Source organism: Candidatus Sphingomonas phytovorans (assembly GCA_029202385.1).
Taxonomy (GTDB): Bacteria; Pseudomonadota; Alphaproteobacteria; order Sphingomonadales; family Sphingomonadaceae; genus Sphingomonas; species Sphingomonas phytovorans.
The window spans coordinates 1,608,486-1,666,156 of sequence record CP119314.1 but is presented as its reverse complement, the minus strand read 5'-3'; the positions used below and the strand labels follow the sequence as shown (position 1 = coordinate 1,666,156).

The following is a 57,671-nucleotide window of genomic DNA, read 5'->3' as shown; positions in this document are numbered from 1 at the left end:
GATCCGGTCGAAGGGCAGGGCGCGGAGATGCGCAAGCGATGAGTAGCCAGTGCCGAAATCGTCAAGCGCGAGGCGGATGCCCTGGTTCTTCAGGCTGCCGACGATCGACTGGGCCAGCGCGAGATTGTCGAACAGCGAGCTTTCGGTGATCTCGATCTCGAGCCGGGTGGCCGGGAAGCCGGTTTCGGTCAGGACCTTGATGATCTTCTGTGCGAGCCAGGCGTCCTTGAGCTGCCAGGGGGAGATGTTGACCGAGATCGACAGCGCGGGGTCCCAGTCCTTGGCGGCCATGAAGGCCTGGCGCATGATCGACAGCGAGAGGTCGGCGATCATGCCCGTCTCTTCCGCGATGGGAATGAAGACATCGGGCACGATCAGCCCGCGCTGCGGATGTTCCCAGCGGGCCAGCACCTCGAAACCGCCGAGGCGGCCGGTGGTGAGATCGATCTGCTGCTCGAAATAAGGCACGATCTCCTGCCGCGGGATCGCGCCGCGAAGGCCGACCTCGAGCTCGTTGCGGGTCTGGAGCTCGCGTTCCATCGAAAGGTCGAACCAGGCGAAGCGGTTGCGACCCGAATTCTTCGCCGCATACATGGCGATGTCGGCTGAGCGCATCAGCGCATCGATGCTCGCGCAGTCGAAGTCGGAACGGGCAATGCCGAGCGAGGCGCTGATATGGAGTTGCAGCCCGTCTGCCTTGAATGGCTGGGCGAGACGCGAGACGAGGCGTTCCGCAATGCGTTCGACGGTGGCGGGATGGGAGGGATCGAACAGGAAGGCGCAGGCGAATTCATCGCCGCCGAAACGTGCCGTCAAGGCGACCGAGGGCATCGCCGCGGCAATCTCCTCGGCGACCTCGCGCAGCAGCGCATCGCCGGTGGCATGGCCATGCATGTCGTTGATCGTCTTGAAGTGATCGAGATCGAGCATCATCATTGCCATCGCCTTGCCCCGGCGCTGGGCACGGACGAACATCGCCGCGCCCTCCTCGCCGAGGCTGCGGCGATTGAGGAAGCCGGTGAGCGGGTCCTTGGCGGCAAGCTGGTGCGCGCGCTCCTCGGCAGCGGCACGAATCGAGACCTCGCGGGCAAGCTCGCGGTGGCGGCGCCAGCCGAACAGGATGAGCGCGACATTAAGGAGCAGGGCGATGACCAGTGTCTGGTCGGTGCCTTCGCCGCCGGCGAAATAATGCTGGAGGGTGGAGGACAGCACCGAACTGCCCGTGCCGACGAACAGCAGGATCGAGGCGACGGTGATCGCGCCGCTGAGCATGTCGCGGCGCCCCTGTGGCGGCTCAACCTTCGATTCGTCGCCCATTTCACCAGCCATGCCGACGCGCCCCACCGATCCCGAGGAGCGCTCATCCCATGACAGCGGTATAGATCGGGTTAAGCGCGGTGCATGCAAGGCGCTCCCGGTGATGCGGGCGCCGCGAGGTTGCGCAACCGGACTGCCTGCGCTAAGGGCCGCCACGATCGTTTCCGTCATGGGATTCGTGAAGGGCCGCCCATGGGGCGTACGCCGGCCGACGAGGTTTCGTCCGCCGGCGTTCTTTGCGTTTGTCATGGCGTTCCGCGATCCGGAATGAAAGGTTGTTGATGTTCGAGAGCCTGAGCGACCGTCTTGGCGGTGTGTTCGATCGACTGCGTGGGCGCGGTGCGCTGACGGAGGCGGACGTGCGCGCGGCGATGCGCGAGGTGCGCGTCGCGTTGCTCGAGGCCGATGTCGCCCTGCCGGTGGCGCGCGAGTTCGTCGACAAGGCGACCGAGAAGGCCATCGGCCAGAACGTCCTGCGCTCGGTGACGCCGGGCCAGCAGGTCGTGAAGATCGTCAACGACGCGCTGGTCGAGATGCTCGGCTCGGATGCGTCCGAGCTCGAGCTGAACGTCACGCCGCCGGCGGTGATCATGATGGTCGGGCTTCAGGGCTCGGGCAAGACGACCACGACCGCGAAGATCGCCAAGCGCCTCACGGGCCGCGAGCGCAAGAAGGTGCTGATGGCGTCGCTCGACGTCAATCGCCCGAACGCGCAGGAACAGCTGGCGACGCTCGGCACCCAGGCCGAGGTGGCGACGCTGCCGATCGTGCCGGGCCAGCAGCCGGTCGATATCGCGCGGCGCGCGCTGCAGGCGGCGAAGCTGCAGGGCTATGACGTCCTGATGCTCGATACCGCCGGCCGACTCCATGTCGACCAGGCGCTGATGGACGAGATGCGCGCCGTAGCCGACGTCGCGAAGCCGGCCGAGATCCTGCTCGTGGTCGACGCGCTGACCGGCCAGGACGCGGTTAATGTCGCCAGCAGCTTCTCCGCGCAGGTGCCGCTGACCGGTGTGGTGCTGACCCGCATGGATGGCGATGCGCGCGGCGGTGCGGCGCTGTCGATGCGGGCCGTTACCGGCAAGCCGATCAAGTTCGCCGGCATGGGCGAGAAGCTCGACGCGCTTGAGGCGTTTCACCCGGGGCGGGTCGCCGGCCGAATCCTCGGCATGGGCGACGTGGTCGGCCTGGTCGAGCGGGCGGCCGAGGCGATCCAGCAGGAAGACGCCGAGAAGATGGCGGCGAAGCTGGCCAAGGGCCAGTTCGACCTGAACGATCTTCGCCAGCAGCTCACGCAGATGCGCAACATGGGCGGCCTCGGTGCGCTCGCCGGCATGATCCCCGGCATGAAGAAGGCGCAGCAGGCAATGGCCTCGGGCGCGGTCGACGAGAAGATCCTGCTTCGCATGGACGCGATGATCACGTCGATGACGCCCAAGGAGCGGGCCAAGCCCGAGATCATCAACGCCAAGCGCAAGATCCGCGTGGCCAAGGGCAGCGGCACGACCGTGCAGGACGTGAACAAGCTGCTGAAGATGCACCAGGAAATGTCCACCGCCATGAAGAAGATCCGCAAGATGGGCGGGTTGAAGGGCATGATGGCGATGCTTGGAAAGGGCGGTCCGGGAGGCGGCATGGGCGGTCTGGGCGGCGCCCTTGGCGGCCCCGCGCTCGGTAACATGCTGGGCGGCAATGGCCCCGTCGGCGGCCCCGGATTGCCGGGGCTTGGCGGCGGACAAGCCAATCTGCCCCCCGGCTTCGAGAATTTGATCAAGAAGAAATAACGTAATCGAAAGAAGGAAGAAGAAGTAATGGCACTCAGCATTCGTCTGTCGCGTGGCGGCTCCAAGAAGCGTCCCTATTACCGCATCGTGGTTGCAGACGCCCGTTCGCCCCGCGACGGCCGCTTCATCGAGAAGCTCGGCACCTATAACCCGCTCCTCGCCAAGGACGATGACAAGCGCATCGTGCTCGACGGCGATCGCGCGAAGCATTGGCTGAGCGTCGGCGCGCAGCCGACCGACCGCGTCGCGCGTTTCCTCGACGTCGCTGGCGTCCGTGAGCGTCCGGCACGCAACAACCCGAACAAGGGCAAGCCCGGCGAGAAGGCCACCGAGCGCGCCGAAGAGCGTGCGACCAAGCTGGCGGAGGCCGAAGAGGCGAAGGCCGCAGCGGCAGCCGCTCCGGCGCCTGAGCCCGTCGTCGAAGCGCCTGCTCAGGACAGCAACGAGGAAGCCGAGGCGGTAGTTGCCGCCGAGGTCGAAGCTGCGACCGAAGAGCCGACGCCGGAAGCTGAAGCCGTTGCCGAAGCGGTTTCGGAAGAGACCCCTGCGGTGGAAGCGGCCCCCGAAGCTGCGGCCGAGGGCTAAGCGTAATCCCCCTCCCGCTTGCGGGAGGGGCTAGGGGAGGGCCTGTGGCTCACTATGCCTGATACAAGCTCTCCCCCGACCCCTCCCACAAGTGGGAGGGGAGACTTGCCCGTCACGCTTGCCGTCATCATCGGCGCGCATGGCGTGACGGGGGAAGTCCGTCTGAAGGTCTTCACCGAGGACCTGAAGCGCTACAAGAGCTTCAACGACGGCAAGATGACCCTCAAGTCGGTGCGCCACGGCAATAATGGCGAGATCGCCCGTATTGCGGAGGTCAATGACCGCAACGCCGCGGAGGCGCTGCGCGGCACTGAATTGACGGTACCGCGATCTGCGTTGCCGGCGCTCGAAGAGGGTGAATATTACCATGCCGACCTGCTTGGGCTGCCCGCGATCTCCACGGGCGGCGAAGCGCTCGGTCGCGTGGTGGCGATCGACGATTTCGGCGCGGGCGATGTGATCGAGATCGAGCGGCCGGACGGCAAGCGCTTCATGGTGCCGATGAACGCCGACGCGGTACCCGAATGGGATAGCGAGCGGCTCATCGTTGACGCCGGGTTTGTCAGTTAGTATATACATTTTGTATATATGGAGCCCGGCATGAACGCCCCCCGCAAATCACGCACCTTCAAATCCGGTAACTCCGTCGCCCTCCGATTGCCAAAATCGCTGGGCATCGAGGCCGGCGTCGAGATGACCGTGCGCGAGGAGAAGGGCCGGTTCATTGTCGAGCCGGTCATTGCCGAACCGCGCAAGATCGACCTGACCGGCATCGCTGGATCGATTCCTTGGCTGAAGCCATTGACCTCCGAGGAGCGCGAATTCGAGGACGAAGACCGGCCTTGGTATCTGCTCGACGGGAAGAGCGGACAATAGGTGCGTTATTTTATCGACACCAATTGCTGCATCTATCTCTTCGCGGGTACCCATCCGGCATTGACCCGGCGTATCGCGGATACGGTTGCGGGCGATATTGGGCTTTCGGCCATTGTCCTCGCGGAGTTCGCGTTGGGACTGCAGCGTGACAGCGCCTCGCCTGACCCGCGGCTCGCGTTGCTGATCGAGCAAATGCCTGTGCAGCCGTTCGACCGGGCTGCGGCCGAGGCTTATGCGCGGCTCCCGTTTCGTCGTGGTCGCTTCGATCGTCTGTTGGCCGCTCATGCCGTCAGCAGGGGTCTGGCATTGATAACGAACAACCCGCGCGACTTTGCCGACATCCCCGGCCTCAAGGTCGAGAACTGGACGATATGACCTTCGCCGCCACCGTCCTGACGCTCTACCCCGAGATGTTTCCCGGTCCGCTCGGCGTGTCGCTGGCGGGGCGGGCGCTGGGCGAAGGGAAATGGTCGCTCGATGCAGTCAATATCCGGGACTTTGCGATCGACAAGCACCGCACCGTGGACGACACGCCGGCGGGCGGCGGCGCCGGGATGGTGCTGCGGGCGGATGTGCTCGCCGCTGCGATCGACAGTGTTGCGGACGACCGGCCCGTGCTGGCGATGACGCCGCGGGGTGCTCCGCTTACGCAGGAGCGTGTCCGGGCGCTGGCGAACGGTCCCGGCGTCACCATTCTGTGCGGCCGGTTCGAGGGTTTCGACGAGCGGATATTCGAAGGACGGCAGGTCGAGCAGGTCTCGGTCGGCGACTATATCCTTTCCGGCGGGGAGATGGGCGCGCTGGCGCTGCTCGACGCTTGCATTCGGCTGCTTCCCGGCGTAATGGGCGCGGCTTCCAGCGGTGTGGACGAGAGCTTCGAAACGGGGTTGCTCGAATACCCGCAATATACCCGACCTGTTGACTGGGAAGGGCGCACGATCCCCGAAGTGCTGCGATCGGGGGATCATGCGAGGATCGAGGCATGGCGAAAGCACATGGCCGAGACCGATACACGGCTAAGGCGGCCGGACCTTTGGGAGCGCCATGAGGGCGCTCGGGTCAGGTCGCCCTCTGGCGCGCGGTGACAGACGAAGGACGAATGAGATGAATCTCATCCAGACGATCGAAGCAGAGAACATCGCCAAGTTCCTGGCGAACAAGAAGATCCCGGAATTCCGCCCCGGCGACACGCTGAAGGTCGGCGTGAAGGTCGTGGAAGGCGAGCGCACCCGCGTTCAGAACTACGAAGGCGTGTGCATCGCGCGGTCGAACAAGGGCATGGGCTCCAACTTCACCGTTCGGAAGATTTCGTTCGGCGAGGGCGTCGAGCGCGTCTTCCCGCTCTATTCGCCGAACATCGATTCGATCGAAGTCGTCCGCAAGGGCGCCGTGCGTCGCGCGAAGCTCTATTACCTGCGTGGCCGCACCGGCAAGTCGGCGCGTATCGCCGAGCGCCGCGACACCCGTCCGGCCAAGGCAACCGCCGCCGAGTAATCGGCCAGGCGATTTCGCTGAAGTTTCGAACAGGGCGCGGAGACGATGGTCTCCGCGCCCTGTTTCGTTGTGCCGGAACTGTCCGACACCTCCGTTCGTCCCGAGCAGCCACCGAGCCTGTCGAGGACACTCGCGACGGGCCTGTCGAGGGCAGGCGTTTTGCGTGCCACGCTTACCTCGATACGGGCCCTCGATACGGCTGCGCCTACCCGGCACGAACGGAAACAGGGGGCGAATATTGTGCCCCGACCGCTTCAGCCTGCCATGCCGCTCGCGCGTGCTGAATCAGGCGTAGCTGACGATCTCATACTCGATCCGGTCATGGTCGAAGAAATAGAAGCGGCGGCCAGGTTCGTAATCGCCATGTGCGAAGGGTTCGAGCCCGGCGGCGATCACGCGGCGTTCGATCTCATCCAGGTCATCGACCACGATGGCGACGTGATTGAACGGCTCTCCCTTCTGGAAATCATCCCGGACGGGCGTGCTGGCGGGCGGCGTGTAGAGCGCGATGTAGAAGCGATCGTCGCCAGCATGGATGGTGCGGCCGCCGTCGCGGGCCGGGCCCATCCAGCGAACCTTCCAGCCGAACAGGTCGAGCAACAGCCTGGCCGAGCGCTCCGGCTCGCGGACCGTGAGATTGACATGCTCGATGAAGGGAGATGGCATGATGTCGTCCTTTATATTGACCGTCATGCGCCACCTGATGCAACCTCAACCTAAGTTGAGGTCAAGCATTTATTTGGAGTATCGGATGGAGCGCGGGAACGAACTGCTGGCGATCGGCGAGCTGGCGGCACGAACCGGGCTGTCGGTATCGGCGATCCGCTTCTACGAAGCGAAGGGGCTGGTCCAGGCGCTGCGCACCGGCGGCGGGCAGCGCCGTTTCCTGCGATCGGATATTCGCCGCCTGTCCTTCGCGCTGATCGCGCAGCAGTTGGGCTTTTCGATCCAGCAGATCGCGGCAGAGCTCGACAAGCTCCCCCAGGGCCGCACGCCAAGCGCGAGCGACTGGCGGCAGATCAGCGGCAGCTTCAAAATCGCGATCGAGGCGCGGATCGCCGAATTGCAACAGACGCGCGACGTCCTCGACGGGTGCATCGGGTGCGGGTGCCTCTCGCTGAAGAAATGCGCACTGTACAATCGGGATGACAGGGCGGGCTTGTCGGGAGCCGGGCCGCGTTTTGCGCTGGGCTCGCCCGCCGGATTGGAGACATGGTCAGGCGATTGAAGGGGTGTCGGTTCCCTGACCCTTGCGCTCCCCACGCTTTCGAAAGGCATCGAGATCGATGCCATGGCGCTTGATCTTGTAATAGAAGGTCTTGCGCGGGATGCCGAGGGCGATGATCGTTGCCGCTGCGTCGCCGCTTGTGCTTTTCAAGGCGTCGACCAGCAGCTGGCGTTCGAATTCGTTTACCTGCGCCGGCAGGTCCGGCCGTGTTTCGGCAGACGTTCCCCCCCGGCCGATCGACTCTCCATCGAGACCCAGGATCAGGCGATCGGCGAAATGCGCAAGCTCGCGGACATTGCCCGGCCAGTCATGCCGCAGGAGGTGAGCCCGTGCCGATCCGGTCAGTGTCGGTATCGGGCACCGCATGCGCGCAGCCGACAGGTCGAGCAGATGGGCAAACAGCAATGGTATGTCCTCGCGCCGCTCGCGCAGCGGCGGCATGCGCAACCGCACCGCGGCAAGCCGATAGAAAAGGGCTGGTGCGATCGCATCGGGCCCTCGCTGCGCTTCCTCGGCGCCGGTGGCGATGACGCGCAGATCGAGTGGAATCGCGTCGCGCGCCCTTGGGTCGCGCAGCGCGCGATCTTCGACGAGCGCGCCGATCCGCGCCTGAAGCGCGGGCGAAGCCTTGTCGATATCGTCAAGGAACACGGTGCCTCGACTGGCCGCGGCGATGCTGCCGGCCCCGCTGGTCGAGAACAGGTCGCTCTCGATCAGCGCGTCCGGCAACGCACCGCAGGCGATCGGCATGAAACGGTAGCGTGCGCGCTTGCCGGCGCGGTGGATCTCGCGCGCGAACAATTCCTTTCCGGTCCCCGTCTCTCCCTCGATGAAAAGGTCGATATCGGCATCGGCCAGAACCGGGATCATCTCACGCAATCGCCGGATCGCCGGCGACGTGCCGATCAGCCCGGAGGCTTCGACCGATTGGGCCAGCGAACGAAGACGCCGGTTTTCCAGCGACAGGCCACGCGCCGTCGCGGCGCGATCGACCGCGGCGACGAGCGCGTGCGGGTCGAACGGCTTGGGCAGAAAATCCCAGGCGCCGCCCTTCAGCGCATCGACCGCCATGGCGACGTCGCCATGGCCGGTGACCAGGATTACGGGCAATGTCGCATCCCGCTCGTGCAGCGCGCGGAACAGCTCGATGCCCGACATGCCGGGCATCCTGACATCGGTGATCACGATCCCGGCGAAATCGGCGTCGATCGTCCCGAGTGCCGGCATCGCCGCGGCGAATGCCTCCACCGTGTAGCCGGCAAGCGACAGCAACTGTGTCGTGGAGGATCGTAAATCCTCGTCGTCCTCGATCAGCGCGACCCGAATGACGGCGCCTTCGTTCATGCCCGGCGCAGCTCGATCTCGAAGCAGGCGCCCTGTGTTGTCGAGAGCAGCCGCAACGCTCCGCCCAGATCGACCATGATGTCCTGCGCGATGACCAGCCCGAGGCCGAGGCCGGTCGGGCGGCTGGTGACGAACGGGGTGAACAGGCGCGCGGCGACATCGGCAGCAATCCCCGGTCCATTGTCGGCGATGGTCAGGCGGACCGTGAGCGGGTCGAGCGCGAGCTTTATCGCGATGGCCGGATCGGCGCGGCCCTCCAGCGCCTCGGTCGCGTTCTGGAGGACGTTGACGATCACCTGTTCGAGCCGGACGCGGCCGGCCATCACCGTCAGATCCTCGGGAATCGCCGGGAAGGCGACATGGGCCCGCGACAGTCTCTCCTTCAGGATAAGGCGTGCGCCTTCGATTATTTCAACCAGTGGGACCGGCTGGATCGACCCGCTCCCTTTGCGCGCGAACCCGCGCAACTCGGTGGTGACCTCGCCGATGCGGGTCGCGAGCCGGGCGATTGCGGCGAGGTTGGCGCGGACATCGTCGAGTTCGCCGCGGTCGAGCAATTGTTCGCTGGTCGCTGCATAGGTGCGGATCGCGGCAACGGGTTGAGCGGTCTCGTGCGCGACGCTGGCGGTGATCTGGCCCAGCGCGGCGAGACGATTGGCCTGGCGTAGCCCCTCGCGCAGATCAGCGGCGCGTGCTTCGAGCGCTGCCCGTTCCTCGATCTCGTGGCGCAGGTCGGCGGTGCGAGCGGCCACCGCTGATTCGAGTGCGGTGGTCCGTTCGCTGTTTCGCCGCGACCGGTCGCGCGCGGCCCAGCCGAGCCCGAACAGGGCGAGAACGGCAAGGCCGGCGGCGATCTGCGCGGTGCGCACCGCCGTATCGATCGCAGGACCGTCGGGCATCGCGAGGTTCACCGTCCAGCCGAGTGCATCAGGCACCGTGCGTTCGAGCACCAGCGCGTCGCGTTCGCCCGTCACTACCGCCCGCCCCGCGGCGTTGGCCCGCACTGGCGAGGGCTTGAATGCCGTAATGCCGATATATGATTGCGTCGCGGTCGCCGTGGCGGCGTCGATCGGCGCGGTGGCGGCAAAGCGCCAGTCGGCGCGGCTGGCGATCAGGATGACTCCGGCACGGTTCGTCACCCAGGTGATACCCCTTGCGGCGCGCCATTGCCGTTCGATCGCGTCGAATTCCAGCTTGACCACGACGACCCCGCCATCGGGACTGCGGCGGCTCAGATACAGACCCGGCCGCCCGCTGACGATGCCGAGCGCGAATTGCTCGCCCGCGCTGGTGCGCAGGGCGTCGCGATAATAGGGACGGAAACGATAGTCCTGCCCGACGAAGCTGCTCGGCGTGCGCCAGTTGCTCGCCGCGACGGCCCGTCCGTCGCGCCCGATCGCATAGATGACCGCAGCGCCTGTATCACTGGCCAGCCGTTCAAGCTTCACATTGAGCGCCGCGGTCGCGCCGGCCTGTCCACCCAACGCGGCAGCCAGGTCGCTGTCGCCGGACAGCGCGAGCGGTAACAGGCGATATCGGGCGATCTCGCTGGTGAGCAGTCCCTGCCGCAACCGGGCGTCAGCGGCGACCGAGGTGGCGAGATCGCCGTGCGTACGCCGGTCCACGATGCGGCCCGCGATCCACGCAACGGCCAGCGCCAACACCACCGCGGCAAGCAGCACGCCGCATCGACGGAGAAGGGAAGGGCCAGGCATCTGGCGAGGGTAGATCGTCTCGCCATGCTGGGCAAGAATATGCCCATGGCACTTTGGATTTGGGCCAATATCTGGACAGGTGATCCGTCGATATTGGAATATATTATTGATATATAATGATATTGAATAAAAAATTCTTGGGATGCCGCGATGTTGTCGGATGATATCCTTCGCCATCGCCAGATCCGTCGCGAGAACGGCCGGGCGCCCGAGAGGATGAAAGGCCGTTCATGACGTTCAGCACCAGCCCAGCCGACTTCTCCGCCGTACCGGCGCGCAGACCCTGGTATGCGCACCTCTATTTTCAGGTGCTGGCCGCGATCGTCGCCGGCGTCCTGCTTGGCCATTTCGCACCGGCGACGGGCGAGGCGCTCAAGCCGCTCGGTGATGCCTTCATCAAGCTGGTGAAGATGATCATCGCCCCGGTGATTTTCCTGACCATCGTGACCGGCATCGCCGGGATGCGAGACATGGCCTCGGTGGGGCGAGTCGCTGGCAAGGCCTTTGTCTATTTCCTGTTCTTCTCGACGCTGGCGCTGATCGTCGGCCTTGTCGTCGCCAATGTCGTGCGCCCCGGCGCGGGACTCAACATCAATCCGGCGACACTCGATACATCCAAGGTTTCCGAATTCGCCGCCAAGGCACATGAGACGAGCCTGACCGGTTTCCTGACCGGGATCATCCCCGACACCTTCCTGTCGTCGATGACCGAAGGCAACATCCTCCAGGTGCTGTTCGTGTCGATCCTGTTCGGGACCAGCCTGGCGCTGATCGGCGATCGTGGGACGCGGGTGCTCGATCTGCTCAACGACGTCTCGATCGCCTTCTTCAAGCTGGTCGGGATCGTCATGAAGGCAGCCCCTGTCGGGGCCTTCGGCGCGATGGCGTTCACCGTCGGCAAATATGGGGTCGGAACGCTCGCGAACTTGGCGCTGCTGCTCGGCACCTTCTACGCGACCTCCCTGTTCTTCGTGATCGTCGTGCTCGGCATTGTCGCGAAGCTCGCGGGATTCTCGATCTTCAGGCTGATCTCGTATCTCAGGACCGAGTTGCTGCTGGTGCTCGGCACCTCATCGTCCGAAAGCGCGCTGCCCTCGCTGATCGAGAAGATGGAGCGGGCGGGTTGCCCGAAGTCGATCGTGGGGCTGGTCGTGCCGACCGGGTATTCGTTCAACCTGGACGGTACCAATATCTACATGACCCTGGCCGCGCTGTTCATCGCGCAGGCATGCAATGTCGAGCTGTCGCTGGGCCAGCAACTGCTGCTGCTCGGCGTGGCGATGCTGTCGTCGAAGGGCGCGGCGGGCGTGACCGGCGCCGGGTTCATCACGCTCGCGGCGACATTGTCGATCGTGCCCACGGTGCCGGTTGCCGGGATGGCGCTCATCCTGGGCATCGATCGCTTCATGAGCGAATGCCGCAGCCTCACCAATTTCATCGGCAACGCGGTCGCGACGGTAGTCGTCTCGCGCTGGGAGGGTGCGCTCGACACGAAGCAGTTCGATGCGGCGCTGCGCGGCGAGATGCCGCGTGTCGAAGACCTGCCTGACGGCGTCGTCGCCGCCGAATAACCGCGCTCAAGCCCGAAAGGGGATCCCCGATGAAGATGCTGCCGCGGCTTGGTGCCGCCACCCTTTGCCTCGTCCCGGCTACGGCGCCGGGACAGGTCGCGCCGACCCTCTCCCCACCCGCGGTGCCCGCGACGAGCCACACGCCCTATCCCGCCGGCGCGGTCGGCGACGGGGCGACGACCGGTGGCTTCAACCTGTCGCGCTGGGCCGAGGACTGGCGGAAGATGGGCGATCCGTCGAAACGCGACGACCCGCTCGACCGGCTGAAATATCTGCCGCTCGACGGCGATGGCGATATCTACCTCACGCTGTCGGGGGAGTTGCGGCTGCGGGTCAATCACACCACCAACCCCGGCTTGCGCGAGGCGCGCGCGCAACGGCAGGATATCAATCGCATCATCGGTGGCGCCGACCTTCACCTTGGGCCGAACCTGCGCGCCTATGGGGAGCTTGCCCATGCGGGGATTTCAGGTGTCGAGCTTGGCACGCCTTCCTCGTCGCTCCGCAACGATCTTGTGGTCCAGCAGGCGTTCGTCGAGGGCGATGTGACAGTCGCCGGCGTCGCCCTTGGCGCACGCTATGGGCGGCAGGAGTTCACTGACGGCGCCAATCTGCTCGTCTCGCAGCGCGACAACAACACCGTCCGCTACACGCTGAACGGTATCCGCCTGTGGGCGCGGGGCAGTCGCGTGCGCGCCGACATCTTCGACCTGAAACCGACCTCCTATGGCGATCGCGGATCGGAGGACGACGTGACCGACCCCGACCGGCGCTTTTCGGGAATTACGGCGGGGATTGCCGTGCCGACGACATGGTTCGGTGGTTCGACCCTCTATGTCGATCCGTTCTTCTGGCGGCGACGCAACCTCAAGGGGGCGTGGGGTGGACGGGTCGGGCCCGCGCGCCGCTATTATGCTGGCGTGCGCGTCTGGGGCGATGCGGGGCCGTTGACGATCGACTGGACGGTGAACCACCAGTATGGCCATTATATCGACCAGGATATCGACGCCTGGCAGGTGTTCCTCGCGCAGACCTATCGCGTCGGCGGCGCGAAGACGGCGCCCCGGATCGGCTTCCACGTCGATTATGCGAGCGGCGGTGGCGGCTATGGCGGCAGCAAGCTGCGCAATGCCTATGCGCCGTTCGGCAACAACATCTACTACAGCTACCAGCTGTTCCTGACCCCTTCGAACCTGGTCGCCATCGCGCCCAATGTGACGGTTTCGCCGTTCGCGTCGCTGCGCGTCACTGCTGAATATCAACGCGCGTGGCGTGACGATGTGCATGACGCCGTCTACCGCGCGAGTGGCGCGCCGTTCACCGGGACGCAGAATGTGCGCGGCCGGCGGATCGCCGATGTGGCGCGGCTTCAGGCGGTCTGGACGGTTTCGCCGCGTGTCTCCCTGACCGGCAGATATGAGCATCTCGCTGCCGGCCCGGCGTTGACCGAGGCAGGCTATCGCAGTTCCGATTTTCTCGCCGGCTGGATCAGCCTGCGCTTCTGATGAAAAGCGGGGCGGCAACGGGCCGTGGAGCGGGGCCAGTCGAGCCGTGGTTTCGGCGGCGTTCAGGGAACCCGCGCTACCGCCGCGACGGCAGCGAGGGGTTGCCGTTCAAGACAAATGACGCGGAGGGACGCAATCGTGCCGAGATCCTATGCGGGGTATATCTGCAGCCTGGTTGTCGCGTCCGTGGTCACGTTTCCGGCGGTTGCCGAAGACTATAAGCCGGTACGCTGCGCCGCGCGGCAGGATTATAAGGGCCGGCCGCTCCACGCGGCCATCGATCCGACGCTTGCCGGGACGATACCCGACGTGCCGTTGCCGTCTGCCGTCGCCGCGGATCTCGACCGCAGCTTTGCGGCAATGCGCAATGCGGCGAAGCCCGAGGCGATGGGGATCGCGGTCGGGCGGATCGGCGAGGGCATCTGGTCCCATACCGAGGCACCGCCGGGAAAGCAGCGCCTGTGGTGGGCAAGCGCGGGGAAGACGTTCGTCGCCGTCGTCGTGCTTCAACTGGTGGAGGAGGGGAAGCTCTCGCTCGACGACAAGGCTTCGCGCTGGATCAAGGATGTGCCGAACGGCGACGCCGTCACCGTCCGCGACCTGCTGGCACACAGCAGCGGCTTGTTCAGCGCGAACGAGGATCTGCGAGTCCATGCACGGCCCCATTATCTGGCGCCCGAGGAGACGGTGGCGATCCTGCGGCGGCACGGCGCGATGTTCTGCCCGGGGGCGAACTGGCGCTATTCGAACAGCGGCTATGATCTGCTGGCGCTGATCGTCGGGGCAGTCGACGGGCGCCCGCTGGCCGAGGCGATCGAGGCGCGGATCGTGCGGCCGCTCGGCCTGTCGTCAGTCATGGCGGTGCGGCCGGGCGAGGCGGTGCCCGATGTGGCACCGCCGGTGACGATGAAGGGCGCCGCAACCGATTTCTCCATCGTCGGGGCGGGCGGGCCGATCGTCGGTACGCCTGCCGACATGGTCAGGTTCTGGAGCGCGTTGCTGGAAGGCAAGCTGCTTCGACCTGCCACGGTGACGGGCATGTTCGAGCGGCTCTATCCGATGTTCGACCCGGGGACTTTCTACGGACTCGGTGCGATGGTGCTCGAGGTAGGTGACGGTGACCAGCAGGATCTGTGGCTTGGCCATGCAGGCGGTGGCCCCGGCGCGAGCGCGATGATTGCATATTCGCCCGCCGATCGGGCGATCGTCGCTGTCGCCTTGACCGGTGATGCTCCGGCCGCCGCAGTGGCCAACGGGGTGTTCAAGGCGCTCAGGAAGATGCCGGCCGATAAGGCCCCGTGAAGTGGGAGCCGGTGAAGCGGCTTGCGTCAGGGAGGAAACTACCAAAGGATCGGCGGAGCTTTCGAAAGACCCTGTGATGACCGTCCAACGTTGCGGCTGGGCCGAGAATGATGCGCAGATGCGCGCCTATCATGACGAGGAATGGGGCGTGCCCGTCCGTGACAGCCGGGCGCTGTGGGAGAAGCTGATGCTCGACGGCTTCCAGGCGGGGCTCGCCTGGATCACCATCCTGCGCAAGCGCGACGCATTCCGGGAGATGTTCGAGGGGTTCGATCCGGAGATCGTCGCGCGGTTCGGCGAGGTGGATGTGGCGCGCCTGCTCGGCGATGCCCGGATCATTCGGTCGCGCGCCAAGATAGAGGCGACGATCGGCAATGCCCGGGCCTATCTTGCGATGCGCGACGCGGGCGAAGACTTTTCCGCCTTTGTTTGGGGCATGGCGGGCGGTGTGCCGATTATCGGGGATGGCGTGAGCTTGCCCGCGAAGACGCCCTTGTCGGAGGAGATATCGGCGGCGCTGAAGAAGCGGGGGTTCAAGTTCGTGGGGCCGGTGATCGTCTATGCGTGGATGCAGGCGACGGGCATCGTTGACGATCATGCAGCAGGCTGCTTCCGGCGGACAGGGTAGGATCGCGGCGCAAGGCTTCGCTGCGCTGCTCGCTCATCCCTTTACCATTGCCCTACCCCGCAATAAGCGAGGGTATTCGCCCGCATTTGCCGGGCTTTAGCGTAGCGGGACTGGAGATGGACGATGCCGAGAACCTGGCTGCTGGCGGGCGTGATGCTCGCCGCACTGGTGACACCTGTCATGGCCGCTGAGCCGGGCATGGCGCCGGTCGCGGCAGTGAGTGCCGATACGGCGGCGAAGAAACTTACCCTCGATCGCCTGTTCTCCAGCCCGGACCTCGCCGGCGCGCAGCCGCGCGTGCTGAAGCTGTCGCCTGACGGGACGTTGCTCACCTCGCTCAGGCCGAGGCCCGACGAGAAGGACCGGCTCGATCTGTGGGCGCTCGACACCAGGACCGGCAAGGAGCGGATGCTGGTCGATTCACGGAAAGTCGGTAGCGGCGCCGAGCTGTCGGAGGCCGAGAAGATGCAGCGCGAGCGTGCGCGTATCGGCGGTTCGAAAGGCATCGTGAGTTATGGCTGGGCGCCGGACGGCAAGTCGATCCTGGTGCCGCTGGACGGCGACTTGTATCTGGCGACGCTTGACGGCCAGGTCTCGCGGCTGACCAACAGCCCCGATGGCGTGCTGAACCCGGTGGTCAGCCCGAAGGGCGGCTTCGTGAGTTTCGTGCGCGACCAGAATCTGTACGTCCAGCCTCTGGGCGGCAATGGCGAGGCAAGGCAGGTCACGACGACGGGTGCCGGCACCGTCCATTGGGGCGAGGCCGAGTTCGTCGCTCAGGAGGAAATGCACCGCACCACCGGTTATTGGTGGTCGCCGAGCGACGCGCGCATCGCGGTCGAGCGGTTCGACGAGGCACCGGTGGGCATCGTCACGCGCGCGGCGATCGGTGCCGACGGCACCAAGGTGTACAATCAGCGCTATCCCGCCGCCGGCACGCCGAACGTGCTGGCCGAGCTGTATGTGATGAACGCCGACGGCACCGGCCAGGTGAAGGTGGACCTGGGCAGCAACCCCGACATCTATCTCGCCCGCGTCGACTGGACGCCCGATGGCAAGACCTTGCTGGTCCAGCGCGAGAGCCGCGATCAGAAAAGCCTGGACATGCTCAAGGTCGACCCCGCGACGGGCAGGAGCAGCGTGCTCTTCACCGAGAAATCGGGCGAGCGGAGCTGGATCAACCTGTCCGATGCATACCGGCCGATGCGGGATGGCAGCCTGATCTGGCGGTCGGAACGCGATGGCTATGGCCATCTCTATCGCTTTGCCGACGGCAAATGGACTCAGCTCACCAAAGGGGAGTGGGCCGTCGAGGACCTGAACGGGGTGGACGAGGCGAAGGGCCGGATCTTCTTCACCGGCAACAAGGACGGTGCGCTCGAACAGCATCTTTATTCAGTCGATATCGCGCGGCCGAACGTCATCACCCGGCTGACCGAGCCGGGCTGGTGGAACATGGGGAAGATGGACAAGGCGGCGAGCCGGATCATCGTCACGCGCTCAAGCCCGACCCAGCCGCCGCAGACTTATCTGGCCGATACGAGCGGCAAGCGGATCGCCTGGGTCAATGAGAATGCCGTCGTGCCGGGACACCCCTATTACCCCTATCTCGGCAATCACCAGGCCAAGACCTTCGGCAGCTTCAAGGCGGCTGACGGCACGACTTTGTGGTACGAGATGATCACGCCGGCGCTTGAGCCAGGCAGGAAATATCCGGTGTTCTTCGAACATTATGGCGGCCCGAGCAGCCAGCAGGTCACGCGCGCCTGGCAGAATCCGCTGGCGCAATATGTCGTGTCGCGCGGCTATATCTATTTCCGGATCGACAATCGCGGCTCGACCCATCGTGGCAAGGCGTTCGAGGACCATATCTATCGCGCGATGGGCGGCGTCGAGGTCGAGGATCAACTGACCGCGGCAACATGGATCAAGGCCCAGCCTTTCGTCGATCCGGCGAAGGTCGCGATCTATGGCTGGTCCTATGGTGGCTATATGACGTTGAAGATGCTGGAGGCGAATCCGGGTGTCTATGCGGCCGGCATCTCCGGCGCGCCGGTGACCAAGTGGGAATTGTACGACACCCATTATACCGAGCGCTACATGGGCGACCCGAAGAAGGACGCGGCGGCCTATGCCAGATCCGATGCGATCGACGACGCGGCGAAGATCAGGGACCCGTTGCTGCTGATCCACGGCATGGCCGACGACAATGTCGTGCTCGACAATTCGACCGCGTTCGCCGCGAAGATGCAGGCGGAGAATGTGCCGTTCGAAATGATGTTCTATCCCGGCAAGACTCACAGCGCGGGCAAGAGCGTCCATGTCTGGACGACGATCTTCGATTTCCTCGATGAGAAATTGGGAAAATAAGCGAAGGGCTGCGTTGACCGGGGAGGGTCCAAGGGAGAATCCCCGCCCCGGCCAACGAGGACGACAGCGATTATTCGCCAAAGGCACGGAGAGCTTGAGCATCCCGCGACCGCTGTCATCAAGGCTATTCGACTGGCGGCATTAATTGGCGGCCGGAATTTTATTGCAAGGGGAGTCCGAACCATTTTCGCTGCGATCGCGTAAATGGGTTGTATCCTATAGAATGTGGACGGGCATTGGATTGATGTCGGTGGCGTAATGATGTTTCCGCGACGATTGCTTGCCGATGTTGATGGCCGAACGGGAGGGAAATCTCCTGACGGGCAAGAGTGGCTCGTGCCGGGGACACAAAAACTCGCTTCCATTCGCCATCGCTGCGCCTAAATGGCGATGCCCGCCGCATGGGCGCAATTTATGGAAAGATGGATATGGGGTACCGGGTAGTAGTCGCAGGCGCGACGGGGAATGTCGGACGCGAGATGCTCAACATCCTGGCGGAGCGCGAGTTTCCGGCGGACGAGATCGCCGTCGTCGCATCGTCGCGGTCGCAGGGCGATATGGTCGACTATGGCGAAACCGGTAAACAGCTGAAGATTCAAAACATCGAGCATTTCGATCCCACCGGCTGGGACATGGCGCTGTTCGCGATCGGATCCGAAGCGACCAAGATTCATGCGCCCCGCTTCGCCGCGGCCGGCTGCACCGTGATCGACAATTCGTCGCTCTACCGCATGGACCCGGACGTCCCGCTGATCGTGCCGGAGGTGAACCCCGAGGCGATCAACGAGTACACCAAGAAGAACATCATCGCGAACCCGAACTGCTCGACCGCCCAGATGGTCGTCGCGCTGAAGCCGCTGCACGACGTGGCGCGGATCAAGCGTGTCGTCGTCGCGACCTATCAGTCGGTGTCCGGCGCGGGCAAGGCGGGCATGGACGAGCTGTTCGAGCAGAGCCGCAACATCTTCGTCGGCGATCCGGCGGAGCCGAAGAAATTCACCAAGCAGATCGCCTTCAACGTGATCCCGCACATCGACAGCTTCCTGGACGACGGATCGACCAAGGAAGAGTGGAAGATGGTGGTCGAGACCAAGAAGATCCTCGATCCGAAGATCAAGGTCCACGCCACCTGCGTTCGCGTCCCCGTCTTTGTCGGGCATAGCGAGGCGATCAACATCGAGTTCGAGGACGAAATCTCGGCCGAGCAGGCGCAGAAGATCCTGCGCGAGGCGCCGGGCGTGATGCTCGTCGACAAGCGCGAGGACGGCGGATACGTCACGCCGATCGAGTGCGTCGGCGAATATGCGACCTATATCAGCCGAGTCCGCGAGGACCCGACGGTAGAGAACGGCCTGGCGCTGTGGTGCGTTTCCGACAATCTGCGGAAGGGCGCGGCGCTGAACGCGGTGCAGATCGCCGAACTGCTCGGACGGCGGCACCTGCAAAAGGCGGCGTGAGGCAATGATCGAGGGCGGCTGCCGCTGTGGCGCGTGTCGGTACACGCTCGCCATGGAGCAACTGCCCCCGGTCTATTGCTGCCACTGCCTCGATTGCCAGACCTGGTCGGGCAGCGCCTTCACCGAGCAGGGCGTGGTGCGCGAGGATTCGATCGCCGCGAGCGGGCCGATCGTAGACTATCGCTTCACCAGCCCGAGCGGATCGCAATCGCACCAGCGTCTCTGCGGAACCTGTCATACGCGCCTGTGGAACACCAATAGCGCGCGGCCCGGCATCGCCGTGGTGCGGGCCGGGACGCTCGACGCGAGCCATATGATCGAGCCACGGCTGCATATCTGGACCAGCCGCAAACAGCCCTGGCTGGTCCTGCCCGAGGGAATCCCGGTCTTCGGCGAGAATGCGCCGCCGGCCGAGTTCGCCGCGATCCTGATGCGCTGAGCTATTCAGCGACGACGGCTTCGACCTTGCCCTTGGGTTTCCTGAGCAGCAGCACCAGCGGCACGACGAGGATCGAGATCCACGCCATCAGGTAGAAATCGTCGATATAGGCGATCATCGCGGCCTGCTTGTTGATCATGCCGTCGGCGAAGCCGAACACGCTGTCCGACAGGGAGCCGAACCGGTCGATCGAGCTGAGATCGATCGCCGGGATCGTCTGCGAGGTCACATGGCTGGCGAGATCGGCATGGCTGGTCTGGATGTTGCGCGCCAGCAGCACCGTGACCATCGAGATGCCGGCCGACTGGCCGATGCTGCGCATCAGGTTGAGCAAGCTGGCGCCGTCAGTACGATAATGATGGCTGAGCGTCGCGAAGGCGAGCGAGTTCAGCGGCATGAACACCAGGCCCATGCCGAGCCCCTGCACGAAGCCGCTGGTGATCACCGGCCAGAAATCCATCTCCAGCGTCCAGGCCGCCATCTGGCGGAGCGAGAAAGCGAAGATGATCAGCCCGACGGTGATCAGGATTCGGGTGTCGATCTTGCCCATCATCCGCCCGGCGAACCACATGGTCATGAGCACGCCAACGCCGCGCGGCGCCATCATCAGTCCGGTATCGACCACCGGATAGCCGAACAATTGCTGAAGCATCGGCGGCAGCAGGGCCATGGGCGCCATGGTCGAGATGCCGATCACGATCATGAAGATCATGCCCATCACCAGGTTGCGGTTGGTGAACAGGACGCGTTCGAACAGCGGCTTCTCCGCGGTCGCGAGATGGACGACGCCCATCCACAGCGCCGCCGCGGCGATCATCGCCTCGATGATGATCTCCCAGCTCGAGAACCAGTCTTCCTGCTGGCCGCGGTCCAGCATGAGCTGGAAGCTGGCGACCGCGATGGAGATCATCGCGAAGCCGGTGAGGTCGAAGGACCGCGTGCGCCTCGGCCGGGAGGGCAGCAGGAACCACAGGATGGCAAAGGTGAGGGCGCCGACCGGCACGTTGACGTAGAATACCCAGCGCCAGTTGTAGCTTTCGGTCAGCCAGCCGCCGATCACCGGGCCCATGATCGGCCCCACCATCACGCCCATGCCCCAGACCGACATGGCCTTGGCGGCGTCTTCCGGACGGTTGATGTCGAGCATCGCGGTTTGTGACAACGGGCCGATAAAGGCAGCGGTCACGCCCTGGAAGATACGGAAAGCGACCATCTCCTCCAGGCTGACGGCGGTGCCGCAGAGCATCGACGCGATGATGAAGCCGCCCACCGCGAACAGGAAGAGATTGCGCGAGCCGAACCGGTCGGCGAGCCAGCCGGTCGCCGGGATCGCGATCGCCGAGGCAACGATATAGCTGGTCAGCACCCAGGTGACCGTGTCCATCGTCGCGCCGAGGCTGGTCTGCATGTGTGGCAGCGCGACGTTGGCAATGGTGGTGTCGAGGATCTGCATGATCATCGCCCCCATGATGCCGATGGTCAGCAGGCCCCGGTTCTTGACCGGCAGCGACGCCTGGCCGGGAACCGGATCAGGCACAACGATTCTTCGTGTCGATCGAGATGTTGGTGCTGAGGCCAGCGATCATCGGGCGCGCGGGCGTGCCGTCGATCGCGATGCGGACGGGCACGCGCTGCGTGACCTTCACCCAGTTGCCGTTGGCGTTCTGCGCCGGCAGGACCGAGAATTCGGAGCCGGTGCCGGCGCCGATGCTGGCGACATGGCCCTTCACCTTGAGGCCCGGATAGGCGTCGAGCGTGATCTCCGTACACTGGCCGACAGCCATATGGTTGAGATCGGTCTCCTTGAAGTTCGCCTCGACCCATGCGGCATGGCTTGCGACGAGGCTCAGCACTGGCACGCCGCTCGGCATGATATTGCCGACCTGGAGACGGCTCGTCTGGCTGACCACGCCGTCCTCCGGCGCGTAGACGGTGGTGCGCGACAGCTCCAGCGCTGCCTTGGCGCGTTGCGCCATCGCCGCCTGGATCGCGGCGGGAAGACCCGAGGCGCCGCCGCCGCTGCCGACCTGGTTGCGCGCCTTGGCGGCGCTCGCCTCCGCCGTGGCGAGGCGGGCCCTGGCCGCGGACACCTGCTGCGCGGCTGCGTCGAAGCTGGCGCGGGTGGTGAAGCCCTGCTTCATCAGCGCTGCCTGCCGGTCATAGGTCGCCTGGGCGAGCTTGATATCGGCATTGGCGCTCTGGATGTCGGCATTGGCGCTGCCGGTGTCGGTCGCCAGCGTGTCGACCTGAACGCGCGCGGCGGCGAGCGCCGCGTCGGCCTGGGCCAGGGCGATGCGGAAGGGCTCGGGATCGATGCGGAACAGGACATCGCCAGCCTTGATCCGCTGGTTCTCGCGGACATTGACCGCGACGATACGGCCGGTGACGTCGGGACTGACCGAAACCATATCCTGCTGGACATAAGCATTGTCGGTCGAGACATAGCGGCCCGAGGTCAGCCAGAAATAACCACCCAGCGCGACCAGCAGCAGGGGCACGCTGAGCATCAGGACGATACGGCCCCAGGAGCGCTTCTTCGCGGGCGGCGCGATAACCTCCTCGATCGGATTGATGGCGATCGTCTCGACCTTGCGGTCGATCTTGGGGTCTGCATCAGCCATGGTTGGCCTCGTCGCTTTCGGTAGGGGTGGTGAGATTGGTGCGGATGGTGTTGAGCGAGGCCATCAGCTGGTTGCGCTGCGCTTCGTCCAGACCATAGAGCGCGTTGTCGACCATGGCCTCGGCGAGGCCGCGGAGCTGCTCCAGGATGGGCAGCGCCTTGGGCGTCAGGAAGATCTGCCAGGCGCGGCGATCGGCCGGATCGCGGCGGCGCTCTACCAGACTGGCTTCCTCAAGGCGGTCGATCATGCGGCAGAGCGTGATCGGCTCGACTTCGAGCAGATCGGCCAGGCCGCCCTGGTTGATCCCTTCATGCCGCTTGAGCGTGGTGAGCGTTCGCCACTGAGTCCGAGTTACGCCGATAAGACGCGCACGTTCATCGAAACGGCGGCGCATCAGGCGCGAAACATCGCTAATCATGAAGCCGACCGAGTCACTCATGGGCGCGCATATAATAAGCATGCTCATATAATCCTAGCCCAAGCGGGGTGATTATTTTGCATTGCAACATCCAGGAGGTGGGAAATGCGGGAGGCAATGACCGGTGGATGCCAGTGCGGGCGGGTTCGATACCGGGTCCTGATCGATGATCGCGACGCCTATCTCTGTCATTGCCGGATGTGCCAGCGCGCCACGGGCGGGGTGTCGATCGCCTTCAAATATGCGCGCAAGGCAGACGTGACGTGGGAACCTGCGCCCGAGCGCTACGCCTCTTCGCCGATCGCGGTACGCGGCTTCTGCGCCGCGTGCGGGACGCCGCTGACCTATGAAGCGCATGACAGCGAATATCTGGATCTGACGGTCGGCAGCTTCGACGATCCGTCCGGCTTTCGCCCGACCCAGCATTCGGGCGCGGAGAGTTGGCACGAAGCGTGGCTTGACACGACCGGCCTGCCCGCCGAACGGACTGACCAGAACCACCGCCTTGTGCAACGCTGGATGGACGCCATTGGCAAACTCCCCGATTGAGCCCGACTATTTCGAAAGCTTCGACGGCGCGCGGATCGCGTGGCGGGAGATGGGAGAGGGGCGGCCGGTCGTGCTGCTCCACGGCTTCTTCTCGGACGCGTTCACCAACTGGATCCGCTACGGCCATGCGGAGAAGATCGCCACCAGGGGTTTCCGGGTGATCATGCCCGACCTGCGCGCGCACGGATCGAGCGCGAAGCCGCACGATGCGGCGAGCTATCCGCCGGATGTGCTGGCGCAGGACCAGTTCGCGCTGATCGCGCATCTTGGTCTCACTGACTATGATCTCGGCGGCTATTCGCTCGGCGCGCGTACCACGGTGCGGATGCTGATGAAGGGCGCGGCGCCCGGGAAGGTCGTGCTGTCGGGAATGGGTCTGTCCGGCCTGGTCGGCACCGCGCGGCGCGGCGACCATTTCCGGCATATCCTGACCAACCTCGACAAGCACGAACGCGGCACGCCGGCCTGGCTGGCCGAGGCGTTCCTGAAGACGACCAAGGGCGACCCGGTCGCGCTGCTCAGGATCATCGACACCTTCGTCAATACTGATCAGGCCGATGTCGTGGCGATCGGGGAGCCGGTGCTCGTCCTGACGGGCGACGAGGACAATGACAATGGATCGGCGGCGGAACTGGCGGCGGTGTTGCCCAATGCCATTTTGCGGACGACTCCGGGTGGCCATATGAGCGCGGTGACAAAGCCCGAGCTCGGGCAGGAGATCGCCGACTTCCTCGCCGCTTGACCGCGACGCGGGGGCGGCACAATTTGCCGCATCACCCGATATATCGAGGACTCGCCGCATGATCCGTTCCGGAATTTCGACCCTTGCCCTGATCCTGTCGCTCGCCGCGACGCCGACGCTCGCCCAGAGCCCGAAAAAAACCGCCGCTGCCCAGTCGAAAGTCACCGCGGCCGATGCCGATGCTTTTGTCGAGCGGACGGAGAAGGCGCTTGCCGACTTCTCCGTGACGGCGAACCAGGTCGGCTGGGTCAACGCGACCTATATCACCGACGATACCGACGCGATCGCTGCGCGCGCCAACGCGCAGCAGACCGAATTGCAGGTCAACGCCGCGCTTGAGGCAGCGAAATACGACAAGGTCGCGAGCCTTTCTCCGGATACGCGGCGCAAGCTCGACCTGCTGCGCAACGCGATCACCCTTCCGGCGCCGACACGCGCCGGCGCGGCCGACACGCTGTCGACGCTGGTGACCCGCATGTCGTCTGGCTATGGCAAGGGCAGGGGAACGCTCGACGGCAAGCCGATCAACGGCAGCGACATCGAGGCCGCGATGGGCACCGAGCGCGACCCGGCCAAGCTCAAGGAGATGTGGGTCAGCTGGCACGACAATGTCGGCGCGCCGATGCGCGGCGATTATGAGCGGATGGTCTCGATTGCGAACGAGGGTGCTCAGGGGCTTGGCTACAAGGATACGGGCGCGCTGTGGCGTTCGGGCTACGACATGGATCCGGCGGCTTTCGCCGGGATGACCGACACGCTGTGGAAGCAGGTGGAGCCGCTCTACCAGTCGCTCCACACCTATGTCCGCTGGAAGCTCAACGAGAAATATGGCGATGCCGTCCAGTCGAAGACCGGGCCGATCCGCGCCGACCTGCTTGGCAATATGTGGGCGCAGGAATGGGGCAACATCTATGATCTCGTCGCGCCCAAGGGGGCCGGCGATCTCGGCTTCGACACGGGCGAGTTGCTCAAGGAAAAGGGCTATGACCCGCTGAAGATGGTGAAGACCGGCGAGGGATTCTATTCCTCGCTCGGCTTTGCGCCGCTGCCAGAGACTTTCTGGGCGCGGTCGCAGATCACCAAGCCGGCCGACCGCGAGGTGATCTGCCACGCGTCGGCATGGGATATCGACAACAAGGACGATATCCGCATCAAGATGTGCACCAAGGTGAATGGCGACGATTTCGTCACCATCCATCACGAGCTTGGGCATAATTATTACCAGCGCGCCTATAACAAGCAGCCCTTTCTCTACCTGAACGGTGCGAATGACGGCTTCCACGAGGCGATCGGCGATTTCGTCGCGCTGTCGATCACGCCCGATTATCTCGTCAAGATCGGCCTGCTCGATCAGGCGAAGGTGCCGAGCGCCGACAAGGATATCGGCCTGTTGCTGAAGCAGGCGATGGACAAGGTGGCGTTCCTGCCGTTCGGCCTGCTGATCGACAAATGGCGCTGGGGCGTGTTCTCCGGATCGATCAAGCCGGAAGGATATGAGGCGTCCTGGAACGCCTTGCGGTTGCAGTATCAGGGCATCGTGCCGCCGGTGGCGCGCGACGAGACGAAGTTCGATCCGGGCGCGAAATACCATGTGCCGGCAAGCGTCCCGTACACCCGCTATTTCCTCGCGCGGGTGCTGCAGTTCCAGTTCTACAAGGCGGCGTGCGACCAATCCGGCTGGAAGGGGCCGCTCCACCGCTGTTCCTTCTATGGCAACAAGGAAGTCGGCGCGAAGCTCGACGCGATGCTGAAGCTCGGCCAGTCCAAGCCATGGCCGGACGCGCTTGAAGCATTCACCGGATCGCGCGAGATGTCGGGCCAGGCGATGGTCGAATATTTCGCGCCGCTCAAGGCATGGCTCGACGAGCAGAACAAGGGCAAGCCGACGGGCTGGTGATTTGATGGGCTTTTTCCCTCTCCCGGCGTGAGAGGGAAGAGCGTCGCGACCGAAGGGTGAGGGTGATGGCTGTAATCATCCTCACCCTGGTCGCCTTCATTCGGCGCTTCGGGCCATTTTCTCCCGGAGGAAGAAGGGTTCAGGCGCGAGTGCGGGTAGGAATCGTTCCTTCGTCAGCGATCCCAGCCTCGAACGAAGCCGAGGAATCCGTGCCGTCCGCCTGATGCGCGCCGTCACGGTGCAGCAGCGTGTCGAAGTCGACCGGGAGCCTGTCGCGGAACGCGTAGAGCGCGGCGGTGGCGGCCGCGCCGACCGCCGCGACGCCGCCGACGATCGCAGCGGTACCCCAGCGCGATGTCGACTTGCCGGTGAACGTGCCGTTCTTCGCGCGTACCGGTGCCTTGCGCGCGGCAGGCTTGCGAGCGGCCGCGGGCTTGCGGGGGGCGGTCGGCTTCTTTGCGGCGGTGGCCATCACATGCTCCTCAGGAAATAGTGAGCAGCCGTAACGCACGAAACGCGCAGGGTTTCCTCGGGCCGTTCGACATCCGGCCCATCCCGGCCTGCAAAGCGCGATTTCCTCCGCGTCGGTGCTCACATACCCGAATAGGCGGCGCCCCGCCCGGTTTACCGGAAGGGCGGCTCGTTGAAGGCGCGCAGCTTGCGCGAATGAAGCTTGGCGCCTTCGCGCCGTAGTTCCTCGCATGCCTCGATGCCGATGCGCATATGCTCGCTGATCGCTCGTTCGTAGAAGCGATTGGCCTGGCCCGGCAGCTTGAGCTCGCCATGGAGCGGCTTGTCGGACACGCAGAGCAGGGTGCCGTAGGGTACGCGGAAGCGATAGCCCTGCGCGGCGATGGTGGCCGATTCCATGTCGATGCCGACCGCGCGCGACAGCGAGAAGCGCAGCGCCGACCGGGAATAGCGCAATTCCCAGTTGCGATCGTCGGTCGTGACGATCGTGCCGGTGCGAAGGCGGCGTTTCAGTTCTTCCCCCGACTGGCCGGAGACCGTTTCGGCGGCGCGGGCGAGCGCGAGCTGGACTTCGGCGATGGCCGGGACCGGGATTTCCGGCGGCAGGACGTCGTCGAGCACATGATCGTCGCGCAGATAGGCATGGGCCAGCACATAGTCGCCGATGCGCTGGCTCGGGCGCAGGCCGCCGCAATGGCCGATCATCATCCACGCCTCGGGCCGGACGACCGCGAGGTGATCAGTGATCGTCTTCGCGTTGGACGGGCCGACGCCGATATTGACCAGGGTGATGCCGGTGCGATCGTCAGCCATCAGATGATAGGCCGGCATCTGGTGGCGGCGCCAGGCGCTGCTGTCAGCCAGCATCGCCTCGACATCGTCGCCGGCGCGCATCAGCGTGCCGCCCGCGCCCGAGACACCGGTGAAGCGGCTCGGCTTCCCATTCTCGTCGGGCCCGAGCTGCGCGCAGGCCCAGCGGACGAATTCGTCGACATAACGGTGATAGTTGGTGAACAGCACGTAGCGCTGGACATGCTCCGGCGGGGTGCCGGTATAGTGTCGCAGACGCGCGAGCGAGAAATCGGTGCGCAGTCCGTCGAACAGAGCGAGCGGGCGGGTGCCGTCCGCATCGACGTAGAGGCCGTCGGCGATCTCGTCGCCGATATAGGCGAGCTCCGTGGCCGGGAAATGGCGCGCGAGATCGAGCGCCGAAACCTCGTCCAGGCTCATCGCGTGGCCGGCGTCGAGGACGTAGGGGAAGGGTATCTCCTGCCGGCCGGGCACTGCCTCGACCACGACGTCATAGTCCTCGATCAGCAGGGTAAGCTGCTCGGTCAGATAGTCGGCGAAGATCGCCGGCTTGGTGACGCTGATGCGATATTCGCCAGGCGTGACCAGGCGGCCGAAGGAGCGGAGCGGGGTGGGGCGATCCTCGCCGCCGTGATAGCGCAGCCGGATTTCGGGATAGGCGAAGCTGCCGTCGTGGCGCGCATCGGGTGAGGGGACAGCGCCGTCAGTGAGATAGGCGGTAAGGGCCGCTTGCAGCCGCTCGACCGATGCACGGTAGAGCGTATCGAGCTGGGCGACGATATCGGAAGCAGTCGTCATCCTCCGTGGCTAAAGCACGCGCATGACTCTGGCAAGTCAGCGGCAGACCGGCCGCAATCGCGGAGAAGAAACAGGGCGCCGCGGGGGCGCCCTGCCTGAAAATGTCAGGATCAGTCGTCGTCGCGCAGCTTGCTGATGCCATAGGCGGCACCAGCGACGGCGGCGGTGGCGCCCGCCGCGATAGCGGCTGCCGCCGCAGGGTGTTCCTTTACAGCCTCGACGGTCGACTCGACCGCGGATTCGATGGCGTTCTGGGCGCGTTCGAAGAAGGATTTCTCCTCAGCTGCGGTGCGCGTGCTGGTTTCGTCGGTCATGGCATGCCTCCTCTGTCGTTGGCTGGGGTCGATCGCTGGCCAGGGGAACGCCGGGGAGAAACCGCGAGTTCCCGGCGGGGAGACGGATCGTTGCCCGTCCGCGCCCCGCCGAGTTGCGACCCGAGTCTCGTACCTCAGAGTTCGTTTAGCATGTGCTCCGCCGAGGAGACATTGAATTCACCCGGCGCCTCGACGTTGAGCTGCTCGACGACGCCGTCATTGACGACCATCGAGTAACGCTGACCACGCTTGCCGAGGCCGAACTTGGAGCCGTCCATGGTCAGGCCGACCGCTTCGGCAAAGGTGCCGTTGCCGTCGGCGAGCATGGTCACCGCATCGGCGTCGTTCGCCTTGCTCCAGGCGCCCATCACGAACGGATCGTTGACGGCGGTGCAGGCGATCTCGTCGATGCCCTTGGCCTTCAGGTCCTCGGCCTTGTCGAGATAGCCGGGCAGGTGCTTCGCCGAGCAGGTCGGCGTGAAGGCGCCGGGTACCGAGAACAGCGCGACCTTGCGGCCTGCGAAATAATCGTCCGAGCTGATCTGCTCCGGGCCGCTGGCTGTCGCCTTGACGAGAGTGGTGCTGGGCAGCCGATCGCCGACGCTGATGGTCATGTTGGAATCCTCCTGGAGCCGCCTGGGGCGCGCATTAGTTGTCGTAGATGCCGCGGACTGCGGCCTGATCGATCGCGGCGAAGCCGCGATTGCGCTTACCTCGTGCAGACGGGGGCGGATTTCAAGCGTGGCGAGCGCCGATGGCTGGGTTATGATGCGGCTGATGGACAAAGCGACGAATCTTACGGGTCAGCTCCTGCTCGCGATGCCCGGCATCGGCGATCCGCGCTTCGAACGCGCGGTGATCGCCATCTGTGCGCATGATCCTAAGGGTGCGATCGGGATCGGGATTGGCCAGACGATTCGCGGGCTCGGCCTGCACGAGGTGCTGGCGCAATTCGGCATCGAGCCGGGCGTCGCGCCGAATGCGCCTGTCCATTCGGGCGGGCCGGTCGAACAGCGCCGCGGCTTCGTGCTGCATTCCGGCGACTGGAGCGGCCTGGACACGATAGACGTCGCCGGGCGCTGGGCCCTGTCGGGCACGATCGACGCGCTGAAGGCGATCGCGGACGGATCCGGGCCGAGCCGGTGGCTGGTCGCGCTTGGCTATGCCGGCTGGGGCGAGGGGCAGCTCGACGAAGAACTGACCCGACACGGCTGGTTCAACGTGACGGGAAATATCGAGCTGCTCTACGATACCGATGCGGCGATGCGCTGGGAGCTGGGCTTCGCCGAGGCGGGGATCGACCCGCGCCTCTTGGCGAACAGCACCGGGACGGCCTGATCCCGCGGTCAATCGCGCGCGCCGTGACTCAATTGCGACTCAACATATAAAGACATCTTTATATTTGATTTGGCGGCGCTCCGGCCCTATGTGGCGCGCATCCATTCGCCTATCCGGAGACACTACGTGGCCACCGCACTCGCCGACCGCGCTCAAGACTATGTCATCGCAGACATCGGCCTCGCCGATTTCGGCCGCAAGGAAATCAACATCGCCGAGACCGAGATGCCCGGCCTCATGTCGCTCCGCGAGGAGTTCGGCGCGTCGCAGCCGCTGAAGGGCGCGCGCATCACCGGATCGCTGCACATGACGATCCAGACCGCGGTGTTGATCGAGACGCTGACCGCGCTCGGCGCCGATGTCCGCTGGGCGACCTGCAACATCTTCTCGACCCAGGACCATGCCGCCGCCGCGATCGCCGCGACCGGCGTGCCGGTGTTCGCCGTGAAGGGCGAGAGCCTGGCCGATTATTGGGACTATGTCGGCGACATCTTCAACTGGGGCGCCGACACTGACGGCACCACCGCCAACATCATCCTCGATGACGGCGGCGACGCGACCATGTTCGCGCTGTGGGGCGCCAAGATCGAGGCTGGCCACACCCTGGGCGAGCCGGAGAATGAAGAGGAAGTCGAGTTCCAGCGCGCGCTGAAGGCGTTCCTCGCCAAGTATCCGGGCTATCTGACCGAGACGGTCAAGAACCTGAAGGGCGTTTCGGAAGAGACGACCACTGGCGTTCACCGCCTGTACGAGATCGCCAAGAAGGGCGAACTGCCGTTCCCGGCGATCAACGTAAACGACAGCGTGACCAAGTCGAAGTTCGACAACCTCTACGGCTGCAAGGAATCGCTGGTCGACGCGATCCGTCGTGCCACCGACGTGATGCTGGCCGGCAAGGTCGCGACCGTCGCCGGCTTCGGTGACGTCGGCAAGGGCTCGGCCCAGTCGCTCCGCAACGGCGGCGCGCGCGTTCTCGTGACCGAAGTCGATCCGATCTGCGCGCTGCAGGCGGCGATGGAGGGCTTCGAGGTCGTGACGATGGAGGAAGCGGTGACGCGTTCCGACATCTTCGTGACGGCGACCGGCAATGCCGACGTCATCACCGCCGATCACATGAAGGCGATGAAGCCGATGTCGATCGTGTGCAACATCGGGCACTTCGACAGCGAGATCCAGATCGCCGCGCTGAGCAATTATGACTGGACCGAAGTGAAGCCGGGCACCGACCTGGTGAAATTCCCGGACGGCAAGCAGATCATCGTGCTCGCCAAGGGCCGCCTGGTGAATCTGGGCTGCGCGACCGGCCACCCGTCCTTCGTGATGTCGTCGTCCTTCACCAACCAGACGCTCGCTCAGATCGAGCTGTGGACGGCCGGCGAGAAGTACAAGAACGACGTCTATGTCCTGCCGAAGCATCTCGACGAGAAGGTCGCGGCGCTTCACCTGGAGAAGCTTGGCGTGAAGCTGTCCAAGCTGACCGAGAAGCAGGCAAGCTATATCGGCGTGCCGGTTGAGGGTCCGTTCAAGCCGGACCATTATCGTTACTGATCGTTGATCGAAAAACCATGTCCAGCCGGCCGTCGCGACCAACGTCGCGGCGGCCGGTGCCGTTAAGGCTTCCCGCGAGGCGCAGGACTGGCTTATGGATCGGGCATGAGTGACGGGATGGCGCGGTGATCGGACTTTCGGCCAGCGCTGCGGCAATTGCCGGATGCGTTCTTGCAGTGTTCGTCATCGCGACGGCATGGTTGCTGTATCTCGGGCTTCGCGCGCGTCGTGACGCCGCGGCAACGCTGGCGGCCAATGCGCGGCTTGAAGCGCTGATCGGTTCAGCCCCGGCACTGGCGATGATCGTGCGGGCTGACGGCCGGCTTGAACTGCCCGATCGCCTGGCCGACTGGCTGGGGATATCGCCGCCGCCGCGGTATCTCGATGATCTGGCCGGGCGCGACGGCGGGCTGACCGCCGAGGACTCACGCGCGATCGCGGCCGATGTCGCCGCGGCGCAGAAGGCGGGGCGGCCGTTCGCGCGGGCGATCCGCGCGCGTGGATCATCCCGGGCGCTGATGATCAGGGGAGCACGGGCACCCCGCGACCTGCAGGCGCCGGGCGGTGTCGTCCTGTGGGTCTTCGACGCAACCGAGAGCGAGGCGGAGATCGCGCGGCTCGGTGAGGAGGGGGCCGAAGCGCTGGCGGCATTCGATGCGCTGACCGGCCTGATCGAGGCGGCGCCGTTGCCGATGTGGTATCGCGGCCCCGACCTGCGGCTGGCGATGGTCAATTCCGCCTATGTCGATGCGGTCGAGGCACCCGATGCCGCCGACGTGATCCGGCGCGGCGTTGAACTGGTCGAGGGATCGGGCGTCGGCGGGCCGCTGGCGAGCGCGGTCATCGCGCGCGACACGGGCAAGCCGCAGATGCAGACGATGCCGGCGACGATCCGCACCATGCGGCGGATGCTGCGCGTCTATGACGTGCCGTTGCCGACCGGCGGTGTGGCCGGCTTCGCGGTGGATATCGAAGACCTGGAACAGGCGCGCAGCGGCATCAAGCGCTTCGGCGATGCGCAGCGCGCGATGCTCGACCGGCTCTCCGCCGGCGTCGTGCAGTTCGCGCCGGACCGGACGCTCGCCTTCTGCAACCAGCCTTTCCGCAGGCTGTTCGCGATGAAGAGCGAATGGCTTGCCGACCGGCCGGAGTTCGATCGCGTGCTCGAACGGATGCGCGAGGCGAACCGCTTGCCCGAGGTGCGCGACTTTCCGGGCTGGAAGGCGGAGCGGCGCGACTGGTTCCTCGAGGCGAGCGGCGCGATCGAGGAACAATGGCATCTGCCGGGCGGTGTGCATCTTCGCGTCGTCGCGCAGCCCTTGCCGGATGGCGGGCTGTTGCTGATCTTCGAGGATCGGACCGAACAGGTCCAGCTCGCCAGCGCGCGCGACACGTTGCTGCGGGTGCGGACGGCGACGTTCGACAATCTCTACGAGGCGCTGGGCGTGTTCGCGGCTGATGGGCGGCTGCAGCTGTGGAACAACAAGTTCCGCGCGCTGTGGGGGTTCGATGAGGCGTTCCTGACGGGCCATCCGGGCGTCGACACGCTGGCCGATGCGGCCGCGCGGCAGCTTGCCAAGCCGGCGCGGGCATCGCTGATCGGCGATCTGGTGCGCGCGGCGACGGTGGAGCGACAGCAGCGTGGCGGGGAGCTTGAATTCGCCGACGGGCGCTTCTTCGAACTGGCCGCGGTGCCACTGCCCGACGGCAACGGGTTGTTCACGATGCTCGACATTTCCGACAGCCGTCGGATCGAACGCGCGCTGCGCGATCGCAACGAGGCGCTCGAAGCGGCCGACCGGATCAAGACCGCGTTCGTCGCCAATATGAGTTATGAACTGCGCACGCCGATCACCTCGATCAGCGGTTTCGCCGAGATGCTGGCCGAGGGCTATGCCGGCAAGCTGAGCAAGGATGCGCACGGCTATGTCGGGGCGATCCTGGAATCGGTCGAGCGGCTTGGCTTCTTCGTCGACGAAGTGCTCGATCTTACCCAGAATGAGGGCCGTACGCCGGCGCTGGAAATGCTCGAGGTCGATCTCGACGTGGTGGCGCGCGAGGCGGCCGAGACGATTCGGCCGCTCACTGCGCGTAAGAAGCTGGATTTCGCGGTCGAGATATTGCCCTCGACCGGTGGCATGAAGGGGGACGCCAAGCGGCTGCGGCAGGTGGTCGAGCATCTGTTGCGCCATGCGGTGAGCGGGGCGGAAGAGGGCGGGCGGATCCTGCTGCATGTCGACGGGACCGCGGCCGCGGCGCGGATCGTTGTGTCGGACGACGGCGCTGGCATGACTCCGCAGGCCGTGGCGCATGCGTTCGACCGGTTCGCGGAACCCGGTGTGACCCGCGGAGGCGAGCGATCGCTCGGGCTTGGCCTGCCGCTCGCCAAGCAGTTCGTCGAGGCGCATGGCGGCACGATCGAGTTGATATCCGAACCGGGCGAGGGGACGTTCATCACCGTCAAGCTGTGGCGGCGCTAGCTTGTATGCGCATGGCTATGCGCATAGTATATGCGCATAAGCTGGAGGCTTTTCATGACGCGATCCACCGTTCGTGACGCGAAGGTGCCGTTCAGGCGGCCGACTAATATCTCGCTCGATTCCACGATGATCGAGGATGCCAGGGAATTGGGCATCAATATCTCGCGCGCCTGCGAAGAGGGGCTGGCGAAGCAGATCTCCGAGGAGCGCGGGCGACGCTGGAAGGAAGAGAATCGCGAGGCGACCGCCGAATGGAACGCCTATGTCGCAGAGCATGGGTTGCCACTTGAGCGCTTCCGTCAATTCTGATGGCGCGCTTCGATGTCTATCGACCGAAAGATAGTGACGAATTGCTGCTCGATTGCCAGGCGGATGTGCTTGACGAACTGGACAGTCGTTTTGTCGTGCCCTTGTTGCCGGCATCCCTGTTCCACAAGACGTTCGCCCGGCTGAATCCGACCTTCGAGGTAGAGGGGCGGAGCGTGATCATGGCGACTCAGTCGGCCGCCACCATCCCAGTCCGATTGATCGGTCAACGTGTCACGTCGCTGGTGGAGGAGCAGTTTGCCATCATGAACGCCATCGACATGCTCCTGACCGGCTATTGAGATGACGATGACACTTGCGAACGCTGCCGCCACCGAAGCGCTTGGCGCACGCCTCGCCGCGCTTGCCGGGCCCGGCGACGTGATTACGCTGACCGGCCCCCTCGGCGCCGGAAAGACAAGCATCGCGCGTGGGTTGCTCGCGGCGCTGGGGCTTGAGGGCGAGGCGCCGAGCCCGAGCTTCGCGATCGTGCAGCCCTATGCCCCGCCCGAGGTGAGCATGCCCGTATTGCATGTCGATCTCTACCGCATCGACGAGCCCGATGAGATCGAGGAACTGGGGCTCGATGAGGCACTGTCCGATTCGCTGCTGATCGTCGAATGGCCCGAACGGGCGCCCGGCATGTGGCCCGAGGCGCTGGCGCTGGCGCTTACGATCGAACCCGATGGCACCCGCGCCTTGACAGCGCAGGTGCCGGCGGCATGGAAGGCGCGATGGCGACAGATATGATTCCCCCGGCTGCGGCGGCCGCTTTTCTCGCGGCGAATGGCTGGGGCGGGGCGGATATCCTGCCGGTGGCGGGCGATGCCTCGTTCCGCCGGTATTTCCGGGTGGTCGATGGCGATCGCAGCGCGATCCTGATGGACGCGCCGCCGCCGGAGGAAGACCCGCGCCCCTTTATCGAGATCGCGCGCTGGCTGTGCGAGCGGGGTTTTGCCGCGCCGGCGATCCATGGCGTCGACCTGGAGCGGGGCCTCGTGCTGCTCGACGATTTCGGCGACGTGCGGCTGCGCGAGACGGCGGACGAGCTGTCAGAACGCGAGATCGCACTCTACGAGGCGGCGATCGACATCCTGGTTCAGCTGCGCACACACGAGGCGGGACCGCTCCCGCCCTATGACCGTGCGGTGCTGCGTCGTGAGGCCAATTTGCTGACCGAATGGTATTGCCCGGCGGTCGGCATCGCTGCCGATCAGGCAGGGTATGATGCGGCATGGGATGCGGTGTTCGATGCCGTGCTCGCCGGGCCGCGGGTGACGGTGTTGCGGGATTATCATTCCGAAAATTTGATGCTGATCGGCGGCGGCGACACGCTCGGCCTGCTCGACTTCCAGGACGCGCTGGCGGGGCATCCGGCCTATGATCTCGTCTCGCTGCTGCAGGATGCGCGGCGCGACGTCGACCCGGCGCTCGAAAGCGTCATGCTCGACCGCTACAAGCGGATCACCGGCGCCGGAAAGGATTTCGACATCGCCTATCATGTCCTTGGCGCGCAGCGGAATGCCAAGATCGTCGGCATCTTCACCCGCCTGTGGAAGCGCGACGGCAAGCTGCGCTATGCGGCACTTTGCCCGCGCGTCTGGCGCTATCTGGAGCGCGACCTCGCTCATCCGGCGCTGGCGCCGGTGAAGACCTGGTTCGATGCCAATATCCCTGCCGACATGCGCGGTGACCCGATGGTGATTTCCGGCCAATGACGACCAAACGTACCCTTGCGATCCGTCCCGACCCGGGCGGCGAGATTCCCGAAACCGCGATGGTGATGGCAGCGGGGCTGGGCAAGCGGATGCGGCCGCTCACCGCGACTCGGCCCAAGCCGCTGGTCGAGGTCGCCGGCCGGCCGCTGATCGACCATGTGTTCAACCGGTTGCGCGCGGCCGGCGTTAAGCGGGCGGTGGTCAACGTCCATTATCTGGCCGACGCGCTCGAGGCGCATCTGATGAACCGGGTCAAAGGCATCGAGATCGCGGTGTCGGACGAGCGGGACAGGCTGATGGAGACCGGGGGCGGCATCGTCCAGGCGCGCGACCTGATCGGAGACAAGCCGTTCCTCGTCATCAACAGCGACAATCTCTGGATCGACGGGCCGGCCGATGCGATCCGGCTGCTCGCGGCGCGATGGGACGATGCGCAGATGGACGCGCTGCTCCTCATGGTGCCGTTCGCCAAGGCATATAATCATGGCGGGCAGGGCGATTTCCACCTCGCGCCCGACGGCCGTATCACCAAGCGGCGCCAGCCCGGGCGGCCGGCGCCTTTCGTCTATACCGGCGTTCAGATCCTGTCGCCGCGCGTGATCAGGGATTGGCCCGAGGGACCGTTCTCCACGATGGTCTTCTGGGAACGCGCGATCGCGGCTGGACGGGCCTATGGGCTGGTCCATCAGGGCCTGTGGTTCGATGTGGGCACACCTGCGGCGATAGGACAGACCGAGGCGATCCTCGCTGATGGCTGAGGCCGTCAAACCGGCACTCTTCACCATCCCTGCGCACCGGGCCTTTGCCGACGCGCTTGCCGCCGGGCTGATCCGGCGCTTGGGCGGGGAACCGCTGGGGTTGGCGCGCGGGCTGGTGCTGTTACCCAACAATCGCGCCAAGCGGGCGATGACCGATGCGTTCGTGCGGGCGAGCCAGGGAGGATTGCTGCTGCCACGGCTGGTCGCGATCGGCGACCTGGACGAGGCGACGGGGGCGGCGCTCGATCCGGCGGACGATGGCGATCCGGTTCCCCCGGCGGTGGCTCCGCTCCAGCGCCGGCTGATCCTCGCCAGGCTGGTCGCTGAGGAGCGGTCGCGAAGCGGCCAGCCGGTCGATGCGGCTGAGGCTGTCCGGCTGGCGGGCGATCTCGCGCGGACGCTTGACCAGCTGCTGGTCGAGGAAGTGGCGCCGACGAAGCTGCGCGACCTCGAATTGAGCGAGGAACTGTCGGATCACTGGCGCCGGGCGCTGGCCCTGTTCGGGATCGTGCTGGACCGCTGGCCGGGCGAACTGAAACGGCTGGGAAAGATCGACCTGGCCGACCGGCGCGGGCGGTTGCTGCATCGACTAGCCGAGCGGTGGGAAAATATCCCGCCGCTGGGCTTCGTGTGCGCGGCGGGCATCACTGATTCAGCGCCGGCGGTGGCGGCGCTGCTGCGGCGCGTGTCCGGGTTGCCGCTCGGCATGGTGGTGCTGGCCGATCTGGCGACCGGCATGGACGAGCAGGAATGGCAGGCACTGGGGCCGCATGAGCCCGATCCGGTAACCGGGTTCCGCCGCCGGTCGATCGAGACCCATCCGCAATTCCATCTGAAGCTGCTGCTGCAACGGATGGGGGTGAACCGCGGCGAATTCTCGCTTTGGCGCGATGGCGGGGGTCATGATGCCACGGCGGCGCGGGGCCGAGCCATCGCGAATGCGCTCGCGCCCGCCGAATTCACGGGCAAATGGACATCGCTCGACGCCGAGGATCGTCGCCTGTCGGGCATTGCCGCCGCCGAGCTGGCCACGCCTGCCGAGGAGGCACAGGCGATCGCTCTTGCCCTGCGGCAGGCGCTGGAGATCCCCGGGCGGACCGCGGCATTGGTGACACCCGATCGCGCGCTGGCACGCCGGGTGGCGGCTCATGTCGCGCGCTGGGGGATCGCGATCGACGATTCCGCCGGGCGGCCGCTGTCGATCCTGCCCTCGGGCACGCTGCTGACCGCACTTGCCGAAGCAGCGACTCAGCGCTTCGCCCCGCTGGCGCTGCTGACATTGCTCAAGCATCCGCTGGTGCGCTTTGGCGAGGCGCGTGGCGCGTGGCTGGATGGCGCCCGCGCACTTGACCGCGTGTTGCGGGGGCCGCGGCCGGCGCCCGGACTCGCGGGGATCGATGACCATCTCGCCACGCCCTCGGAACGTGAGCGGCGGCTCTTCGGCGAAGCGTTGGCATGGTGGCCTGACGCGCGCGCGCTGCTGGCGCCGATCGAGACGGTGTTCGAGGACGACGCGGAGCCTCTGGCGGCGTTGGTGGCGGCGCTGCGCGAGACTGCCCAGGCGCTGTGCGGCGATGCGCTGTGGAGCGGCCCGGCGGGGCGCGCGGCGGCCGAATTGCTGGCCGATCTGGAAGCTGAGGCGAGTGCCGGGCCGGCGAGTGTCGAACCGGCCAGTCTTGCGCCGCTGCTGAAGACGCTGATGGATGAGGTCGCGGTGCGACCGCCGCAGGGCGGCCATCCGCGGCTGGCGATCTACGGCCTGATCGAGGCGCGGTTGCAGACCGCCGACCTGATGATCCTGGGCGGGCTGAACGAGGGCGTCTGGCCCGGCCAGCCCGCGCCCGACCCGTGGCTCGCGCCGCGCATCCGGGCGGAGCTTGGCCTTCCGGGGCTGGAACGCCGGGTCGGTGTGTCAGCGCATGATCTCGCCGGCGCGCTAGGCGCGCCGCAGGCGCTGATCACGCGAGCGCGACGCGATGCGAGCCAGCCAGCGATCGCCTCCCGGTTCTGGCTGCGATTGCAGGCGCTGGCCGGAGAACGTTTCGAGCGGGCGCGGACACTGGAGCGCTGGACGAGAGCGCTGGACGATCCGGGCATGCACGAACCGGCCGACCAGCCAGCGCCGTCGCCCCCGGCAATCCTGCGACCGAAACGAATCGCCGTCACCGATGTCGACCGTTTGAAGGCTGACCCCTATGCCTTTTACGCCAAGCGCATCCTGCGGCTGTTGGCGCTCGACCCGGTCGATGCCGATCCGAGCGCGGCGTGGCGTGGGACGGCGGTGCATGAAATCCTGGAGGTCTGGGCACGCGAGGACCAGTGTGCGCCCGACACCCTGCGGGTGCGCGCGCTGGCGATGCTGGCCGACGAGCGTACCCATCCGATGATGCGCGCGCTGTGGCAGCCACGGCTGATGGAGGCGATCGACTGGATCGCGGCGGAGATCGCGCGTGGGAGTTCGCTGGGTCGGCAGGTGCTCGCGGTCGAGCGTGAGGGAAGAATCGACATTGCCGGGGTTACGTTGACCGGCAAGTTCGACCGGATCGACCGGATGCCCGACGGGACGCTGGCGGTGATCGACTACAAGACCGGCAAGGCGCCGTCGCCTGCCTCGGTGCGCGCCGGGTTCAGCCTGCAACTCGGCCTGCTCGGGCTGATCGCCGAGCGGGGCGGGTTCGAGGGAATCCAGGGCGACGCACGCGGTTTCGAATATTGGTCGCTGGGCAAACGCAACGACAGTTTCGGCTATATCACCTCTCCGGTCGACCCGGCGGGAAAGGCCGAGAAGGTGCGGCCTGAGGATTTCCCCGCGTTGGCGGCACATCATTTCACTGAGGCGGTCGCGGCCTGGCTGACCGGCGGGGAGGCATTCACCGCCAAGCTCCACCCCGAATATGCGCCCTACGCTGATTACGACCAGTTGATGCGCCGCGACGAATGGTATGGCCGTGAGCGCGGATAACCGGCCCCTTCCGCATTTGAAGGGCAATCAGGCCGCCGCGAGCGCGCCCGATGCTCATGTCTGGCTGTCGGCCTCGGCCGGCACGGGCAAGACTCAGGTGTTGACCGCGCGCGTGTTTCGCCTGTTGCTGCGCGGGGTCGATCCCGGCGCGATCCTGTGCCTGACCTTCACCAAGGCCGGCGCGGCCGAGATGGCGGGGCGGATCAGCGCCCGGCTCGCCGCCTGGGTGCGCATGCCCGAGAACGACTTGAAGAAGGACCTGTATGCGCTTGGCGAGGATCATCTCGATCCGCGCCGCACCGCCTATGCCCGTACCCTGTTCGCCAAGGTGCTTGACGCGCCGGGCAGCGGCCTGCGCATCCAGACGATTCACAGCTTCTGCCAGGGGTTGCTTGCTGCCTTCCCGGTCGAGGCCGGGCTGGTGCCGGGTTTCCGCCCGTTGGAAGCACGCGAGGAATCGGTGCTGGCGCGCGAGGCGCTGGCCGAGATGCTGGTCGAGGCGGATCGCGAGGGCAGGGCGAAGCCGATCGAGACGATCGGCCGGCTGAGCGTGCGGCTTGGCGAGGGCGAGGCGGAGAATTTCCTGCGCGCCTGTGGGCGAGCGCCGGCCGCGATGGAGGAATTGCCGCGCGGTGACGGACTGCGCCCGTTCCTCCGCCGCGCGCTCGACCTGCCGACGGGCGATATCGAGAGCGTGATCCTGAGTGCTTGTGGCGATGACATGGTCGATCATGAAGCACTCGACTCGATCGGTGGCATGAACAGCGGCTGGGGTACCAAGAGCGGGGTCGAACGCGCCGGGATCATTTATGGCTGGCTTGAAAAACCGGTCGTTGAGCGCGCCGCCGCGCTCGTCGATCTCCACAAGGTCTGGGCCAGGGCGGATGGCGGCATGCGCTCCTTCGCCAAGGGGCAGGCGCCGCAAGAGGAAGAGTATCCCGAACTGGCGAGCGGGCTTTACACCTGGTGCGCGGAGCTGCTCGATCTGCGAGTCCGCGCCGTCTATGCCGATCTTCTGGCCGACGCGCTCGACGTGGGGCGTGATTATGCGGCGGCCTATGCCCGGGCGAAAAGGCGCATCGGCGGGGTCGACTTCGACGACCTGATCCGCGCGACGATCGATCTGCTCGGCCAGCCGGGCATGGGCGAATGGGTGCGCTACAAGCTCGACCAGGTGACGGAGCATATCCTGATCGACGAGGCGCAGGATACCAATCCGGAGCAATGGTCGATCGTACGCGCGCTGGCCGACGAGTTCTTCGCCGGCCTGGGCGCGCATGACGAGCGGCTGCGGACCCTGTTCACGGTGGGCGACTACAAGCAGGCGATCTTCGGCTTCCAGGGCACGCACCCGATCTATTTCCAGGCGGCTGAGCGGCACTTCGGCGGGCTGGCCGAGGACGCCCAGGGGCCGGACGGGGAGGGGCTCCGTTTCGACCGGCTCTCGCTGACTCACAGTTTCCGCTCGACCCTGCCGGTGCTTGAGTTCGTCGATGCGGCGATCGAGGCGATTCCTGAACCAGGGCTCGGCACCATTGCCGAGCGCGAGCCGCATGCCAGTGAAGTCCAGGGCCCCGGCACCGTCAGCTTGTGGCCGCTGACGGTCGCGGGCGGGAGCGAGGAGGATGAGGAAGGCTGGATCGCCGATTCGACCCGCGCGCTCGCCAGCCAGATCGCGAAACAGATCAAGGCGTGGATCGGCACGCTGGTGCTGGAGAGCAAGGGGCGGACGTTGCGCCCCGAGGATGTAATGATCCTCGTCAAGCGGCGCGGTGAATTGGCCTCCCTGATCGTGGCGCGGCTCTATGCCGAGGGCGTGCCGGTCGCGGGGGTTGATCGGCTGCGGCTCAACGCGCCGCTTGCGGTGCAGGACCTGCTCGCCGCGATCCGTTTCGTGTTGCAGCCGGGGGACGATCTGTCGCTCGCCAGCCTGCTGGTCTCGCCGCTGATCGGCTGGAGCCAGGAGCGACTGATGGAGACGGCGCCGCGCGACTCCGGCAGCCTGTGGCGGCATCTGTCGCGCACCCAGCCGCGCGAGGCGCTCGATCCGCTGCACAGGATGCTCGACCGGGCGGATATCGCCACGCCTTATCAGTTCCTCGAAGAGATGCTGTCCGGGTCGCTCGACGGGCGGCGCAAGCTGATCCGGCGGCTGGGGCAGGAGGCGCGCGATCCGATCGAGGAACTGCTCAACGCCGCGCTCGATTTCGAATCGCTCGGTACGCCGTCGCTGCAGCGCTTTCTCGACTGGTTCGATCGCGGCGATGTGGAAATCAAGCGCGATCCGTCAGCGCCGCTCGACGCGGTGCGGGTGATGACCGCGCACGGTGCGAAGGGATTGCAGGCGCCGCTGGTGATCCTGGCCGATGCGGCGGTCGATCCGACTCGCTCGCCGCGCTCGACGCTCGACTGGACGCCGGAGGGCATGGCGAACGCGCTGCCGATCTTCCGCCCGCGCGCCAGCGAACGCAGCGGGCCGCTTGGCGACGTGCTCGATGCGGATGCGCAGCGGGAGTTGGAGGAGCATTGGCGGCTCTTCTATGTCGCGGCGACGCGGGCCGAGGAACGGCTGGTCATCGCCGGGGCGCTGGGGCCGCTTGCCAAGGGCGAGCCGCCGCCATCGAGCTGGTATGCCGCGGCCGATTGCGCGATGACCGCGCTGGGCGTCGCACCGTCGCCCGATGCGCGGAGCTTCACTGGAATCGTGCCACAAAAGGCGGTTGCCGTCTTCGGCCGGAAAGCGGCGGAACAGGAAGAGGATGTCTCGCTCCCCGGCTGGACTCAGGAGCGCGCGCCGGTCGAGGCGCGCCCGCCGCGCCCGCTCGCGCCGTCGTCATTGGGGGAGGATGCCGTGGCCGATCCGCCCCCGACGCCTGCGATGCGCGCCGCCGCCGATCGCGGGCGGCTGATCCATGCGCTGTTCGAGCGCCTGCCGTCGGTGTCGCGCGCGAGCCGCGAGGGCGCGGCCGATTGCTGGCTTGAGCGGGTCGGTGCGGTCGCTGATCCCGTCGCGCGGGCGAAGATCGGGCAAACCGTGCTCAAGGTGCTGGATGATCCTCGCTTTGCCGACCTGTTCGGGCCGGAGTCGCTGGCGGAGGCGCCTATCGCGGCGGTGGTCGGCGAGGGGCTGGTCGTATCCGGCACGGTCGACCGGCTGCTCGTGACGTCGGAGCTGATACAGGTGATCGACTACAAGACGGGACGGCAGATCCCACAGGCGCCGGACGATATCCCGCCCTATCATGCGCGCCAGATGGCGGCCTATGTCGAGGCATTGCGCGTGATCTTTCCCGGGCGGGAGATCGAGGCGGCATTGCTCTACACGGCGGGGCCGACACTGGTTGGCTTGCCGTTGTCGCTGCTCGATCGCCACAAGCCGGGCTATGCCGCACCCCAACAAAGCTACGACCTGCCCGCTTGAGTGCCGGGCCCCCGGTCCCTAGATTGCGCGCAACACAGGAGATTCCATCATGGCGACCAAGCAGATCACCGACGACAGCTTCCACAGCGACGTCATCAGTTCCGACAAGCCGGTGCTCGTCGATTTCTGGGCCGAGTGGTGCGGGCCGTGCAAGATGATCGGCCCCAGCCTGGAGGAGATTTCCGACGAACTTGGCGAGCAGGTGTCGATCGTCAAACTCAACATCGACGACAATCCCGACGCCCCGGGGCGCTATGGCGTGCGCGGCATCCCGACGATGATTCTGTTCAAGAACGGGGCCCCTGCCGCGACCAAAGTCGGCGCTGAGCCGAAGGGCCGGATCAAGGCATGGCTTGAGGGCGAACTCGCCTGATCACCTGAGATATCGAAAGGGGCCGCGCGGCTTTGGCTGCACGGCCCCTTTTTTATTCAGCGATAATAATCGTGGCGTTCAGCACCATCGAAACCGGCCGCTTTGCAGGCAGCAGGCGCGGAAATCTCTTCCCCGAGCCGCAAGGGCAGGGGTCGTTCCGGCCGAGTTTTTCGATGAGCTCGATATCACCATGGACGAAGCGGAAGCCCCGCTTCACGTTCGTCTCGGACGGATATCCCTTACGCCGCTTCGAGCTGACCTCGAAAGCAGGGCAGGTCGGCGAGTTGGTCGATGCGGTGCATGACGGCCTCCTGTCATAACGTCGCCTGAGTGCGACGGCGGCCGAATGCCCCGGGGCGAAGGGGCCGTCAAGTCAGGTGAGCGGGATCATCACCTGGCTGGCATAGCCGGCGCGTGCCTGGAGGCTGTTGTACCAGTCGGCCACATTGGGCAGGTCCGGCCGCTCGATCGGCAGGGTGAACCAGCTATGAGCATAGACGCCCATCGGCACGTCACCGATGCCGAAGGCGTCGCCCGACAGCCAGGGGCTCAGCGCGAGATGGGCGTCGAGCACCGCCATCTTGCGGGCACAGGTGTCGGCCGATCGCCTGATCGCGTCGGTATCTCGCTGGTCTTCGGTGCGCCGAACCAGGTTGATGAACGCGTCGCGCTGGGCCTCGGCGTAATCGATCTGCCAGTCCATCCAGCGATCGGCCATCGCCCGTGCCGCGGGAGCGGCGGGCCAGAAACGATCCGGTGCGTGACGCGCGGCGAGATAGCGCAGGATCGCATTGGATTCCCAAAGGGTCACCTCGCCGTCGTCGATCGTCGGGATCAGGGCGTTGGGATTCCGCGCGAGATAGTCGGCGTCCATGCCGAACCGGCCGCCGACATCATGCCGGACATAGGAGAGGCCGGCCTCCTCGGCGAACCACGCGACTTTCTTCACGTTGTGGGAGTTCAGGCGACCCCAGATGGTCAGCATGCCGCCATGCCCTTCAAATAATGCGCCTCCGCGTCCCGCGCCGGGGAAGGGTATCAGCTCCGGTAATCGGCGTTGATCGCGATATAGCCGTGAGTCAGGTCGCAGGTCCAAACCGTGGCGCGTCCGTCGCCAAGGCCGAGGTCAACGCCGATGTCGATCTCGCTGCCCTTGAGGTGCGCCGCGACGGGGGTTTCGTCATAGCCCGTCACCGCGAGGCCGTCGCGCGCGACCTGGGTCTCGCCGAAGCGGATGGCGAGCCTGTCGCGCTCGGCCGGTTCGCCGGCCTTGCCGACCGCCATGACGACACGGCCCCAATTGGCGTCCTCGCCGGCGATGGCGGTCTTCACCAGCGGAGAGTTGGCGATCGACATCGCGATGACCCGTGCGCTGCGGTCGCTTTCGGCGCCGGTGACGTCGATAGTGATGAACTTCGATGCCCCCCTCGCCATCGCGCACGACGAGATGGGCAAGTTGCAGACAGAGATCCGCAAGCGCCGCACGGAAGGCGTCCGCCCCGGCGTCGTCGGACGAGGCGAGCGGAGCGTTGCCCGCCTTGCCGGTCGCGAAGGCGAGCACCGTGTCGCTGGTCGAGGTGTCGCTGTCGACCGTGATGCAGGAGAAGCTCTTCAGGTTCGCGTCGGAAAGCGCGGCCTGGAGGAAGGCGGGATCGACCGCCGCGTCGGTGAAGATGAAGCCGAGCATCGTTGCCATGTCGGGCATGATCATGCCCGACCCCTTGATGATGCCGACGAGACTGACCGTCCTGTCGCCGATCACTGCCTGGGTGACCGCGGCCTTGGTGAAGGTGTCGGTGGTCATGATCGTGGCGGCGGCGTCTTCCCAACCGCACGGATCGGCCTGGAAGGCGGCATCGAGGCCGGCCTCGCTCTTGTCGATCGGCAGCGGCACGCCGATCACGCCGGTCGAGGCGACGAACACGTCGGAGGGCTGGCAGCCCAGCCGGCCGGCGACGCGGGCGGCGAGATTCTCCACCGCCGCGCGGCCGCGATCGCCGGTGAAGGCGTTGGAATTGCCGGCATTGACCACCAGCGCGCGCGCCTGGCCGAGCACCAGCGCCTTGCGGCACCATTCCACCTCGGGCGACGGGCAGCGGCTCTGAGTCAGCACGCCGGCCACCACCGTGCCCGGATCGAGCGTGACGAAGGTCAGGTCGCAGCGATCCCAGGTCTTGTAGCGCGCGCGGGCGATGCGCGGCGTCACGCCGGGGATCGCCGGGAGATCGGGAAAGCCTTCAGGCGCGAGCGGGGAGCGGGTGCTGGACATGGGCGCCCTAATAAGGCCCGGCGTGCGGGAGGCAAATGCCGTTGCCGTCAAAAGCGTGGCCAGCGCGCAATTCGCCTGTATCATCGGGACGGGGACGATGGAGGCGGCATGATCATCGGGGAGGGGCGGAGCGTCACGATCGCCGTGGTCTTCACGGCTGTGGTGCTCTTCCTGTTGCTGATCGTGATGATCGTCCTTGGCTTCGAGCAATATGGGCCGCGCCTGTGGATCGCGCTTGGCGGACGGGTCGTGCCGCCGCCTGATCGTACGCTGGCCGGAGCGAAGGCGGCGCCAGTCGATAGTCCGGGCGCCTGGTTCGGAGAGGATGCCTATCCGCCCGATGCGATACGCCTTGGCCAACAAGGACGCACGGTGGCGAAAGTCGTGGTCGATGCGACAGGGGCACCGACCGATTGTACGATCACAACCGGCAGCGGATCGAAGAGCCTCGATTCAACGACCTGTACGATCCTGATGAAGCAGGCGACCTTCACACCGGCACGAGACCGAAACGGTGTGGCGACCATCGGCGATTATACGGTGCCGGTCCGATGGGTATTGCCGCAGAACTGAACGGTTTTCGTGATGAGCAATCGCTGGACGCCCGCATCCCGACCCACTACATCGCACGCCGCGATGGAACTGCTTCTCATCCTTTCCGCCCTGCTGAGCGCGCTGACCGGCGCGATTTCCGGCGTGCGGGCTCCCGAGGTGCGGCTGCATCAGGCTGTGGTCGAGGCGTCCACGGCGCGCACGACTGCGCCGGCCGCCGCGCGCGTCGCGGCGCGGCCGATCGTCCAGGCGATGCCGACGCTCGTCGCGGCCGCGTCGGTGGGCGTGAATGCGGTGTTTTCGCTCGACCATGCCTATCCGCTCTATGCGGAGCGTCGTCGCGAATAGCGCGACCGCCTGATCCGGCTTCGGCCGGTTCCTTTCGTCATGTCCATTCCGCCGCCCGGCACGATCCGGCGGCCATGCCTTCAAAGATCGGGAATTCTCCATGCTCGGCGGCTTTGCCAAATCGCTTTTCGGCTCCTCGAACGACCGTTACGTCAAGTCGCTCGGCTCCATCGTCGCGAAGATCGCGGCGTTCGAACCGACCATCTCGGCGATGACCGACGCCGAGCTTTCCAACCAGACGAGCGTGTTCCGCGAGCGGCTGGCGAACGGCACCAAGCTCGACGACCTGCTGCCCGAGGCGTTCGCCACGGTGCGCGAGGCGGCGAAGCGGACGCTCGGCCAGCGCCATTACGACGTTCAGATGGTCGGCGGCATCGTGCTCCATCGCGGTGAGATCGCCGAGATGCGCACCGGCGAGGGCAAGACGCTGGTCGCGACGCTCGCGACCTATCTCAACGCGCTGCCGGGCACCGGCGTGCATGTCGTCACGGTCAACGACTATCTGGCGGAGCGCGATGCCGGCTGGATGGGCCAGGTCTATCGCTTCCTCGGCCTGACCGTCGGCGTGATCATCCCGAACCTGACCGACCAGCAGCGCCGCGACGCCTATCATTCGGATATCACCTACGGCACGAACAACGAGTTCGGCTTCGATTATCTGCGCGACAACATGAAGTATGAGCGCAGCTCGATGGTGCAGCGCGCCTTCAACTTCGCGATCGTCGACGAGGTCGATTCGATCCTGATCGACGAGGCGCGCACGCCGCTGATCATTTCCGGTCCGACCGACGACAAGTCCGATCTCTACAAGAGCGTCGACGCGGTGGTGAAGCAACTGACCGCCGAGGACTATGAGAAGGACGAGAAGCAGAAGTCGATCATCCTGACCGAGGACGGCACGGAGAAGGTCGAGCGCATGCTCGAGGCGGCCGGCCTGCTCCAGGGCGCGAACCTCTATGATTTCGAGAACACCCAGGTGGTGCATCACACCAACCAGGCGCTGCGCGCGAACATGATGTTCAAGCTGGACACCGATTACATCGTCAAGGACGGCAAGGTCATCATCATCGATGAGTTCACGGGCCGGATGATGGATGGCCGGCGCTGGTCGGACGGCCTTCACCAGGCGGTCGAGGCGAAGGAGGGCGTTCAGATCGAGCCCGAGAACCAGACCATGGCCTCGATCACCTTCCAGAATTATTTCCGCATGTACCCCAAGCTCTCCGGCATGACCGGTACCGCGGCGACCGAAGCGGCCGAATTCTACGATATCTACAAGATGAACGTCGTCACCATCCCGACCAACGTCGGCGTGAGGCGCGTCGACGAGGAGGACGAGTTCTACAAGGACACCGCCGACAAGTTCCAGGCGATCGCCAAGAAGATCAAGCATCATGCCGAGCTGGGCCAGCCGGTGCTGGTCGGCACCGTCTCGATCGAGAAGTCGGAACTGCTGTCCGAATTCCTCGTCAAGGAAGGCGTGAAGCACGAGGTGCTCAACGCGCGCCAGCATGAACGCGAGGCGCACATCGTGGCGCAGGCCGGGCGCAAGAGCGTGGTGACGATCGCCACCAACATGGCCGGCCGCGGCACCGACATCCAGCTTGGCGGCAACCTGGAATTTCGCGTCAATGATGAACTGGCCGAAATGCCCGAGGGGCCGGAGCGCGAAGCCGCGATCGCCAAGATCAAGGCGGAGATCTCCGCCGAGAAAGCGGAGGTGCTCGCTTCGGGCGGTCTCTTCGTGCTGGGCACCGAGCGGCACGAGAGCCGCCGCATCGACAACCAGCTTCGCGGCCGTTCGGGCCGTCAGGGTGACCCCGGCCTCAGCCGCTTCTATCTGAGCCTTGACGACGATCTGCTGCGCATCTTCGGGCCGGACACGCTGTTCGCGCGGATGATGCGGTCGAACATCGGCGATGGCGAGGCGATCGGATCGAAATGGCTCTCCAAGGCGATCGAGACGGCGCAGAAGAAGGTCGAGGCGCGCAACTACGATATCCGCAAGCAGGTCGTCGAATATGACGACGTGATGAACGACCAACGCAAGGTGATCTACGAACAGCGCGCCGACATCATGGATGCGGACACGGTCGGCGATGTCGTTGCCGACATGCGCACCGAACTGGTGAATTCAATCGTCGGCGATGCGTGCCCGCCCAACAGCTATCCCGAGCAATGGGATATCGAGGGCATGCGCACGAAGCTGGCCGAGATGCTCGCGCTCGAGCCGCCGATCGACGACTGGCTGAAGGAAGAGTCGATCGATCCGGAGGTGGTCGAGGAGCGCGTGCGCGAGGCGGCCGATGCGATGGTCGCCGAGAAGGCCGCGATGCTTGAGCCGGAGCAGTGGATCCAGGTCGAGAAGTCGATCCTGCTGCAGAATCTCGATCATCACTGGAAGGAGCATCTGGCGACACTCGACGCGCTGCGCCAGGTCGTCCACCTGCGCGCCTATGCGCAAAAGACGCCGATCAACGAATATAAGCAGGAAGCCTTTTCGCTGTTCGAGCGGATGCTGGGCAATATTCGCGAGGACGTGACCCGCACCATCGCGCATGCGCAGTTCCAGCTTGAGGAGCGGCCGGCGCTGCCCGACCTGCCCGACTTCATCACCACGCATTTCGATCCGTTCAGCGGCGACGACGACAGCGCGGATTTCGACGCCGGCACCCGCGGCCTTTTGACCACGACCTTACCGCCGCTATCGATCCCGCGGCCGACCGGGGAGGAGGTGGGCGAGGACCCGGCCGACTGGGAAGGCAAGGTGAGCCGCAACGCCTCATGCCCCTGCGGGTCGGGCCGCAAATACAAGCACTGCCACGGGGCGGTATGAGAAAGGGGCTCCCCCGCAACGAGCGGGGGAGCCCTTTGGCTATTTCGGCGGTTATTTCGGCGCGACGATCGACGGGCCGAGGTTGTTGATCACCTCGCGCGCATCGAAGGCGCGGACATTGTCCGCCGGCTTGGGGCCGCGACCGAGCACGATTTCCGAGCTGGCTTCATATTTGTCGACGGTGGTGACATCGACGCCGCGATCCCAGAACGGATCGCCCCAGAACGGATCCCAGCTCCGCCAGCCGAAGCCACGGCCGCGATAGCGCCAGCTCGCGCCCCAATATCCATAAGGTCCCGGACCAAAGGCGCCCGGCGTGGTGTAGGTCCGCGTCTTCCGATCGGTATTGCGATCGGCCAGGATGAAGTAATCATAACCGTGCTGAACCGTCAGTTCCGCCGCGTGATACAGCAGATAGCGCTCGACTGTGTCGCGCGATGTGTAGCTGTTGCCCGCGAAGCTCACCATGAAGCGGTTCGGTTCGATCATCCGGTCGCTGTAGCCGGCCCGCTCGAAGCCGGTGCCGGTCGCTGGCCGATAGGTCGTTTCGGTGGCGCAGCCGGCGGTCATCAGGGTTGCGGCACCCAGCGCTGCAAACAGTGTGGCCCGCGAAGTTCTCGTCGTCTTCATCTCTTCCTCCAGGCACGGACCGATGCGGCAAAGCGTGCCGCAGCGGCCGTCAGTTGTGGAACGTTCGACTGAGCCCAAGTGTCCGTGACAAAGTCGTCAGCAGATCGTCACGGAATGGTAATGATCCGACCCCCGAATGTTCCGGCCGGGACAGCTCCAGCTCATGCGAGGAAGACGGTGCGGGGCTCGGTTGACCGTAACGCTTAGCTATTGAGCGGATTGGGAAGGGATGTTTCGAGAATCGTTGCAACCTAAGGGTCGGCGCGATCCGCATCGATCATCTCGGCGCGATAGGCGGCAGGCGGTTCGCCGAACGTCCGGCGAAACAGGGCGATAAAACCGCTTGCCGTGGCGTACCCAAGGTCGAGCGCGATCGTGGTAACCGCCTGTCCCTCAGCCAGCATCTCCAGGGCCCGCATGAGTTTCGAGCGCTGGCGCCAGACCCTGAAGCTGAAGCCCGTCTCCTCAACGAACCGGCGGCTGAGCGTGCGCTCGCTCACGCACGCCAGCGCCGCCCAGGCGCCGATTGCGCGATCATCGGCGGGGTCGTCGATCAGCGCTTGAGCAACCCGCAGCATTCGTGGATCGCGTGGTAGCGACAGTCCGAACGTCTCCACCGGCAGGCCGCCGATCTCGTCGAGGATTACGGCCGCAACCCGCTCGGCGGCGGGGCCCCTCGGACCAGGTGTCCACCCCGCGGCCCGCAGCACCGCCGCGCGCAGGAGGCTGGAGGTACGGATCGTGGAGGCCTCGCGCGGCAGGCCCGCACAGGCATCTTCCGCCACATAGACGGTCCACCCATCCATGGCCCCATGCGAGCGTGCCCAGTGCGGCTCATGTGGCGGCAACCATACTGCATGAGTTGCCGGCACCACCCACACGCCCTTTTCGGTGCCGACCGAGATCAGGCCTCTCAGCGATCCCAGGAGCTGGCCCTCCGGATGCCGGTGCGGAAGCGAGCCGTGACCCGCCGGATCGCGGCCGCGCGCGGCGACCAGGATCTCGCCGACGGGCAGCGGAACGGCGGTGGGTCCATATGCGATCATGGCGGCTCCATGCTATATCATGGCTGCAATGCTTTATAGCCGTCGCGCCGCAGACAGTAAGGTACAGTCTGAGGTATCGATCTATGACTGACGTTTTTCATCCTTCCGTTCTGGATCCGACCGCGCGAACTGTCGTCGATCGGCTGCAGAGAAAAGCGAGCAAACAGCTACCAACGCTCTTTCGCCACTATTTGCCCCGCTTGCCTTCCATGCTGCTCGGGCGCCCGGTCAGGCCGCCCAGGGACATTGGCTTCTTCGACGACAAACTCCTGCCGCTCAATCTTGCGCAAGGCGATCTCCTCTACCTGCTTGCCCGGGCGCGGAGACCGCGTTGCGCCGTCGAATTCGGCACGTCCTTCGGCGTCTCGACCATCTATCTCGCCGCGGCGATCCGGGATGCGGGCTGCGGCGGGCGCGTGATAGGCACCGAACTGGTGCCGGCGAAGGCGGCGGCAGCGCAAGCGAATCTCGCGGCGGCCGGTCTCGCCAATCTGGTGGAGATCCGCGAGGGTGACGCACGCGAAACGCTAGCGTGCGTCGATGAGCAGGTGGACTTTCTCTTGCTTGATGGTTGGCCGCAACTTGCGCTCGATGTTCTTCGAGCTGTCGAGCCGTCGCTATCGAATGGGGCGATCGTGTTCGTGGATAATGTCGCGCAGTTCCGCACGGAATTGAAGCCGGTGGTCGAACGTCTGTCGAGCCCGACCTGGCGGACCAGCATGTTGCCTTTCAGAAGCGGAACACTCGTGGCCGTACGCGAAAGCTGAGCGGGCTGGCATAGCTCCACGTCTAAACGCCTCGAATGCTACGCTAGCGCCTATGGGATCGCCTGCGCCAATCGCTGCTCAAGCGGATTTTGTTGGACGCGGCTGGAACATGAAGGCGATCGGCTGGTTATAAGGAAGGGCCGGGGCGGTTCCAATGCATATGGACCGCTATGCTCGTGAACCGTAAGGCTTTGCGAGAGTAGCCGATTATTCTAGCTGGGGGCGGGCAAGCGGTTTTGCATTCACGGTCGAGCGTCATCCTGTTGGCCAGCGCATGCGCGATGGCGCAACCTGCCGCAGCGCAACGGCGTCCAGATCCGCTTGAGCAGGCGCGGGACAGCCAGAAGGAATCCGCCAAGGCGACTGATCCCGCAGGACAGGGTGCCGACGCGCCGATCATCCCGGATTCGCAGTTCGAGCAGGCATTGCCAGCGATCGACCCCGCCCTGAACCAGCCGCTCGCGCCGATCGAAAGCATCGATCTGATGCCGGTGGTGCAGCCGGCCACTCCTGCCGGTGCGCAACCCGCGCAGCAGCCCGTCACCGCGCCCGCGACGGTCGACCCGGCACTCGCCGAACCGCTGCCGCCGCTCGCCGGTTTCGATGTCGAGCCGCCTGCCGCGGCCACCGGCAAGGAGGCTTCCGATGCACCACCCGAGCTTCGGTACTCGGTCAAGGTAGAGGGGCTGGAAGCGGTCGGCCTGGAACATCCCTTCCGCGCACTCTCCTCGCTCGACAAGGGGGACGGCAAGGGTGCCAACGGCGCGGTGATTTCAGCCCGTGCCAGGGAGGATGAGGGCCTGGCGCTGCGCATGCTGCGCGCCGAGGGATATTATGACGGTGTGGTCTCCTCGCTGGTCGAGCCGGTGCAGAACCAGCCCGGTCGAGTCACCGCGACGATCAATGCCTCGCCCGGTTCGCGCTATACGCTCGGCGCCATCGTGATCGAGGGGCCAGAGACAGTGCCGCCGGGCCTTGTCAGGAGCGCGCTTGCGCTGCGGACCGGCGATCCGATCGTCGCCAGCGCGATCGAGGCGGCGGAGGGCGGCGTGGCGCTGCAATTGCCGCAACAGGGCTATCCCTTCGTCAAGGTCGGGGAACGCGACATCGAACTGGACGATGCGACTCATCTCGGCGCCTATACGCTGCCGGTCGATCCCGGACCGCGTTCCTCCTTCGGCACCTACTCGACGACCGGGAAGCTCGCGTTCAACGCGGCACATGTCGGCGTCCTCGCGCGGTTCAAGCCTGGCGAGCTCTATGACGATCGCCGGGTCAACGATCTGCGCGAGGCGCTGGTCGCGACCGGGCTGTTCGACAGCGTCGCGGTCGAGCCGCGGCGTACGGGCCAGATCGCGCCCGACGGGACTGAGGTGGTCGACCTGCTCGTTACCCAGAATGCGGGCAAGCCCCGACGGCTGGCCGCGACTGCCGGCTATTCGACCGGGCAGGGCCTGCGGCTCGATGCGAGCTGGACACACCGCAATCTGTTCGGCCCGGAAGGGTCGCTTGCCTTCAGCGGCACGGCAGGAACCCAGGAGCAGGGCGCGGCCGCGACGTTCCGCCGGGCCAATGCGGGACGGCGCGACAAGACGGTGCTGCTTTCGGTCACCGCCAACCGCCAGAATTTCGACGCGTACAAGGCGCTGACCCTGGGTATCAACGGCCGGATCTCGCTTGATTCAACGCCGATCTGGCAGAAGCGCTGGACCTGGGCCTATGGCTTCGAACTGCTCGGATCGCGCGAAGACACGTTCCAGGCGGCGACGGGCAAGCGCGCCTATCAGAATTACGGCATTGCCGGGATAAACGGCCAGGTCGGTTTCGACAGCACCAACAGCCTGCTCGATCCGACCAAGGGCTTCCGCGCGATGGTCCGCATCAGCCCCGAAACGTCACAGACCGAAGGCAGCAACTATCGTTATATCCGCGCCCAGGTGGACGGCAGCACCTATTACCCGGTCACGGACAGCCTGGTGATGGCGGGTCGAATCCGCGTTGCCTCGATCGCCGGCGCACCGCGCGATGCGATCGCGCCCTCGCGTCGGCTTTATGCGGGCGGTGGCGGCTCGGTGCGGGGTTTCGGCTATCAGCAACTCGGCCCGCGCGACAGCAACAATGATCCGGTGGGCGGGCGCAGCCTTGTCGAGGGCGCGATCGAGGCGCGGTACCGGTTCGGCAATTTCGGGATCGTGCCCTTCTTCGATGTCGGCCAGGCCTATGCCTCGACCCAGCCCAAGTTCACCGACCTGCGCTACGGCGCCGGAATCGGCGCGCGCTATTATACCAATTTCGGCCCGGTTCGCTTTGACGTCGCCACTCCGCTTGGCCGGCGCAAGGGTGAATCCAAGGTCGCGATCTATATCTCGATCGGACAGGCCTTCTGATGCCGGAAACCGACGTCGAGACCGCCGCACCGGCACCGCGCCGCCGTTTCCCGATCGGGCGCATCGCGGCCTGGCTGGCCATCGCGGTCGCCGGTCTGCTCGCCCTGGCGATCGTCGCGGTCTTCGCGCTGAACACCGACCCCGGCCGGCGTTTCCTGGTCGGCAAGCTTTCAGGCTATGAAACGGCATCCGGCCTCAAGGTCGAGCTCGGGCGCCTGGACGGCTCGCTCTACGGCAAGCTCACCATCCGCGACCTGAGGATCAGCGACCCGAAGGGAGTCTTCGCGACCGCGCCGCGGATCGATCTCGACTGGCGGCCCTTCGCCTTCATCCGCAACCACGCTGACATACGCTCCGCCGCCGCGCCCCTGATCACGCTCGCCCGGTTGCCCGAACTGAAGCCGGTGCCGAGCGATCCCAATGCGCCTACCCTGCCTGATATCGACATCGATATCGGGCGCCTGAAGGTCGGACGCCTCGTCCTCGGCGCGCCGATCACGGGCACGCGGCGGGCGATGACGCTCGATGCGGTGGCGCATATCGCCGATGGTCGCGCGCAGATCACCGGCAACGCCGCCGCGCTCGACGGGGGCGATCGGCTTGCGCTCGTGCTCGATGCGGTGCCGGACCAGGATCGCCTGATCGTCGACGCGCGACTCAATGCTCCGGCCGGCGGGATCGTCGCAGGGATGGCCGGGCTGAAGCGGCCGCTGGCCGCGCAGATCAACGGGCGCGGAAGCTGGTCGTCCTGGCAGGGCAAGGCGGAGGCAGCGCTCGGCGGCAAGACGCTTGCCGCGCTGGATGTCACCGCGCGCAACGGCACCTTCACGGTGCGCGGGCCGCTTCATCCCGGGTTGATCCTGGCTGGGCCGGTCGAGCGGCTGACAGCACCGGCGTTGCTGGTCGACTTCACCACCACGCTCGCTGCGCGCCGCGCGACCACAAGGCTGTCGCTGCGCTCCAATGCGCTGGCGGTGACGGCGAATGGCGTGGTGGATCTGGCGAAGAGCCGTTTCGAGGGCATGCAGGTCGAGGCAGGGCTGCTTACCCCGGGATCGATCGCACCGAATCTCAACGGTCGCGATGTCCGCGCCTCGCTTCGCCTCGACGGTGCCTTTGTCCGGCCGCTGGTCGACTACAAGATCAGCGCGGCGGCGATCGGCTTCGACAAGACCGTGGTGCAGGGCCTTTATGCCGAGGGACGCAGCCGGGTTGATGCCGACCGGATCATCGTGCCCGTCTCCGCGCGCATCGCGCGAGTCACCGGGTTGAACGCGGCGGCTGGCGGATTGCTCACCAAGGTGACCGTGAACGGCGAGTTCGCGATTTCCGGGGATACCATCCTGTCGGACAATCTGCGCATCCGTTCGCCGCAGATCGATGCGACCGCAATCGTGGTCGCCGACCTGTCGACCGGTATATATCGTGCTGGCCTGAAGGGCCGGATCAACGATTACCGCATCGACGGAGTCGGCATCATCAACGCGACGACCGACATGAAACTGGTTACCGTCGCGTCGGGTGGTTTCGGGTTGAAGGGGCGGTTCGGGGTCACCACGGTGAAGCTCGACAATGCGGGCGTCGAGAATTTCCTCGGCGGCCGCGCCGTGATTGTCGGCAACATCAGCTTCGATCCGAAGGGCGTGTTCCGCGTGGAGAATCTGCGCGTCGCGGCACCAAGCTTCCGCCTCACCGGAGGCCAGGGCAGCTATCTGCCAGACGGCCGAATCGCCTTCACCGCGCAGGGCAGTTCGACGCAATATGGTCCGCTCGCGCTTGCCGTGTCGGGCACCGCCGAGCGCCCGCTGATCAGGCTGCGCGCGAGCCGACCGAATGTCGGCGTGCAGCTCAGCGATGTCGAGGCGACGATCCGGGGCACCGGCACCGGCTATGCCGTGGTCGCGACCGGCGGATCGCCCTACGGGCCGTTCAACGCTGACGTGCTGATCCGCACCGGCGGTGGGCCGCTGACGATCGACATCCACCGTGCGCGTTTCGCCGGGGTCGACTTTGCCGGTACGGTTCGTCAGGCGCCCGCGGGTCCGTTCCTGGGCCGGCTCACCGCCAACGGGTCGGGGATCAACGGCACCGTCACCCTGTCGGCGGTCGGCGCCGTGCAGCGCGCCCAGGTTTCGGCCCGCGCAAACGGCGCGCATATCCCCGGCGAGGCGAAGCTCGTGATCGAACGCGCGATCGTCGAGGCGACGATCACGCTCTATGCCAAGGCGCCGGAAATCGTCGCCGATATGCAGCTTGCCGGCGTCCGCCAGGGAAGCTTCTACCTCCAGACCGCGCGCGCCAAGGTGAATTATCAGGGTGGCCACGGCACCGCGCAAGTCGTCGCCAACGGCGAGAGCGGCGTGAGCTTTCGCGTCGCCGCCAACGCGCAGCTTTCGCCTGACCTGTACCGGGTCGCGGCACAGGGCCAGGTCGGCACCGTGGCATTCTATCTGGCCCAGCCGGCGATGATCAGGAACGATCATGGCACCTATGTGCTTGCGCCGGTCGCGATCGTCGTGCCGCAAGGACAGGTCCGGGTTGCCGGGCGCTATGGCAAGACGCTTGAGCTTCAGTCGCGGTTCGACAATTTCGATCTCGCGATCCTCAATGCGTTCGCTGCCGGTGCGGGCATTGGCGGACGCGCGACCGGCAGCCTCGACTTCGTCCAGGCCGGGGCGGGCATGCCACGCGCCGATCTGCACCTCGACGTTCGCGGTTTCACGCGTTCGGGGGCCGCGGTCGTGTCGACGCCGGTCGACATCTCCGCGCTTGGCACGCTCCGTCCCGAAGGCGGCACGCTGGGTGCGCTCATCAAGCGCGGTGGGGCGGCGATCGGCCGGGCGCAGGTGCGGTTGCAGCCCGTCGGCGAGGGCGACTGGACGACCGCCCTGATGAATGCGCCGCTGGGCGGCGGAATTCGCTATAATGGCCCGGCCGACGTGCTGTGGAGCCTGGCGGGCCTCGCGAACCAGACGCTTACCGGGCAGATCGGCATCGCCGCCGATTTCTCCGGACGCCTGTCCAGCCCGCAACTGACCGGCCTGATCCGGGCTAACGCGCTCGCTTATGACAATGAGACCTACGGCACGCGCATCAGCGCTATCAGGCTGAACGGCCGCTTCACCAGCGACCGGCTTGAGATCACCGAATTCAGCGGACGTGCCGGGAAGGGCAGCGTTTCGGCGAAGGGTAGTGTCGGCTTCGGGGCCGATGCGGGCTTCCCGATCGATATAAGGGCTACATTGAGCAACGCGCAGCTTGCCCGCAGCGATGCGCTTGGCGCGACCGTCTCGGGGGATATCGCCGTCACCAACAGCAAGGCGAATGGCGGTCTGGTCTCCGGCACGCTGAACTTGCCCGAGGTACGGTATGAGATCATCCGCCAGGGCGCGGCCGAAGTCGCCGAGCTACAGGGCGTGCGGCGTAAGGGCACCAGCCGCGCCCAGGCAGCGAGCGATGCCGCCGCGGCGGCGGCAGGCGTGCCCAGCCTATTCAAGCTCGACCTGCGAATCCATGCCGACAATCGCCTGTTCGTTTCCGGCATGGGCCTGGAGAGCGAATGGAGCGCGGATTTGCGGGTCGGCGGCACCTCCGCCACGCCGGAAGTCATCGGCAATGTCGATCTGGTCCGGGGCACCTACAATTTCGCGGGCAAGCGCTTCGATCTCGATCAGGAGAGCGTGATCCGTTTCGAGGG

General features: G+C 65.8%; 49 protein-coding genes and 1 pseudogene (2 of these 50 cut by a window edge). 35 read left to right on the top strand and 15 right to left on the bottom strand.

What is annotated here, in order from left to right; genetic code table 11:
* Window positions 1-1,329, bottom strand: partial view of an EAL domain-containing protein gene (locus P0Y59_07575; GenBank protein WEK01527.1) — the 5' portion only. 312 nt of this gene lie to the left of the window's left edge; only the first 1,329 of its 1,641 coding nucleotides appear in the window; the start codon lies at window positions 1,327-1,329; the stop codon falls past the left edge of the window.
* 269 nt (window positions 1,330-1,598) lie between these two features.
* On the opposite strand from P0Y59_07575, the gene ffh reads away from it, so the two are divergent.
* Genes ffh through rplS form a run of 7 tightly spaced genes read left to right on the top strand, consistent with a single transcriptional unit; the run spans window position 1,599 to window position 6,056 of the window.
* A complete protein-coding gene (gene ffh / locus P0Y59_07570; GenBank protein WEK01526.1) occupies window positions 1,599-3,101 on the top strand; it encodes a signal recognition particle protein in 1,503 nt (500 codons plus the stop codon).
* Between the two features lie 27 nt (window positions 3,102-3,128).
* Entirely contained in the window at window positions 3,129-3,686 is a 558-nt protein-coding gene (rpsP, locus tag P0Y59_07565) for a 30S ribosomal protein S16 (protein ID WEK01525.1), read from the top strand.
* A 54-nt stretch (window positions 3,687-3,740) separates the two neighbouring features.
* The gene (gene rimM / locus P0Y59_07560; GenBank protein ID WEK01524.1) at window positions 3,741-4,256 is read left to right on the top strand and encodes a ribosome maturation factor RimM; all 516 of its coding nucleotides are present in this window, start codon (window positions 3,741-3,743) and stop codon (window positions 4,254-4,256) included.
* A gap of 30 nt (window positions 4,257-4,286) precedes the next feature.
* The gene (locus tag P0Y59_07555) at window positions 4,287-4,562 is read left to right on the top strand and encodes an AbrB/MazE/SpoVT family DNA-binding domain-containing protein (GenBank protein ID WEK01523.1); all 276 of its coding nucleotides are present in this window, start codon (window positions 4,287-4,289) and stop codon (window positions 4,560-4,562) included.
* Window positions 4,563-4,937 carry a type II toxin-antitoxin system VapC family toxin gene (locus tag P0Y59_07550; protein WEK01522.1) on the top strand — a complete coding sequence of 125 codons (375 nt, stop codon included), beginning with the start codon at window positions 4,563-4,565 and terminating at the stop codon, window positions 4,935-4,937.
* Window positions 4,934-5,647, top strand: coding sequence for a tRNA (guanosine(37)-N1)-methyltransferase TrmD (gene trmD, locus P0Y59_07545; GenBank protein WEK01521.1), 714 nt, complete (start codon window positions 4,934-4,936; stop codon window positions 5,645-5,647). Before P0Y59_07550 ends, trmD begins: the two co-directional genes overlap by 4 nt.
* Window positions 5,648-5,666: 19 nt before the next feature.
* Complete coding sequence (rplS, locus tag P0Y59_07540) at window positions 5,667-6,056, top strand: 50S ribosomal protein L19 (GenBank protein ID WEK01520.1); 390 nt, start codon at window positions 5,667-5,669, stop codon at window positions 6,054-6,056.
* A 285-nt stretch (window positions 6,057-6,341) separates the two neighbouring features.
* Here the strand turns inward: rplS and P0Y59_07535 are convergent, their stop codons facing one another.
* Window positions 6,342-6,722, bottom strand: coding sequence for a VOC family protein (locus P0Y59_07535; protein ID WEK02529.1), 381 nt, complete (start codon window positions 6,720-6,722; stop codon window positions 6,342-6,344).
* Between the two features lie 85 nt (window positions 6,723-6,807).
* Here P0Y59_07535 and soxR point away from each other — a divergent pair, with 85 nt between their 5' ends.
* Window positions 6,808-7,284 (top strand): redox-sensitive transcriptional activator SoxR, encoded by a 477-nt coding sequence (soxR, locus tag P0Y59_07530; GenBank protein ID WEK01519.1) that lies wholly within the window; start codon window positions 6,808-6,810, stop codon window positions 7,282-7,284.
* On the opposite strand, the gene P0Y59_07525 is transcribed toward soxR, so the two are convergent.
* Window positions 7,273-8,628 carry a sigma-54 dependent transcriptional regulator gene (locus tag P0Y59_07525; GenBank protein ID WEK01518.1) on the bottom strand — a complete coding sequence of 452 codons (1,356 nt, stop codon included), beginning with the start codon at window positions 8,626-8,628 and terminating at the stop codon, window positions 7,273-7,275. The genes soxR and P0Y59_07525 overlap by 12 nt on opposite strands.
* A complete protein-coding gene (locus P0Y59_07520) occupies window positions 8,625-10,343 on the bottom strand; it encodes an ATP-binding protein (GenBank protein ID WEK01517.1) in 1,719 nt (572 codons plus the stop codon). Before P0Y59_07520 ends, P0Y59_07525 begins: the two co-directional genes overlap by 4 nt.
* Before the next feature lie 230 nt (window positions 10,344-10,573).
* Here P0Y59_07520 and P0Y59_07515 point away from each other — a divergent pair, with 230 nt between their 5' ends.
* From P0Y59_07515 to P0Y59_07485, 7 genes are all read left to right on the top strand, one after another.
* Window positions 10,574-11,914, top strand: coding sequence for a dicarboxylate/amino acid:cation symporter (locus tag P0Y59_07515; GenBank protein WEK01516.1), 1,341 nt, complete (start codon window positions 10,574-10,576; stop codon window positions 11,912-11,914).
* Between the two features lie 29 nt (window positions 11,915-11,943).
* Window positions 11,944-13,419 (top strand): alginate export family protein, encoded by a 1,476-nt coding sequence (locus P0Y59_07510; protein ID WEK01515.1) that lies wholly within the window; start codon window positions 11,944-11,946, stop codon window positions 13,417-13,419.
* A 138-nt stretch (window positions 13,420-13,557) separates the two neighbouring features.
* Entirely contained in the window at window positions 13,558-14,721 is a 1,164-nt protein-coding gene (locus P0Y59_07505) for a serine hydrolase (GenBank protein WEK01514.1), read from the top strand.
* Between the two features lie 76 nt (window positions 14,722-14,797).
* Window positions 14,798-15,349: a DNA-3-methyladenine glycosylase I gene (locus P0Y59_07500; protein WEK01513.1), complete on the top strand. Its 552-nt coding sequence runs from the start codon at window positions 14,798-14,800 to the stop codon at window positions 15,347-15,349.
* Between the two features lie 123 nt (window positions 15,350-15,472).
* Window positions 15,473-17,719, top strand: coding sequence for a DPP IV N-terminal domain-containing protein (locus P0Y59_07495; protein ID WEK01512.1), 2,247 nt, complete (start codon window positions 15,473-15,475; stop codon window positions 17,717-17,719).
* Between the two features lie 428 nt (window positions 17,720-18,147).
* Window positions 18,148-19,176, top strand: a complete 1,029-nt coding sequence (locus P0Y59_07490) for an aspartate-semialdehyde dehydrogenase (GenBank protein WEK02528.1) — start codon at window positions 18,148-18,150, stop codon at window positions 19,174-19,176.
* A 52-nt stretch (window positions 19,177-19,228) separates the two neighbouring features.
* Complete coding sequence (locus tag P0Y59_07485; protein ID WEK01511.1) at window positions 19,229-19,615, top strand: GFA family protein; 387 nt, start codon at window positions 19,229-19,231, stop codon at window positions 19,613-19,615.
* Window position 19,616: 1 nt separating this feature from the next.
* Here P0Y59_07485 and P0Y59_07480 read toward each other — a convergent pair whose 3' ends face one another.
* The 3 genes from P0Y59_07480 to P0Y59_07470 are packed head-to-tail and all read right to left on the bottom strand — an operon-like array spanning window position 19,617 to window position 22,675.
* On the bottom strand, window positions 19,617-21,152 hold the full coding sequence (locus P0Y59_07480; protein WEK01510.1) for a DHA2 family efflux MFS transporter permease subunit: 1,536 nt from the start codon (window positions 21,150-21,152) through the stop codon (window positions 19,617-19,619).
* The gene (locus P0Y59_07475; GenBank protein ID WEK01509.1) at window positions 21,145-22,236 is read right to left on the bottom strand and encodes an HlyD family secretion protein; all 1,092 of its coding nucleotides are present in this window, start codon (window positions 22,234-22,236) and stop codon (window positions 21,145-21,147) included. The genes P0Y59_07480 and P0Y59_07475 overlap by 8 nt, the downstream gene beginning before the upstream one ends.
* Window positions 22,229-22,675, bottom strand: coding sequence for a MarR family transcriptional regulator (locus tag P0Y59_07470; GenBank protein ID WEK01508.1), 447 nt, complete (start codon window positions 22,673-22,675; stop codon window positions 22,229-22,231). Before P0Y59_07470 ends, P0Y59_07475 begins: the two co-directional genes overlap by 8 nt.
* Before the next feature lie 84 nt (window positions 22,676-22,759).
* Here P0Y59_07470 and P0Y59_07465 point away from each other — a divergent pair, with 84 nt between their 5' ends.
* Genes P0Y59_07465 through P0Y59_07455 form a run of 3 tightly spaced genes read left to right on the top strand, consistent with a single transcriptional unit; the run spans window position 22,760 to window position 25,842 of the window.
* Window positions 22,760-23,203: a GFA family protein gene (locus P0Y59_07465; protein WEK01507.1), complete on the top strand. Its 444-nt coding sequence runs from the start codon at window positions 22,760-22,762 to the stop codon at window positions 23,201-23,203.
* The gene (locus tag P0Y59_07460) at window positions 23,184-23,945 is read left to right on the top strand and encodes an alpha/beta fold hydrolase (protein ID WEK01506.1); all 762 of its coding nucleotides are present in this window, start codon (window positions 23,184-23,186) and stop codon (window positions 23,943-23,945) included. Before P0Y59_07465 ends, P0Y59_07460 begins: the two co-directional genes overlap by 20 nt.
* 58 nt (window positions 23,946-24,003) lie before the next feature.
* Window positions 24,004-25,842: a M2 family metallopeptidase gene (locus P0Y59_07455; GenBank protein ID WEK01505.1), complete on the top strand. Its 1,839-nt coding sequence runs from the start codon at window positions 24,004-24,006 to the stop codon at window positions 25,840-25,842.
* A gap of 139 nt (window positions 25,843-25,981) precedes the next feature.
* Here P0Y59_07455 and P0Y59_07450 read toward each other — a convergent pair whose 3' ends face one another.
* From P0Y59_07450 to P0Y59_07435, 4 genes are all read right to left on the bottom strand, one after another.
* Window positions 25,982-26,314 carry a hypothetical protein gene (locus P0Y59_07450; GenBank protein ID WEK01504.1) on the bottom strand — a complete coding sequence of 111 codons (333 nt, stop codon included), beginning with the start codon at window positions 26,312-26,314 and terminating at the stop codon, window positions 25,982-25,984.
* A 152-nt stretch (window positions 26,315-26,466) separates the two neighbouring features.
* Window positions 26,467-27,921, bottom strand: coding sequence for an AMP nucleosidase (locus tag P0Y59_07445; protein WEK01503.1), 1,455 nt, complete (start codon window positions 27,919-27,921; stop codon window positions 26,467-26,469).
* Window positions 27,922-28,031: 110 nt separating this feature from the next.
* Window positions 28,032-28,235 (bottom strand): hypothetical protein, encoded by a 204-nt coding sequence (locus P0Y59_07440; protein WEK01502.1) that lies wholly within the window; start codon window positions 28,233-28,235, stop codon window positions 28,032-28,034.
* A 134-nt stretch (window positions 28,236-28,369) separates the two neighbouring features.
* Complete coding sequence (locus P0Y59_07435) at window positions 28,370-28,849, bottom strand: peroxiredoxin (protein WEK01501.1); 480 nt, start codon at window positions 28,847-28,849, stop codon at window positions 28,370-28,372.
* A 163-nt stretch (window positions 28,850-29,012) separates the two neighbouring features.
* Between P0Y59_07435 and P0Y59_07430 the strand changes: the two genes are divergently transcribed.
* The 11 genes from P0Y59_07430 (at window position 29,013) to trxA (ending at window position 43,139) form a co-directional block, all read left to right on the top strand.
* The gene (locus P0Y59_07430; protein WEK01500.1) at window positions 29,013-29,573 is read left to right on the top strand and encodes a YqgE/AlgH family protein; all 561 of its coding nucleotides are present in this window, start codon (window positions 29,013-29,015) and stop codon (window positions 29,571-29,573) included.
* A gap of 126 nt (window positions 29,574-29,699) precedes the next feature.
* The gene (gene ahcY / locus P0Y59_07425; protein WEK01499.1) at window positions 29,700-31,121 is read left to right on the top strand and encodes an adenosylhomocysteinase; all 1,422 of its coding nucleotides are present in this window, start codon (window positions 29,700-29,702) and stop codon (window positions 31,119-31,121) included.
* Between the two features lie 125 nt (window positions 31,122-31,246).
* On the top strand, window positions 31,247-33,601 hold the full coding sequence (locus P0Y59_07420; protein WEK01498.1) for a PAS-domain containing protein: 2,355 nt from the start codon (window positions 31,247-31,249) through the stop codon (window positions 33,599-33,601).
* Window positions 33,602-33,655: 54 nt separating this feature from the next.
* Window positions 33,656-33,910, top strand: a complete 255-nt coding sequence (locus P0Y59_07415; GenBank protein WEK01497.1) for a type II toxin-antitoxin system CcdA family antitoxin — start codon at window positions 33,656-33,658, stop codon at window positions 33,908-33,910.
* A complete protein-coding gene (locus tag P0Y59_07410) occupies window positions 33,910-34,209 on the top strand; it encodes a CcdB family protein (GenBank protein ID WEK01496.1) in 300 nt (99 codons plus the stop codon). Before P0Y59_07415 ends, P0Y59_07410 begins: the two co-directional genes overlap by 1 nt.
* Window positions 34,210-34,216: 7 nt before the next feature.
* Window positions 34,217-34,657 carry a tRNA (adenosine(37)-N6)-threonylcarbamoyltransferase complex ATPase subunit type 1 TsaE gene (gene tsaE, locus P0Y59_07405; protein ID WEK01495.1) on the top strand — a complete coding sequence of 147 codons (441 nt, stop codon included), beginning with the start codon at window positions 34,217-34,219 and terminating at the stop codon, window positions 34,655-34,657.
* Window positions 34,654-35,625 carry a phosphotransferase gene (locus tag P0Y59_07400; protein WEK02527.1) on the top strand — a complete coding sequence of 324 codons (972 nt, stop codon included), beginning with the start codon at window positions 34,654-34,656 and terminating at the stop codon, window positions 35,623-35,625. Before tsaE ends, P0Y59_07400 begins: the two co-directional genes overlap by 4 nt.
* Window positions 35,622-36,383 (top strand): nucleotidyltransferase family protein, encoded by a 762-nt coding sequence (locus tag P0Y59_07395; GenBank protein WEK01494.1) that lies wholly within the window; start codon window positions 35,622-35,624, stop codon window positions 36,381-36,383. Before P0Y59_07400 ends, P0Y59_07395 begins: the two co-directional genes overlap by 4 nt.
* Window positions 36,376-39,345, top strand: coding sequence for a double-strand break repair protein AddB (gene addB, locus P0Y59_07390; protein WEK01493.1), 2,970 nt, complete (start codon window positions 36,376-36,378; stop codon window positions 39,343-39,345). Before P0Y59_07395 ends, addB begins: the two co-directional genes overlap by 8 nt.
* Complete coding sequence (gene addA / locus P0Y59_07385) at window positions 39,326-42,766, top strand: double-strand break repair helicase AddA (GenBank protein WEK01492.1); 3,441 nt, start codon at window positions 39,326-39,328, stop codon at window positions 42,764-42,766. The genes addB and addA overlap by 20 nt, the downstream gene beginning before the upstream one ends.
* A gap of 49 nt (window positions 42,767-42,815) precedes the next feature.
* On the top strand, window positions 42,816-43,139 hold the full coding sequence (trxA, locus tag P0Y59_07380) for a thioredoxin TrxA (GenBank protein WEK01491.1): 324 nt from the start codon (window positions 42,816-42,818) through the stop codon (window positions 43,137-43,139).
* Between the two features lie 373 nt (window positions 43,140-43,512).
* Here the strand turns inward: trxA and P0Y59_07375 are convergent, their stop codons facing one another.
* Both P0Y59_07375 and argJ read right to left on the bottom strand, forming a co-directional pair.
* On the bottom strand, window positions 43,513-44,124 hold the full coding sequence (locus P0Y59_07375; GenBank protein ID WEK01490.1) for a glutathione S-transferase: 612 nt from the start codon (window positions 44,122-44,124) through the stop codon (window positions 43,513-43,515).
* A gap of 53 nt (window positions 44,125-44,177) precedes the next feature.
* A pseudogene (argJ, locus tag P0Y59_07370) lies at window positions 44,178-45,408 on the bottom strand (bifunctional glutamate N-acetyltransferase/amino-acid acetyltransferase ArgJ).
* Between the two features lie 108 nt (window positions 45,409-45,516).
* On the opposite strand from argJ, the gene P0Y59_07365 reads away from it, so the two are divergent.
* From P0Y59_07365 to secA, 3 genes are all read left to right on the top strand, one after another.
* Complete coding sequence (locus tag P0Y59_07365; GenBank protein WEK01489.1) at window positions 45,517-45,981, top strand: energy transducer TonB; 465 nt, start codon at window positions 45,517-45,519, stop codon at window positions 45,979-45,981.
* Window positions 45,982-46,044: 63 nt separating this feature from the next.
* Window positions 46,045-46,308 carry a hypothetical protein gene (locus tag P0Y59_07360; protein ID WEK01488.1) on the top strand — a complete coding sequence of 88 codons (264 nt, stop codon included), beginning with the start codon at window positions 46,045-46,047 and terminating at the stop codon, window positions 46,306-46,308.
* Between the two features lie 100 nt (window positions 46,309-46,408).
* A complete protein-coding gene (gene secA, locus P0Y59_07355) occupies window positions 46,409-49,144 on the top strand; it encodes a preprotein translocase subunit SecA (protein ID WEK01487.1) in 2,736 nt (911 codons plus the stop codon).
* A 51-nt stretch (window positions 49,145-49,195) separates the two neighbouring features.
* Here the strand turns inward: secA and P0Y59_07350 are convergent, their stop codons facing one another.
* Both P0Y59_07350 and P0Y59_07345 read right to left on the bottom strand, forming a co-directional pair.
* Window positions 49,196-49,774, bottom strand: coding sequence for a hypothetical protein (locus P0Y59_07350; protein ID WEK01486.1), 579 nt, complete (start codon window positions 49,772-49,774; stop codon window positions 49,196-49,198).
* 251 nt (window positions 49,775-50,025) lie between these two features.
* Window positions 50,026-50,820, bottom strand: coding sequence for a helix-turn-helix transcriptional regulator (locus P0Y59_07345; protein ID WEK01485.1), 795 nt, complete (start codon window positions 50,818-50,820; stop codon window positions 50,026-50,028).
* Between the two features lie 83 nt (window positions 50,821-50,903).
* Here P0Y59_07345 and P0Y59_07340 point away from each other — a divergent pair, with 83 nt between their 5' ends.
* From P0Y59_07340 to P0Y59_07330, 3 genes are all read left to right on the top strand, one after another.
* Window positions 50,904-51,587, top strand: coding sequence for a class I SAM-dependent methyltransferase (locus tag P0Y59_07340; GenBank protein WEK01484.1), 684 nt, complete (start codon window positions 50,904-50,906; stop codon window positions 51,585-51,587).
* A gap of 281 nt (window positions 51,588-51,868) precedes the next feature.
* Window positions 51,869-53,974, top strand: coding sequence for a BamA/TamA family outer membrane protein (locus P0Y59_07335; protein ID WEK01483.1), 2,106 nt, complete (start codon window positions 51,869-51,871; stop codon window positions 53,972-53,974).
* On the top strand, window positions 53,974-57,671 hold the 5' portion of the coding sequence (locus P0Y59_07330) for a translocation/assembly module TamB domain-containing protein (GenBank protein WEK01482.1). The gene runs 508 nt beyond the window's last position; the window shows 3,698 of its 4,206 coding nt (coding positions 1-3,698); the start codon lies at window positions 53,974-53,976; its stop codon lies off the right edge, out of view. The genes P0Y59_07335 and P0Y59_07330 overlap by 1 nt, the downstream gene beginning before the upstream one ends.

Coding starts and splice junctions, on each gene's coding strand:
- P0Y59_07555 (WEK01523.1), top strand. CDS start 4,287: ATGAACGCCCCCCGCAAATCACGCACCTTCAAATCCGGTAACTCCGTC.
- trxA (WEK01491.1), top strand. CDS start 42,816: ATGGCGACCAAGCAGATCACCGACGACAGCTTCCACAGCGACGTCATC.
- P0Y59_07450 (WEK01504.1), bottom strand. CDS start 26,314: ATGGCCACCGCCGCAAAGAAGCCGACCGCCCCCCGCAAGCCCGCGGCC.
- P0Y59_07510 (WEK01515.1), top strand. CDS start 11,944: ATGAAGATGCTGCCGCGGCTTGGTGCCGCCACCCTTTGCCTCGTCCCG.
- P0Y59_07535 (WEK02529.1), bottom strand. CDS start 6,722: ATGCCATCTCCCTTCATCGAGCATGTCAATCTCACGGTCCGCGAGCCG.
- rplS (WEK01520.1), top strand. CDS start 5,667: ATGAATCTCATCCAGACGATCGAAGCAGAGAACATCGCCAAGTTCCTG.
- P0Y59_07335 (WEK01483.1), top strand. CDS start 51,869: ATGGCGCAACCTGCCGCAGCGCAACGGCGTCCAGATCCGCTTGAGCAG.
- P0Y59_07435 (WEK01501.1), bottom strand. CDS start 28,849: ATGACCATCAGCGTCGGCGATCGGCTGCCCAGCACCACTCTCGTCAAG.
- trmD (WEK01521.1), top strand. CDS start 4,934: ATGACCTTCGCCGCCACCGTCCTGACGCTCTACCCCGAGATGTTTCCC.
- P0Y59_07340 (WEK01484.1), top strand. CDS start 50,904: ATGACTGACGTTTTTCATCCTTCCGTTCTGGATCCGACCGCGCGAACT.
- P0Y59_07445 (WEK01503.1), bottom strand. CDS start 27,921: ATGACGACTGCTTCCGATATCGTCGCCCAGCTCGATACGCTCTACCGT.
- P0Y59_07430 (WEK01500.1), top strand. CDS start 29,013: ATGGACAAAGCGACGAATCTTACGGGTCAGCTCCTGCTCGCGATGCCC.
- P0Y59_07400 (WEK02527.1), top strand. CDS start 34,654: ATGATTCCCCCGGCTGCGGCGGCCGCTTTTCTCGCGGCGAATGGCTGG.
- soxR (WEK01519.1), top strand. CDS start 6,808: ATGGAGCGCGGGAACGAACTGCTGGCGATCGGCGAGCTGGCGGCACGA.
- P0Y59_07440 (WEK01502.1), bottom strand. CDS start 28,235: ATGACCGACGAAACCAGCACGCGCACCGCAGCTGAGGAGAAATCCTTC.
- P0Y59_07525 (WEK01518.1), bottom strand. CDS start 8,628: ATGAACGAAGGCGCCGTCATTCGGGTCGCGCTGATCGAGGACGACGAG.
- P0Y59_07495 (WEK01512.1), top strand. CDS start 15,473: ATGCCGAGAACCTGGCTGCTGGCGGGCGTGATGCTCGCCGCACTGGTG.
- P0Y59_07415 (WEK01497.1), top strand. CDS start 33,656: ATGACGCGATCCACCGTTCGTGACGCGAAGGTGCCGTTCAGGCGGCCG.
- secA (WEK01487.1), top strand. CDS start 46,409: ATGCTCGGCGGCTTTGCCAAATCGCTTTTCGGCTCCTCGAACGACCGT.
- P0Y59_07360 (WEK01488.1), top strand. CDS start 46,045: ATGGAACTGCTTCTCATCCTTTCCGCCCTGCTGAGCGCGCTGACCGGC.
- ffh (WEK01526.1), top strand. CDS start 1,599: ATGTTCGAGAGCCTGAGCGACCGTCTTGGCGGTGTGTTCGATCGACTG.
- P0Y59_07465 (WEK01507.1), top strand. CDS start 22,760: ATGCGGGAGGCAATGACCGGTGGATGCCAGTGCGGGCGGGTTCGATAC.
- P0Y59_07520 (WEK01517.1), bottom strand. CDS start 10,343: ATGCCTGGCCCTTCCCTTCTCCGTCGATGCGGCGTGCTGCTTGCCGCG.
- addB (WEK01493.1), top strand. CDS start 36,376: ATGGCTGAGGCCGTCAAACCGGCACTCTTCACCATCCCTGCGCACCGG.
- rpsP (WEK01525.1), top strand. CDS start 3,129: ATGGCACTCAGCATTCGTCTGTCGCGTGGCGGCTCCAAGAAGCGTCCC.
- P0Y59_07395 (WEK01494.1), top strand. CDS start 35,622: ATGACGACCAAACGTACCCTTGCGATCCGTCCCGACCCGGGCGGCGAG.
- P0Y59_07375 (WEK01490.1), bottom strand. CDS start 44,124: ATGCTGACCATCTGGGGTCGCCTGAACTCCCACAACGTGAAGAAAGTC.
- P0Y59_07410 (WEK01496.1), top strand. CDS start 33,910: ATGGCGCGCTTCGATGTCTATCGACCGAAAGATAGTGACGAATTGCTG.
- P0Y59_07490 (WEK02528.1), top strand. CDS start 18,148: ATGGGGTACCGGGTAGTAGTCGCAGGCGCGACGGGGAATGTCGGACGC.
- P0Y59_07350 (WEK01486.1), bottom strand. CDS start 49,774: ATGAAGACGACGAGAACTTCGCGGGCCACACTGTTTGCAGCGCTGGGT.
- P0Y59_07485 (WEK01511.1), top strand. CDS start 19,229: ATGGAGCAACTGCCCCCGGTCTATTGCTGCCACTGCCTCGATTGCCAG.
- tsaE (WEK01495.1), top strand. CDS start 34,217: ATGACACTTGCGAACGCTGCCGCCACCGAAGCGCTTGGCGCACGCCTC.
- P0Y59_07475 (WEK01509.1), bottom strand. CDS start 22,236: ATGGCTGATGCAGACCCCAAGATCGACCGCAAGGTCGAGACGATCGCC.
- rimM (WEK01524.1), top strand. CDS start 3,741: ATGCCTGATACAAGCTCTCCCCCGACCCCTCCCACAAGTGGGAGGGGA.
- P0Y59_07365 (WEK01489.1), top strand. CDS start 45,517: ATGATCATCGGGGAGGGGCGGAGCGTCACGATCGCCGTGGTCTTCACG.
- addA (WEK01492.1), top strand. CDS start 39,326: ATGGCCGTGAGCGCGGATAACCGGCCCCTTCCGCATTTGAAGGGCAAT.
- P0Y59_07345 (WEK01485.1), bottom strand. CDS start 50,820: ATGATCGCATATGGACCCACCGCCGTTCCGCTGCCCGTCGGCGAGATC.
- P0Y59_07470 (WEK01508.1), bottom strand. CDS start 22,675: ATGAGTGACTCGGTCGGCTTCATGATTAGCGATGTTTCGCGCCTGATG.
- P0Y59_07500 (WEK01513.1), top strand. CDS start 14,798: ATGACCGTCCAACGTTGCGGCTGGGCCGAGAATGATGCGCAGATGCGC.
- P0Y59_07515 (WEK01516.1), top strand. CDS start 10,574: ATGACGTTCAGCACCAGCCCAGCCGACTTCTCCGCCGTACCGGCGCGC.
- P0Y59_07455 (WEK01505.1), top strand. CDS start 24,004: ATGATCCGTTCCGGAATTTCGACCCTTGCCCTGATCCTGTCGCTCGCC.